The sequence below is a fragment of the Pseudobacteroides sp. genome (genome assembly GCF_036567765.1).
Taxonomy (GTDB): domain Bacteria; phylum Bacillota; class Clostridia; order Acetivibrionales; family DSM-2933; genus Pseudobacteroides.
The window spans coordinates 1-57,671 of sequence record NZ_DATCTU010000016.1; the positions used below are offsets into that span (position 1 = coordinate 1).

Here is a 57,671-nt window from a genome sequence, read left to right on the forward strand (position 1 = left end):
CTTTTTATGTCACCGAAGAATCCCTGCTAATTTTCGTAAATATCTTTTGCGGAATCTAGCAATTTTATTGCGGTATCATACAATATACTGTACCTCATATACTCAACTTTTCTAGATTTGCTTTTTCAGAACATCTTTATCTTATTCCTTGATATTATAGCCACATGCATATCAATTAGCTTTTTACGCTCATCTATAAACTTTGCATTTCCTTTTGTACATTTAACCATGTAATTATCAATATTTTGGTATACGTCGAAAGATTTGTGGTATACTAGACCAATCCTTTCCAGAAATGTAGAGATATCATTTGAGATAGGATGATTGGTATCTGTAAGCTGTTTTTGTGCAATCAGTACTGAAGTGTACTCCTGGCTCGTTATATTCAAGGATAAGATGTAATCGTCATTTTCCAAATAGTACACTCCATATTTGCCTGCTCCAGATCTAACAAGCACTCCAGCTTGCAATAAGTCATCCTTATACCTTCTAACTGATCTTCCATCAACCCCAAGGATTTCAGCAAGATCTTTTATTTTTGTCGTACATAATAAACACATTTATCTGCATATGTTGTTTAGCCCATAATTGACAAAATCCCAGCAGGACTTCCAGCTAGGATTTTTTTAAGCACTCTATTCATTCTTCAAATATGTTATATAGATATATTATGTATTAGCCATACTAAATTTTGCGGCCATAATAATAACCTCAGACATGTTTATTGAACCATCTTTATTTAAATCATTGGCTTCAACATATTTGTTATCTCCCCTTACTGCATTAAAGGTAGATGCCAAAAGTATAACATCAGCCATATTTATAACTCTATCACCATTTAGATCGGCACTTACCAAACCTATTGGAGTAGGAGTATTTTTTATTTCTATTACTTCAATATAGTCAATATTCGGACCACCCTCAGCCGCCAATGAAGCAGCTATAATTGTATTAACCCCTTTATTTAGGAGAATACTTGTGCTGTTTATGTTCCACGTCGTCCATGACCCGGTTGGATTAAAGTCCATACTGTCAATTATTTGTGCCCCATTAACTTTAATTTCCAAGGGCCTATTACTGGCAGTACCATTTGCATATTTAAAATTAAGTCTGACATTACCGTAGGCTGGAATATTTACAGTCCATTCGATATAGCTTCCTACGACACCATCATAGTTTACATAGCCCGTACCTGAGTAACCTGCATTCTTAGTCTCAAATACCGCTTGATTGTAAGAGGCATTTTCAGCCTGATAAATTGTATATCCTGACTCATCTGCAGGTTTATGTGTTGCTGTAGGAGTTGGTGTAGGAGTTGGTGTCGAAGTTGGTGTTGCAGTAGAAACCGTAAACGGGTTCCAATTATCAGTACCCTTTAATATATTTTCCGCAGTGAATTCCAGAGCCTTGGCATCGGTTAATTGCCTTCTTGTGGAATTGACTACTGCTCCAGGGCCTGTATTTTTGTATTCGAAAAATCTGGCATTTTCAGGCAAATTACCGCTCATGGTAGTCCAGCCATTCTTATTAATATGAGCTCCCAAATAGCATGCTTTATAAACCACATAAGCATCCGGACGCCAAGGTCTTCCCAAATACGTTGAGTTTGTTGGTGCATCACTTGTTAATCTGCAGTTTACAAACAGGTATCCATAATTAGATATGTCGGTACTTGCAGCTGTTACATAACCGCCTCTTACTGTTGAAATAATTTCACAATTATCAAATACCGCTGTTGCCCCTCCAAATATGAAATCAGTATCGCCCACTATTTTACATTTAATATAGTATTGCCTGCCTCCATTTGCATATAATGTGTCCTGATTGCCTGTAAAAATACAATTTCTTATTATATTTCTGTCGCCTTGGATGTAGGCCGCTACAGCCTGTTTTCCTGTAGTATTTGTGTTTTCATCAAATGAATTTTCAAGCATAATATTTTCAAGAATAGAATTCTTGCCATAAAGATAGAATGATGCTGAACCTGATGTACCATAGATAGTTCCGTCTGGTTTTGATTTTCCAGCATAATTCCCATAGGTGATTATAGTGCCGGTATTGCTTTCTCCAATCAGATAAATATTATCTTTTCTTATAGTAACAACTTCCTCATAAGTTCCGTTTTTTACATATATAACCACCTGTTTTGTATTGGCTGATGGTACCGAATCTATGGCAGCTTGTACAGTTCTAAAATTCCCTGATTTATTTACAATGTGATAAGGGGGAGTTAACTTGAAAAAGAAATCCATATTATTTCTCTTACTAGCCTTTATGGCTTTCACTCAATGGCAATTTATAAGCTTTGCCGATGGTGCACCGAGTAACAAAAGTCAGGCTTTGTATAAGGCAATAACCGGCGGTTATGGGCATACTGCAGCATTAAAAGAAGATGGCACTGTTGTTGCATGGGGCTGGAATGGAAGCGGCCAGTGCAATATTCCGCAAGGTTTGACAAATGTTAAAGAAATCAAAGCCGGTCATTCGTTTACAGTAGTATTAAAAGAAGACGGTACTGTCACCGCATGGGGCGATAACTATTATAAACAACTTGATATCCCGAAGGGACTAATAAAAGTCAAAGCTATAGCTGCCGGTTACTACCATACCGTTGCATTAAAAGAAGACGGTACTGTTGTGACTTGGGGTTACAATTATTCTAATCAATGTACAGTTCCCGAAGGGCTTAAAGATGTTAAAGCTATTGCGGCAGGCTCCTATCATACCGTTGCATTAAAAGAAGATGGTACTGTCACCGCATGGGGTGATAATAACACTAAACAATGTGCAATTCCAGAGGGGTTAAAAAACGTAAAAGCTATTGCGGCAGGAGACTGCCATACCGTTGCACTTAAAGAAGACGGCACTGTTGCTACTTGGGGTGCAAATTTTGAAGGACAATGTAATGTGCCGGCCGGCTTAGCAAATGTTAAAGCTATTTCTGCTGGACGAGGACATATGGCAGCATTAAAAGAGGATGGTACAGTTGTCGTCTGGGGTGATAACAGTGCTGGTCAATGTAATATTCCTGATGGATTGACAAATGTTAAATCCATTGCAACCGGAGAAAGTCATACTGTAGCACTAAAGGAAGACGGCACTGTTGTTGCCTGGGGGGAAAATGGAAGAGGTCAATGTAATATTCCTAAAGGATTGACTAACGTTAAAGCTATTTCTGCCAACAGTAGCCTCTCTGCAGCACTAAAAGATGATGGCACACTCATTACTTGGGGTGATAACTTTCATGGTCAGAGTTCTGTTCCTGCATGGCTCACTAATGTTAAATCAGTTAGTTCCGGTTATTACCATACAGTCGCTACAAAGGAAGATGGCACAATAGTAGGATTTGGCAATACGAGCTTTATCATACCCTATACCGGTTCGTCTAGCAAAATATCAGGCTTTGTATCCCCTGATCTTAAGGATTTTCCTGAAAAATCAATACTTAAGGAAGGTTTTAAAGCTGAAGTTATGGGAACGGAAATCAGTTCTATTACCAATGATTATGGAAAATTTGAAACTTCCGGTGTTCCAGAAAGTACAAAGGGATATACAATCAGACTTAGTAAGCCTGGATATCTAGCCAGGGAAATTTTTGTTGAAAACTTTAGTGCAAGTATAGGATCAATAGAAAACCCGGTATTATTATGGGCTGGAGATATAAATAATGATAATACAATTAATATGTACGACATTATGCAATTAGCTAAAGCATTTAATACAACCTCAACTGATGAAAACTTCAATTCTGTATGTGATTTTAATAAGGATAATTCTATAAACATGGCTGATATATTAATTGTGACAAAGCATTTCAACCAAAATTCCAAAGATTATTCGGATAGATAGGCTGTAAAAAGGCAAAAGACACAGAGGTCAGCCCAATAAAAGAACTGACCTCTTTTCTATATGAAAAGTGTTTTAATCTTACATCCGTTACAAAAGAATGTAAAGATTATCCACTTTTAAGCTGTATAAAAGCTATACTGGAACTTCACGCCATTTATTATTTATATGGTATAAATGTTGAGAACTTATTATTTTCTTCATTTGTCTCTTTAAGATTGTCTCCCCAGTCAATCATGCCTGTTACATAATTCATTCCATCCGGTACTGTTCCAAAGGCCGAGAATGTTCCGCTATAGCTTTCTCCTGGAGCAAGGGAACGGTTGATACCTAAAATCCCCCCTCCTGCAGAAACATCACCTGCATCATTAAAAACATTATTTGCTGAGTAAAAGTGCTGTATCGACACGTTAAAAATGCTTGGAATTATTTTTATACCATTATTTTTTATTTTATACGTATAGGTTACCTGTGTCGGCGTTTTGGAAATTACTTCAACATCTGTGATTTGAAGATCATCCAACAGCTCTATGGTATATGTATTATTCGTTTCATCTGCTTCTTCCTCAATATTGCATGAATCTATCTTTAGCAGCATTTTGTTCATTCCGGCCGGTACTGCAGTAAAAGAATAGAATGTAGCTGTAAAACTTTCACCGGGAGCAAGGGAACGTTTACATCCGAGTATACTTCCCCCTGCTGGCATGTCCCCCTTGTCATTATAAGTGCTATTGGCAGAATAAAGGTTTTGAATAGATATGTTGTAAAGGTCGGCTACCGGTAAGCAACCGTTATTTTTTATAGTGTAGGTGTAACTTATTTTTTTGTCTGATGTTGATGTTATATGAGCATCAACAAATACCAAGTCAGGTCTTAATGATAATACTTGTGTATTGTTGTTTTCATCCGATTCGTCGAGTACATCTGCTGCATCCACTTTAAAAATCAGGTATTTCATCCCTTTAGGTATTTTTCCCGACGCAAAGCAGGTTCCAGTATAGCTCTGACCGGGAGCGAGCGAACTTTTTATATCAAGATTGCTTATACCTGCATCCGCATCTCTTGCTTCATCAATATCAGTATCTTCTGAATAAAAGTTATGTATAGATACATTTTCAAGGCTTGCAATTGTATCTATGCTGTTATTTTTTATTGTAAAGGAATATCTTATGGAGGTATCTGTGCTGGATATGATCACTGCATTTGAGACAACCAGATCCAGTTTACCCGCTGTATTAATTCCTGAGTTACTCATTACTGTCATAGAGTCAGTTCCACTAGATGCTGCAGGCTTTAAAGAAGCTGTTTCAGTAACAAAAACATAGAGCAGCGTAAACAACAACAACGTAACGAACAAAGTAAAAACGAAAGAAATCAAATTTTTTGTACGCATTTTACCACTCCTTAAATTTTATTAATTTATTAACTTAACTGACACAAATTAAAAAGAATCTTTAAAAATAAAGCATACTAAACCTGCTTCAATCTTATATTTGCAGCACAAATAACCCATCCCCTTTATAAGTTATATTGAGGCACACAAATAAATAGGTTTATCCACTTTTTACAGAGGTTGAAAGATTCTTAAATTTGTATTAGTACCGTTTGAAAATAACACACGATGTAATACGTTCGACAACTAAGGCTTTAAGGCATTCTGCCATAGACAATTAAAATGAATAATCTCTTTATATGATAAACAAATGTAAATTTGTTTTTTAATTTTGACACCTATTACAAACATTTAATTATTATTTCATTTGTAAATCCTCCTAAATTATATCATATTAATACATATTTTGTAAATAGCCATTTGGATATTTAATATTTTTTTGTAAATTTTTGTGAGCTAATGTTCTAATATTATTACCATCATATAATTTAATTCACAAAATTTTAACACAAGACTTATTGTTACATTTATAGTATGGTGATACAATATTACAAAATATTACACAATATCCCGGAGGACATAATTATGAAAAATACTATTAATAAAAACAGCATTTTTAAAAAAATAACATCAGTATTTATTGTATCTGCATTAATTGGAAGCATGCTTCCGGTAAGTGGAAATGCTCATTGGGGTCCCAAATTCAATATGACTTGTAAAGATGCTATTAACACAAAAATTGCAGTATTTTCCGACCCCCATTATTTTGCACCTGAGCTTGGCACAACAGGTTCGGCTTTTCAAGCTTACCTCGCACAGGATAGAAAGCTCATAGCTGAAAGCAGTGCTATTTCAGCAAGCATGGTTAAGGAATTAAAGAAAAGCGATGCTAAAATCGTTCTTATAAGCGGAGACTTGACAAAGGACGGCGAAAAACTTTCTCATCACCAATTTTCAAAACTATTAAAGGGCCTTGAGAAATCAGGAAAGAAGGTTTTTGTTATTCCGGGAAACCATGACATCAACAACCCGGAATCCAATTCATATTCAGGCGACAAGGCTACTCCGGTTGAAAATGTCTCTCCTGAGCAGTTCAAGAAGATATACAACAGCTTTGGTTATGCAGAAGCCATTTCAAGGGATAAAAACTCATTGTCCTATGTTGTTGAGCCTGTATCTGGATTAAGGATAATAGCAATGGATTCGGCACTTTATAATGAAAACGAGGGTAAACCCTCACCTGTTACAGCCGGCAGACTTAATGAAGATACATATAAATGGATAAAACAGCAAATAAAAGCTGCAAAAGCTAAGGGAAAAACCGTTATAGGATTTATGCATCACGGCCTTCTTGAGCACTTTAACGGGCAAACCCAATATTTTGGTGAATTTGTAATAAACAATTGGGAAAAAACTTCGGAAGAGCTGGCGGATTTAGGCATGGAGGCTGTATTTACAGGACATTATCATGCACAGGATATTTCCAGCAAAACAACAGCTGCTGGTAACAAAATATATGACATTGAAACAGGATCTCTTGTTTCTTATCCATCTCCGTACCGTATTGTTGATATTACAAAAGACAAAATGACAATCCAGTCCAAGAGCATAACAGATATAAACTATGACACTAAAGGTGCCCCATATCAGGATTATGCATACAATTATCTTAAGACCGGCTTAAAGGATGTTTTACCTTTGATGTTTACAACCCTAATCATGAAGATGAATTCGGCAATACCCAAGGAACAAGCCTATATACTGGCAAAACAGGCAGCAGATACTCAGCCTGCACCACAGCTTACCCCTATGACTATAAAGGATTTGTTAAGTGATGCAATGATATCACACTACAAGGGAGATGAAGAACCCAGTCCTCTTGCAAGTGCAATTGCCCAGGGGATGCTTGCCTCCCAGGACCCAATGACAAAGTCTTTAGGCTTCTTACTAAGTTCGGCATATTCAGATCCATCTGAAAAGGACAACAACTTAGAGATCAAATTTTAATAGAATTGTGGCGTGGTATACACCATAATTTCCTAGACATTCAAAAAATAACTTCCGCTACAAATTTGGCTCATGTGTTGACTTAACTCGTCAATAGCCTCTTAAAAGCGGAAGTTATTTTTCATTTATACCTTAGCTTATATCCCTTTTACTAAACCTCACAACAGCAAATACCAGCAATCCTACAAGATAAACACCTATGTAAACGATCATCCATATGCTTGGGGATGTGGCACTTGAACCAAGCCCTCCTGTCATAGGATTTGAAATAACAGAATCGGAAAAAATCACAGATATCATCTTTCTGTATATCAAATCAAATGGAGATATAAGACTTGAAAGTATTCCGAATTTGTAAAGGCTGCCATTCTGTATCATAGAACCTATTTGTTCCATCATGCTTCCTATAAGTCCAAGAATATATATTGCAATGACGATAACGCCATTTGTCAGTGTCTTAAAAACAGAGCTTCCGAATATGGATAACGATAATATGGCAAGGGGCTCCAATATAAAAAATCCCAATCCCTTTACAAGCCCTGAAAACTCCATTATATCGGCTACTGGCAGTCCTTGTGCTTTTGGAATAAACACTATAAGGATAAATAATAGTGCTGCGTATGTTATTGATAGAATTCCAAGGCCAATATATTTGCCTAGCACGTATTCATAACGCTTTATGGGTTTTGTTATTATTGAATGGATTGTTCCGTTCTCAACTTCCGAGGATATGGAACTTATTGAGGTCATTATCGTGAGGAGTGCAACCAGCATGCTGGAAAAATAGAATCCCAGTACCGAAATTAACTGTGATGCTACTCCATAAATCTGAGTAACGTCATGCATTGCACCGTTTTTCATATCTTTTGCAAAAATGTAGATGATTATTGTGAAGAGGAGAATATATATAACCGAAAGTGCTCCTATCAATAATAACAGTTTCTTTCGCAAAGCCTCCTTAAGCGTAGTGAAAGCTATTGTCATCATTTACCATCACCACCTTCTATAAGGCTTATAAATTTACTTTCAAGATTTGTTCCCTGAGTTTTCAATCCGTAGAGTTTTCCTCTACCGTTTATTATTATGGAAGCAGCATTATGAACATCTTCCCTGCTGTTTATTTTCAAGCTTATCCTTCCGTTTTCAGATACCATTTTGCTGTCAATTTTCTTAAGCATTTCAATAACCTCATTGCTTAAATCTTCTGCATGTATGTGCAAAACCTCTTCTCCCTTTAAGAGCTCCTGCATATCTCCTTGTACAACTACTGTGCCCTTGTTGATTATCACTACACTGTCACAAACCATTTCAACCTCACTTAAGAGGTGACTGTTCAACAAAATGGTCTTACCTCTGCTTTTAAGGTCTGTCATAATATCCCTGACCTCTTTTCTGCCTATAGGATCAAGGGCTGAAGTGGGTTCATCCAGAAATAGCAGATCGGGATCCGGAAGTAATGCACTGGCAAGGCCAAGACGCTGCTGCATACCTTTACTATAAGTCCCCAGCTTGTATTTTTCATGTCCTGTAAGCTTCACCAGAGACAAAACTTCTTTCATTCTATCTTTTACATTTTTCTTGTCAAGTTTATACAGGGAAGCATGAAAAGACAGGAGATCTTCCCCTGTCATCCATTCACCATATTTAAAATTTTCCGGTAGAAAACCGATTCTCTTTCTTACTGAAATATCATTTAAGGGTTTTCCAAGGATGGTGGCTGTACCTGATGTAGCAAACAGAAGCCCTGTCATAATTTTTATAAATGTGCTCTTGCCCGCTCCATTAGGGCCAAGGAAACCGAATATTTCCCCCTTCCTCACCGATATTGAAATGTCTTTGCATCCCAGCTTCTGACCATAGTATTTTGTGATATTTTCCGTCTCAATAACCATCATTACCTCACCGATTCAGCAATTTTAATTAATTCGTCCTTGCTCATAGAACCGCCAATCGAATACAACACTCCCTTATTATACCATACAATATTGGTGTATTGTGAATCGGAACTCATCACATATCCCTTTGCACCATTAATACTTATTTCCTGTGATTTTGAATCAATAACAGGAATGTACAGTGTATTCTTCCAGTCCCTCGCATCACTTAACTGCTTCTTGATATTTTCCGGTATAATGGGCATGGATAAAAGCGAATTATAAATATCATCCGGATTTACCCCTTCCGGTGCTTTTATTTCAGGAACTTTAGACAACCCAAAATCAAATCTGTCTTTTGTTTCATTGTTGTAACTTGCATATATTGCTCTTGGAAAATCAACCTGAAATGTTTTTCCATCCAGGCTATCGGGCAGAAGCGTTTTTGTTCCGAATGTTTTAAGAACCTTGTTTATACTTGGAACATTTAATGTAAATTCCATGCTATAGGGATTTACAGTTGATATCTGAGGATTTATTCCGTAGGATTCATTGGGAAAAGCTGCATCTATATCCGTCAGGGCTTTTGCTTCTTCAAGGTTTATATTCTTGTGCTCTCCGCCTGTTGTCTTGATTTTACCCATATTCTTTAGGTCTATCTCAGCATCTCTTTGCATCATTTGTTCCTTGATATTCCGAATATCATCAAGGGTTATATTGATGCTTTTTACATCATTCGCCCTGAATATCAAAAGCGTGTTTGAGATGGCAGCTCTAACAGGCTGAAAAGCCAGTGATGATGTAAGAAGTACTGCAGCACATGCAACAGCAGCAATTTTTTTATTTTTTAACATAATCTTAGACACTCCTTTTTTATTTTGTTTTTTAACATTGTTCTCATTATAATCATTGCTTTTTACTTGAATAGGTCTCTCACTTTCATTAACAGTATTAACCCTTTCATACATATTATCCCTGTATGCCTTAATTTTCATAAATGCAAAGTCATCATTTGCCTTTAACACGCTCAATGTCTCTGTGCATTTTTCACACTGTCCAAGGTGCTGTTCTAGCTGCTTCCTTATGTCAATTTCCAGTTCTCCATCTATATATGCCTGTAAAAATCCATTATCCTGACACTTCATATAACTGTACCTCCCTTTACATACTTTTCCTTAAACTTTGCCTGAGCCCGGGCAAGAATCGTCCCTACTGAGGATTTTTCCACTTTTATTACTTCAGCTATTTCATCATATTTATAGCCTGAAAACTTCATCAGCAAGCATACACGGTCTCTCTCGGGAAGTGAATCCAGTATCTTTTTTGTCTGCCTGATATCATAATTCATTATGGCAGCATCCTCAATGGATATCACCTTATCCGATTCACCTTCATAAATAACCGGCTCCTTGCTTTTTCTAGAGTTTTCATTTCTTATATGGTTATAAGCCAGGTTGTTTGCAACCATTGAAAGCCAGGCTACTATATTTGAGTGCTGGGGAGGTGCATTATAAAGCTTTATAAAAGCTTCCTGCGTCAAATCCTCTGCGGTTTGTATGCTTCCGGTTATATAAGCAGTGTGCCGAAGTATCACATTATAATACTTTTCATAAATGAGTCTGAAGTTATCAGATACATTTTTAAATCCGTTAATCTGACTTTCCATCGACATGCTTATGGCAATTCACCCCAATCAAATTAGTGTACGTACAATTTAGATAAATTTATCTCAATAAGAAGTATTAATCACTCTATCTATAATGTTAACACTTAACTAACTGATTTTGTGACAAAATATTTTTTGTAAAATTTCCAAGTTGCGGTGCAGTATACACCACAATTCCCTAGACGTGCAAAAAAGAGGCAAATTTAAATCTGCCTCTTTTTAATTTGTAGGAAATTATACAATTTTATTCTTTAAATAAATTTACTAAAGTGACCTACAGCACTTCTCTCAAGCTGAAGGAACTTTGATTTGCCAACCTGACTTAAGGCTCTACCCCCTGGATCAGGTTTCCAGATTGATAAACTGTAATTTTATCAAAGTCTGAATAGGTTCTGCTTACTCCATCAAAGGAATAGTCATTTGTCTGTGTGTATGGGGGGTAATAGTCTTTTGGGTGAAATCTTGCCAATACTTCTACATATTCTCCAGGTTTTAAAATTGGAGTGGTCGTCTGAAAACCTACTTCCAGGTAATGGTCAGCCTTTTCGAGAGGTACAGGCATCGTTACAAAAGCACTAGTAACATTTGGACTGATAGGAGTCCAGTCACATACAAATTCCTGAGGTTTATTGTTATCAATTGTATAATAGTAGCGAAGCTTTAGAGTATTTAGGTCAACATTTTCCGTGCCCATATTCATAATCTTGAATGTTGGTGCTATGTTATTGTTAACTTGATCTGTAATCTGGTTATAGAACTGGACCTTTATGGATGATTTTGCATAGCCGTATACATTGAAGTCCCATAAAGAATATCCTGATGTCAATGCCCTGGAAGTGCCATATACCCTAACATATCTGCCGCTTACAGAGGACAATTTGATATCGTCTATTCCTCCATCGCCTGAAGTTGTTGAATATACCTCACTCCATGTTGTTCCATTATCGGACACCTGAATCCTATAAGCTTTTGCATGGCAGTCTGCTGCCCAGTTAAGCCTTACCTTTACAATCTGGGAAACTCTTCCCAAATCCACATAGATCCATTGTGGATCGCTGGAATTGGATGTCCATCTAGTAGAAGAATTGCCGTCATTCGCTTTGCTTGCATTTTGTGTGCTATTAGGTGATGAACTTGCTGTTATTGCTTTGTTAAGTGCCAAATCATTGGGCATTGCTTCTGTCTTGAATGTTAAGGCAGTACTGGAAGCCAGGACGGTTCCGCTGGAACCCTTTGCCTTTATTGTAACCGAATACTGGGTATTAGCTGACAGGCTGTTTAATGTAAAGGACCTTGAATTAGTATTATTTATTAATGTAGTACCCAAATATAAATCATACGATGATATTCCAGTTATTCCACTTGGGGCATTCCAAGCAATAGATGCAGACTCAAAATCCACTCTGGTCACGTAAGGTATGAATTCAGTACTTACCGGCTTACTTGACGGGGAAGCAATAAGTCTTGCCCTAGGCACAACTTCCCTTGCCTGGGATGTGCTCTGCCATTCAAGCTTTATACCGCCATTTCCGTCAGTTGCGTATTCAACAATGATGTCTGTGACTTTTCCAGCTGTAAGCTTGATCACTCCGCTGAAATTGCCGGTACCATCCATAAGGAATTTTCCGTCAACCCAAACTGATGCTTTTCCGTTTGGTATTGTCACATAGAATGTGTGATCCTCAGAATATCTTGGAAGGACTTTACCTGACCATCTTACTGAATATGTTGAATCCTGAACCAATCCTCCTGCAGGCGGTGTTTTCATGAAGTCAAAGTTGATTCCTGGATCAATTGTTTTAAACCTGGATTCTGAGAAATACTTGTTTTCAAAGTATTCTGCCATCAAACCGTTTGATGTCTTGTCATAACCCTGTTCATAGTAAGGAGTATCCAAGTATGTAGTGTACTTTAATCCTTCAACTATATACTGAAGTGCATATTTTAAATTAGTACCCGGATCAATATCACCCAATGCACCGGTAAAGCTTGTTCCGCTTTTTGCCAATGGAATTTCCTGCCTAGGATCAGTTAAAAGTATTGCTTTTGCTGCTGTCGGGGCTACGGATACTCCCTCCACATTAAAGCTTGTAACTGTAATATCTAACTTGCCTGTGGCTGGATTTCTGGTTAATATAACAGGTATGGTTGATGTCTTGGGAATAGTTGACTGATAACGAGTACCTGTTTGTGGTGTGCTTATACTTTCACCCCCCGTACCAAATGTAAAGTAGTAGGATACATTGGTTCCGTCAGAAAGCTTTCCTAAAGGCACTTCCCAGTAATTGGTATTCTTGGTCATATCTACAGATGTACCTGTTCCACCGGCTACACTATATGTTACTTTAAAAGTAGCAGGATTGAATCCGTTTGTTGGGGTAGCTCTAAGATATACCATATCATCATCTTTTACAAATAGACTTGTAGTAAAAATGTCCGATGTTGATGTTGGATTTTTATATTGAACTATATACTCATAAACAGGTGTTGTAAATGTTGTACCAGATATTACATAATTAAACTGGTATTTGATTTTAGAGTTATGGTTTACCATACCTACATCAATGGACCATCCGTCGGTTGTTACAGAAGGAACCCTTGATAATGCTGTGCCATTTATCTCAAGCTTCGCAATCTGTAATGAAGTTACATTTTTACCTTTTACATTGATAGTTACGTTTCTTCCATTCAATGTTACTTGTCTCGACAAATCTTCTGTAGTTATACCATTATTCACTACATAAACAATGATCCTTTGGGAAACCACTACATTGGATGATATATTAGCCGATACCAGATATTCTCCGGGAACTGTAGCTGCAGGAACAGAAATATTGACACTTGAGTTGGGAATATCTGCAGTAGCTATTATATCTTTACCTGAAGTTGCAGTAAAGTTTTTACCATTGTTTACAATCCTGATTGCCACTGACTCTCCAGGATTTAAGAAAACCTTAATAGGATCTGTATCAAAATTGGTCATTGATCCGGCACCGAAAATTTTGATGGGAATCAAAGGAGTTGATGACTGTCCTCCTGTAGTTGCACGGACACTTCCTGATGTAGTACTTGGAGGCACTACAAATGTGAGCTTGTTGCTTCCATCCCTTGATACGACAGCAGCTGATTTTGGACCTAAAGGAGTTACAATTTCAACGGTCGTTGTTGAATTAAAGCCTTCACCGTATAATGTAACCTGATCTCCACTGTTTGCTTTGTCGGTTGAAACAGAAGATGTACCAACTCCTACAGCATTATCGGTAACAGTAACATTAAGGTTTCCAAGGTCGCTGTAAACACTGCCTGTCATACTGCTGGACATGCCAGCACCTTCAATAGCTACAGTTATAGGCCCTGCAACCTCTGTATCCGGTACAGTCACTGTAACCTCAGTTACTTCGCCCATGTTTACGATAGTTTTATTGAAGTTTACTGTCCATCCAGCAGGCTTAGTCTTGACTCTTAAGGATACTTTTCCAGCATATGCAGTTTTTGAATCCAGCTTAATGTAAAATTTGCCGCTAGTTCCCTTCTGTACCTTGCCTGTATCTCTGACCTTGACCCATGAATAACTTGGATCGGTAATTTTTATCTTTCCATTTGCTTTTATGGTGTCATCATACCATGTCGTAGCTGTGGCAAGAGAAGTACCTACTTTCACTTCATACTCTCCAGGAGTAAAACCTTGGGGTATGGTTGCTGTGAGTCTTGCCTTACCGCTTTCATCTGCTACAAGTGCCAATTCAGTACTTCCTAAGTATACCTTGTTTCCCTCCAAAAGTTGTTCACCATATACATCTAGTTTTCCACCTGTCAGTTTGGAAAATGTCTGAGGATATACTTTAGAGATCTTTAATGGAAGAACAGAAAAACTATAAGGTATGGATATGGTTTTGTAATCATCAGGGTTGCTTGCATTTGAAACCCTAATAATTATATTGTTTGTCTGGCCTGCTGTATAATCCTTCAATTTGATGTTTGAGGTCAAATTGAATTTAATTTCGCTTGCACCTGCTGCAACATCGATAATATCCTTCTGGAAGGATACATACGCCTTTTGGTCATTGCTATCGACAGATACCAGCACCTTGCCAGCAGCCGCTGCATTGATTGTAATTTTTCCTTCAGCAGTACCCTCAATAGGAAGGCTGATATTTCCTGCTACTCCATTGGACAAACCGGATACTATAACATTGGAATTTCTTTGGAGCCATACTTCAACCTTGTCAGACTCAGGTCCCAAAGTTATATTGTTAGTTATTGTTTCAAAGCCAAGAGTCCCGCCAAAGTCGTATACAAAGCCCTTGCTTGGGTCATTGTACCTGTAGGGAACTATATAAACCAGCATTTTTACAGGCTTCATTGTTCCAACATTGCTTACAACCGACATATACTCTGTAAACTGACTGAGTCTTATGCTGGTCATATTGCCTATGTTGATTTTTCTTGTACCTTTTTTCACATTATCAACATAACAATCTGCAAATACCATATACCCGTCAGCAGTCTTGGTTGTGCTTGTAAATGCCACATCAAGGTTGTATTTGTAATCAGGTGATGATCCGTATGCTGATACTACAGCACTCAAATTTGTTACCTTTTTCATTGTTGTGTTATTGATATTAAATGTCTTAATTGTACCATTCTCTGTGTAATCATCTCTTGAAGCAACATCATACAAATCGGTTCCAGGAGCTCCAAGTGACAAGCTGCCGGTTTCACTGAATATGTTACCGTCAGTACTGCATGTCACCTTGCGGACAAACTCAGCAGCAAGGTTGTAAGAGCCACTTCTCATTATGCTGACGTCAATAGCTGCAGTAAACTTGCCGTCGCTTCCGATTGTGAATTTGGTTGCACCTTCTGTCTTGTCATTGGTGTTGTTTGTAGCAACAAGTCTATCGCTTGGAATAACTTTATCGTTAGCATCCTTTGGACCTGTTTTAAGAATAAGATTTACTATTTCTGTTCCTTCATAGAGATTAATCTGACCTGAAACATTTAATTTGCCTGTTCCTTGATCATATGAAGCACTGTTTATTTTTAACGATGATTCATTCATCTTTGTGATAAATGTAACTGCTACAGGTTCATCGCTTCTAGCCTCAATTATCCAATCTCCTTTTTCAGGGTTGGCAATTGCAAATAATGTTGATACCCCCATTTGTCCCGTTTCATTACCGGCATCATCCAATCTCTCTGTTTCATTTACTTCTTTACTGAATCTTTGATCTGTTAGAGGAATAAGAGTTTTGTTACCATTGGCATCCACATAATAAATTGTCAAAGAAGGCTCGTTATTGAAAGTTGCAGCTGTAAGAACCATTCTTTCAAGGGAATCGGCATTTGTAAACTTGACTCTTGTTCCCTTTATTCCATTTGCTTCGGTGAATTCTTCAATAATAGGTGCTGCTGATACAGATGCTGCTGCAAGTATTGTGCTTGTAACCGGAAGTCTTACAGCAGGTGCAATATCTGATGTTTGTGTCTTTATACCAAGGGAAATATTTGTGCTTATACCGGCAGAAGCTTGTACTGTACCGGTTGAGTTGGGCTGCGGAACATAGATATTGTAGTTTGTAAAGAATTTGAGTCCTCCATCTCCCACAAAAGCCGACATACCGCCTAGTATAGGGAAGCTCACTTTGACCTGGAACCCTACTTTGCCGTTTGTAAATCTTCCAAATTTACCGCTTAGGCCTTCAAACCATATATCATTCCTTGGAATCCTAAGTCTCCATCTCCAGATCTTCTTGTTTAAAATAGCTCCTCTGTCAAGTCTTACCTTGACGCTGCCTTCACCGCTTATTGAGGTACTTCCGTCATATTTGTAAACATACATTATTACTTTTCCTTCAAGGCATAATACCCTGACCTCTGCACGAGCTGCAAATATTTCATTTGCATAGGCCACACCTGCTTTTGCTTTTACAAAGCCTTCAAATATAGATGCACTTGCATCCATTGCAAATCCCCAGTTATTAAGCTCTACCCAAACGTCTGCTTCAGCCTGAAGTACCTTGCCTCCTGAGGTTCCATCCACAAGACCTAATCCCATGGAAACTATTTTAAGGTTTTTACTTCCTCCAAACATGAAGCTGAAATCGCCGGGGAAATTATCAGGCAAATCACCGCTTGTAAGGCTTCCTCTTATCTTTTTAAGGCTTAAGCCTGTTGTGCCAAGTGGTATTGCCTTGTTCAACGTTAATTCGAAGGAAGCTTCTTTAACTATTCCAAAGAAGTTGTCGCTGTATTTTTGAACAGTGAGGTTTCCTTCTACTGCTCCAAGTCCCGGAATTGTAATACATGCTCCGCCGCCGAAGTATGAGTAAACCCTGCCTGTTTCATCTCTTTTTTCTTCACCGAATCTTGCCTTCAGGTTTGTTATTCCAATTCCACCCAATGACAATTCGGGAATGGTCATTTCTGCTCCTGTTATGGATACTCTGTCGTTCGAGATATAGACATCCTTAAGTTCCACAGAATAGCCGCTTGAGACTGTAGCAGAAGCACTGGCTATTTTAATGCTGAACTTTTTATCGCTATATGCCATGGAAAGATTAACAAGGGTTACTTTTATGGCATTTAATTCAAATACATTGTATACGCATGCACCAGGCAATGAAACATTACCTATTGAAAAATCCCATGAACCATTGGTATAGCCTATAGTCAAGCTTGAAGCGGCTATCTCCATGTTTTTCTCTTCATCTTTCAAATCTGCAGCCTTATAGTACTTCAAGCCGCCAAAAGTCGGTATTTTTAATGATGGTTTGATTATTGTAACAGCATTATTGTCAAAATCCAGTGTAAGACCCTTTGCCTTAAACTCAATGCCTAAGTCAATGGATATATCGCCATTGTATGTGGCACCGTCGCAGCTTACCTTTACTTTAGGATTGGACATATCTGCAACATCAAATGCCAAATAGCTTATCTGGATGTTTGAACCCTTAAGGGAAGGTATAACCGAATCAATATTGCAGGTTACTGTTTTTGCAACAATATTCATTGAATATACGCCTGTAGCAGCATTCTTTGTGACACTTCCTGATAATCCTGTGATGCTTATGAGATTGCCAAGGAGATTCATTGTATTGCCTGTACTTACATTAAAGGAACTGAGTCCGTTTTTTGAACTCATGGTCAGGCCTACATCACATGTAAGTCCAGGTGCGTCACCAACCTTAGGGAAGTTTACACTCACATCCGTTGCTTTTACTGTCCAAAGGTCAGAAGCATCGTATGCCAAGTCAATTTTACCGCTTGTCCCTGTGGTTACAATCATGTTTCCGCTAAATAGACTTACACTGCCGGAGATTTTTCCTTTAATAGCTTCTATTCCGCCAATGGGGTCTGTTAAAAAATTTTCATTCAATGCAAACTCAGTAATAAAGAAATTGACATCTCCTGCACCAGGAATGTTTATTGTTGTACCAACATTTTGGAATGTGAATACAACTTTTTTGGGGGATTCTTTTGTGTAATTGCTCCATACTTCGTTTACAAACTTGAAACCAATTTTCATATTAGTATCAGTTGCACCTGGTTCCGGAAGTGGATTTAGCTGTATATTGCCTATCTTGATACCATTTCCATTTGGTATCGTAACCTGGGCCCCTGCACTGAATGTACCGTCCGTTGCAATGGAGAAATCAGCATCTACCAGTGTATGTGCATCATCCGGCAAAACAAATTTACCCTTGAAATTGACGCTGAAGATACCGTTTGCATCCACTCCACCCGATATTACCGCACCGGGCTTCAACTCCAAACCATTGTAGATTTGTATGTTATTAGTGCCCGTAACAGTTATTGTAAGCTCAATAGCTTTGATCATATCAGCAAGTTTTGTTGCATTTCTATTGATGATCAATTTATTAAATGATGTTGAAATTGGAGGAGTGTTGCTTGGCCTTAAGCCTTCAATAACACAGTCTTCTTCAAAACTTATTTGCAATGAAGTTGCTGCAATCTCATCCTTTGTGATCGAAAGGGATCCAAAGGATATTTCGGCAAACTCCGGAATCTTAAGCTTAATCCTAGCATCATCAAGAGCAGATACATCAAAACTATAATCTGAGTATTGATTTGTGAATATATCATAAGTCAAGCCTCCGCTTATTAAAAGTTTGCTTATTTGATCATATTCAGCATAACTCTTTGATACCTCAAGGAAATTATTTAAAGGAAATGTACCTGCTGCCTTTACAATAAGCTGTGTATCCTTCAAATTCAGCTTCAGGTTTACAGCATGGCTTTCACCTAAAATATTTAACATTGTTTTAGGTGATAACGTAATAGATTCATCACTTGCGAAAGATGCATCAATATTCAAAGTATAATTTGCCCAATCAAATAGTTCTAACTTTGCAAGTTCAAATTTTAATCCGTTTAAGGTAGCGTAGGACGAATCATCATATATATCGCTTTCATCAACATTAATTTCAAGTGTTGAGCTGGTATTTGCTGAAAGCAGCTTTTTAATCCGATGCCATCCGTTATATTTGTAAACATTTCCGGTAATCTTTGCAACGAAATTAGCCGATACCAATTTACCTTCACTTGAATATTTTGCTTTTGCAGAAGTGAGCTGTAAATTGTCAAATATAACATTTGACGGATATTTTATAATTTTGCTGTTTAATGGATTGGTCTCGTCGTATTGAATTTTGAAGCCATTATAAGATATCAGTTTTTGCTTGTAATAGGTTGGGTCCAATGTGGCCTTTACTTTTAATTTTGATAATGACATTGGTCCCCCTGTATTCTTAAGCACAAGCAGAATATCATTCTTGCTTCCAGGCATCAAATATTTTTTGTCAATTGTCATTGTTCCAACACCAGGATGAACTCCTGTTGCAGCTTTTCGTCCATTTATATATACATTTACTTCATCATCAATACTTATTGCACCTGTTCCTTCATTTACAAGAATCAAATTTAAAGCATTCTCAGGAACATCAATTGTTGTCTGGAAAATGAACTTATCTCCTGCTGATGCACTGGGCGTGCTGAATGCACCTTGCCATGGCTCCCAGTTGTAATCAGTAGGAGTAGCTCCGGCTGAAGGAGCTGGTGTCGGTGTAGAAGTCATCGGCTTTATAATCAGGTCGTTTTCATCAATTGTGACTTTAGTAGTAGATTTGTTCCACACTGCCGCAATATCCTGTGTAAGCCCTGTAATGCTTATTGCCTTGCTCAGTGTTTTTTCCTTCAAAGTTGCACCAAGATTACAGGATTCATATACACTGTATGAATAATCTCCTGTTGCCATAGCTGAAGAAATATTTACTATCCATGAGCACATCTTGATTTGTTTATTCCCTATGGTTCCTAAATTTACAGTTACAGGTGATGAAGTAGTAAATCCTGATGGCAGCTGGAGTTTTGCCACAGTATTTGTAACTTCAGTGCCCGATGAAACAATATTCTCCAGGTATGCAGTAATTTGTATACTGTCCCCGGCAATAGCATCATTGGGACCTGTAACTGAAAGAGCAACAGGCTCGGTCATTTCTTTTAAGAAATCCCCCAGGCCATAATATGTAACGAATTCCCGACTTTGACCAGGCTCAATGGTCTTCTGATTCCACTGTAATGTTACAGCAGTATCACCACCATCTCCATTAATGATACTTCCATTAGGAATATAATCCCACAGAACCCCTCCTGTATTTACTGATGACCAATGAACAAATTGGATTTTGTCAGGCTTAACCACTGAAGCATTCGGCGATATAGTCCCCTGAGCAAAAAGACCTGTATTATTTAAATCATTAAACACTTGCCAATAACTCGGCACATTACTTCCAGTAAGTTCAGAAGATGTGTTAACAAAACCGACACCTGGGACTCTAAAAGGTGCTTTATCGTTACCCTCAATCATAGTGTCTATCATAATCCTGGTTCCAATATTTTTTGAAGTTTGTCCCTGATTTGTAACAACATATTTAATTTCAATGGTGTCATTTTTCTTGGTATATGTATTGTAAACCAGTGTAAAAATTTGCCTGACATTTATATCCTCAGCAGAGATATACATATCTGTAGTACTGATGTTATTGGAAAACGTTGGGGAACCGGTAAAAATATAATTTGTTGTGCCGATTCTGATTGTTGTTATTGATGTGTAAGTATTGTATGATGGCTGAAATATTAGTGCTTTACCATCTGCTGTTTGAGCTTTAAACCTTCCGTCAAAATTCACATCAACCTTTAAGTAATTATTGTATATACTTCCGCTATCAGCTGATACTTGTACCGAAAACATTAATGCGACTATGAAAGCAATTAAAAATACTATTCTTTTCATCTAACATTACCTCCTTTCTTTTTATTCTATAGATCTGAATCAATACAAGCTTCTGACGGCTTGTACCCCTTTAATACTTCCGCAGTCCATTTAATACTTCCATCAGCGTTTTTTACATATTGATATCCTGTTGGCGTCTTAACAAGTTCAGCATAAAGGGTTTCAGGCAAACCATTAACGGTTTTGATTGAAACTGCTAAAGGCCTGTCAGCAGAAAATCCTGATAACCAATGAAGGATAAATTGCTTATAAACATTTGCTGTTTTGTCAGCTCTTAAGGCTTTGACCTCTTCCATAACAGTATCCATCTGTATTGTAGCTCTGGAAGATTGTGATTCTCTCATGAGTTCGTCAAAGTCATCCAGATTCATATTATTTAATTCATTTGCAAGATATTGATGATTCATGGTTTTGGGATCTACACCATTTTTGACAGGCAGATTAATGATCAAAAATTTATCTGGAGGTTCTGATGAATTAAGATGGTATTTATAAAACTCATACTTGACTATGCCCGGTGTTGAATACCAGTCAAATCCTACAGTCCCCATTTTACCGGGAGTAATTTTAAAATCGTCACTATACTGGGGCTGCAATTTATACATTCTATATGTAGGATCATTCGATGGTTTACTTATGTCAAACATGGTATCCTTCAAATTATCAACACTAACAATAGCGGTTGAATATGCAAATTCGTCAAAACCCTTAAACCCCTTCTCTTTAAGATCTTTAAACATATACATATTACCTGTAGAATTTAGGTAGGAATCTAACATAGGTCGTTTTTGAGAATATTTAAAAAATTCTTCAGGAATTTTTATAGCTGAATAAGATATCTGTGAGAATCCGAAAATTCCTTTAATCTTATGTGCTGTATTGGCGGTAAAATAATTGCACCAATCGGGTGCACTCTCCTGGTTTATAACAAAACAGCTTCCCTGGTATATCCAATTTGTAGTGGAATTATTGGTTAAATCAGTTTTAATAAATACACGCTCACCGGCATCATTTGCAACAAAAAAGCTTTTGTTGCTGTGAGTGCAGAAAAACAAAGTATTTGATTTAGCATTGTGATAGAAATTCTTATCTGTTGGAATATGTATTGCAGTGTCAACAGGTGGAGGTGAAGATGTTGGTGTACTGTTGGACAATGTAGCATATTTCTCAAGCATGGCTTTAAATTTCACGGTCTCAGCACTTGTACTAAATTCAGTCAATGACCAGAATTCTGCTGTTTTCTCCGATGGTTCCCTGGTGCTTTTGGTATATTTGATTTTTGCTATTTTAATCATCGGGTTTTTTTTGGCAACCTTTTTGTCAGGAGAAATCTTAAAGGCCAGAGTATCACAATTTGCCGGAAGACTGTCTATATCTGCCTTCACGCCTTTAAACACCTGCTGGTCAATCTCGTCTTCCCTGTCATAAAAGGTTAGCTTAGTATATCTCATTTCAGCCAGATTCACCTGCATCCCTCTTACAATATCATTTGAGGCACCCTGGACATATACCTTTACGGTAGTGGTTGTTCCGCTGGTGGTAACTGTATGTGCCGGTAAGGTTCTTGGTGACGGTACTGCTGATGGAAGTGGTGAAGCAGCATCCCATGGTATAACCTGGATCTCACATCTGGTAACTGATGACGGGCAGGTTATGGGTGTTGCAAAAGTGTAAGTAATTGGTGTTTGTGTAGGTTTAGGTGTAGATACTATTAGAGAAGTTGGTGTTGAGGTTGCAGTTGATATAGAAGTTGCAGTTGGTGTTGGTGTAGCGGCAAACGTCCTAGAACACATTATTAAAAGCATTACTGTAACAAGAAACATAAAACTAAGATAATGTTTCCACTTAATTCTTAACATTTTCTTTCCCCCTTTTTATGAAATTAACAAACAAAAATAAAGCCTCATAAATGCTCTTTCAGCCCTCCTTTCGAATTGGAAATTCTCTAATTCAATTCCCTTGTCAAATTATATAATACTTTGTACTAGCACTTTGTCAGTACTTCTTAGCACTTTGTCATAACTTTAGAAAATAATTACCGACAAGTTCATTACTTCTTCCTAGCTGAACAGTAATGAAGGGTTTAGCGGAATTTGCGATAGACAAATGCAATAGATTTATTACTTAAAATCTAATCAAAGGAACAGGTTATGGTATTATATGTTTTCCAATTCATTGCAGTCGGTGAGAGATCCCAGAGGTAATTCCATATGAAGTGAAAAGCCTTGATTTTCATCTAATGAGCCATAATTTATTTTTCCACCCAGCTCGTGACACAGACCTTCGATCAACTGCAATCCTTTATGGCATGCAAAATCATCAAAGCCTTTTCCATCATCAGCTACAATCATATTCAAACTTGACAGACCCAACTGCAGAATTATATATACAGTCTTGGCTTGACGGTCAGCACATGAATTCTCAAGTAGTTCACGGCATGTAGCATAAATTGCGTATCGGATATGATAGGGGATATATTTTTCTTCTCCCTCAAGATATATTTGGACATTCATACTGCTCTTTTCTACTAATAGCTTTTCAAGGGTTTTAATAAAGATATCGTTTTCAATTGATTTATTCTTCTGATAATATATCGAGTCTCTTATCTCATTTAACCCATTCTTTGTAGTCTGAATCATTCCTTTTAAATTTGCTTCAATATTGCCATCATTGCTAATGATTGATTTTCTGCATATTTCCGTTATCTGCAAAATGTCTTTGAAAGTATCTTCAATAGAATTATACAGCTCTTTTAGTATCCTGTTTCGCTCATTGGTTACGGCAATCTCCTCCATCATAAGTGATTGTCTCAAAAGTTCCTCATTAGCTTCCAAAAGATTTTTGTTCAAGGATGATATTTCATTATTTTTGTATTCCAGTTCCGCATTCAGATTATTAATTTCTGTTATATCTGAAAATACTATAATCCTTGACAATAATTGTCCTTTTCTATCTGAAATATTTTGTATATCGACTTTTAAAAATTTCATTATTGGCTTATTAATATTTAAAATAGAAGTATCAAGCTTATATTTTAAGTGGAGTATAGAATCAAGTAAATGTCTGGTTTCTGGTGTTTGCAGGGATATTTCCTTAAGATGTTCTACAAGCCCGGAGACTTTTCTACCTTTCTTAAGCACATCTTTCTTTGATATAAGATGAGCAAGTGAATTGTTAAAGCTTACTATATTGGAATCTCTGTCCAGTATAAGCACACCATCATCCATTGAGTGTATCAATGAAGAAAAAGACACAGGAACAATGCTAAAAAAATTGTAGCGTAAGGAACCATAGAAAAAGAAAAAGGATGAAAAAAGAACAAATAACAAAGGCTTTGATTCAATCTTCCAGTTAAATATAAGCTGTAAAATAAGATTCATTAAAAATATTGCAGCTATTAAAACCAGGAAAAACATTTTTTGTCGTATCCTATGTTTCTCATTGTATTGCTTTTTGGCAAGAAGTATTAATCCCGCGACAATATAAACCACGATAGTAAAAGATAAGGCGTAATAACCTGGACCAAAGCTTCTTCGGTCATTATGAGGTACAATATACATAAACTGATGAAAATAGTTGGTTATAAGTAACAAATAAAAAATACCATGAGGAATAAAAAGCCGGAAAATATTTTTACGTTTCTCAGCCCACTTATTTTCAGTAAGAAACAAACAGAATATGAGCCATCCAGGCCCCATCGTACAGATTCCCAAATATGAAAACCATAAAGGACCAAAACGAGATAAATGAGTACCTGAATATGAGGTATTTTCAAAGGCAAGTCCAATTGTCCAAATAATCATCGACAAGTTCATGAAAATGTAGCTTTTAAGAATATTGTCCCTTTTAGCATTATGATAGACAAAGGATATCAAAAAAAAGCCTATAAAAATAGTTATAACTTGTGATAGTGCTGAAATTTGCTCAGGGTTCCAAAGATCTTCAGGAGTTTTGAAGCTCCACTTATAAGGACAAAAGAAATCTTTGATTTTAAAATACTCTATAAGCTTCATCGCTTTGACTCCCTTCTTATAGGTATTTCCGCTCGCACAATAAAACCTTTTTGTCTTGATTTATCAGATATAAACGATACTTCGCCGTCAATTTCCGATATTCTGTATTCTATTCCCTTTAATCCAATGCCCTTATAAACCAAATCACAGCCAGCTCCGTCATCAGCAATTTCAAGTATTATTTTTTCACTTTCTTCTTCAATTGAAATATATATGTTTTGAGCCATTCCGTGCTTTAAAGAGTTGTTGATGGATTCCTGGCATATCCTATAGATATTATGCCGTATTTTGTACTCCAACACCTCTACATCTGTATAGAGTTTAAGCTGAATATCTATGCCTGACTTTCTATAGGATTTAAACAGCTTATTCAGAATATCTTTAAGGGGCTGCTGCTGTATTAAGGTATCCTTATCATTTACTGATGAGGTTATATTAAAAAGCAGTTGCTTTGTGGTACAAGCCATTTCTTCCAGTACATCTAAAGCTTTTTCCCTGCGGTTTGACAATAAAAATGCATTCGTACATCTTGCAAGTGCAAGGTTACTGGTATAAGCCTGGCCAATAGTATCATGCAGCTCACTTAATATGCGGCTTCTTTCTCTTGTTATGGCAAGTTCTTCCGCCATAAGAGTATGTTTTAGAATTTTTTCATTTGCATTTTTCAACTCCATATTTATTTTTTCAAGTTCACAATTTTTTTGTTTCAGCTTTTGATTTAAATCATGAATTGTTGTAATATCATTAAAGGAAATCAATTTTCCAATTTTTCTGCCTTTACTGTTTAATACGTTTTGAATTAATACAAAATACCATTTATCATAAGGAGTATACACATGAATATTGCCGAGCACGTTTTTGTCTATATCCAAGAGCATTGAATCCAGTATATTCTGGTTTTCCCCATCCAAAACCGTTGATTGCCCCAACTTTTCAACAAATAATTCTAAAGGGTCGGTTTCTTTAATACTTGTCACACTTCCAAAATTGCTCATAAATGAACCGTTAAAGTTTACAACTATATTTCTTCTATTTGCTATAAGAATGGGTTGATCCATATTTTGCACAATTGATGCGATTGACCTTGGAACTATGTCAAAGAGTTTGTAATTGACTGAAACATTGTACAAAATTAAATGATAGCCTATAAGCAAAAAAAACGGCACCAGTTCAAAGTGTCTAAAATAAAAAATTCTAAAATAAAAGGAGATTGGCATAAAAACCAATACAGCTGGAAAAGCAATCCTCAGTTTAAAAGAAAAAGCTGTATTTATTAAAAATCTAATTATTAGTATAATATTGGCCAAGAGCACATAAACTCCACCGAGAGCCAGTATAAAAAGGTACTCGGCATTAAAACGCATTTCACCGGAGTCATAGGGCTTTATATATAGCAAATCATGGAGCGGGTTGGTCACTATGAGAAGAATAATCAAAACTGGGGGAATTAAGGCAATAGCATTAATTCCAGAAACCTTTTGTTTATTTTCAGATGAAATACAAACAGAAAAGACTAACCAGGAATACCCTATAAAACAAAGGCCGGTATATATAAATAAGCTTGATAACAAAGTATATATAAATATACCATCAGTCGACAGTTCAAGTAAGAATCCTGCTGATAATAATATTATTGATAAAGGTAAAAACAATAAACTAAATTTAGCCTTGCTGCTCTTTGTTTTGAAATATAAATCACAAAATAATGCAGAAGCGTAAACAAATGTAATAACCATAAGTATATAGTTTATTAAATGATCCGGCATATCAATCTATTCCTTGCTATATTGAAAGCGTTAATAAGGATGAGATGTTTTTACTATATTTATACGTTTTTTTTAAAATACTTTCAAGTGATAAATGTAACAATTTCTATAACATTTTGTAATATTTATATAATTTTATTCTTTACAGCAAAAAGGGAAAGCTGCATTCGATCAGAAAGATCCAACTTTCTTAATATTTTTGATATCTGATTTCTGATGTGACCCTCGGATATATACATTACTTTTGAAATTTCCCTATAGCTTTTACCGTTAACCAGATGTCTTATTATTTCAATATCCTGCGGCGATAAGATCGGTTTGCCGTTTTGATCGACCAGTCCCTGTTCTGATTTGATTTCCGGCTCACATTTTTTACTTTTTCTTGTCATGGATTCGTAAGCATCCTTATGTACTGTATAAAATCCCTTATATGTATTCTTTATTGCTGATGCAAGCTCATCAGGTTCGATATCCTTAAGTATGTATCCGTCAGCTCCGCTTCCGATAGCGGCTTGAATATCCTCTTCCTCCTTGAATGTAGTCAGTATAATTACTTTGATCTGGGGATACCTTTCCTTGATAAGCTCTGTCCCCTCAATGCCGTCAGCATCAGGCATCCTAAGATCCATAAGCACTATATCCGGCATTACTTCCGAGCACTTTTCAAATGCTTCCCTTCCATTTGAAGCCGTTCCCACAACTTCAATTTCTTCATTTACTTCTAACATAAATTTTATGCTGTTCCTAAGAATAGCAACATCATCTACAACCAGTACCTTGATCATACCCCTTTTATCGCACCTTTCATATAAGTCAAATAAAAAGCCTGTCGAATTTAGACACTAATAGTATATCAAAAAAGTCATGATATTGTTAATTTTGCAACTTAATTTCTATATATTTTTTTCGATATAATAGCAAAATTATGACAAAATGCTGAAAACATATGACAATGTGCTAAAAGAGTTTGATATATAATATTAGTAATTGAACAACAGGTGTCAATCATACATAACTAATCGTCATGCACGATTGACATTTAAACAAGCATTTTAGTATAGCACCGACACCGTGTAAGGTTTAATTATTTTTATTTTTATTAATGGAGGGGTTCAAATGAAAAAGAATAATAATTTTAAAAAATTTCTTGTTGCAATGGCAGCAGCCTTAGCATGTTCATTAGGTGTTACTGCAATAAACCATGCAATACAAGTTGTACCCATTGTTGACGGATATGTAGCAGCTGTTCCGGATGGTTCAAGAGAAGGCTTTAAGGTTGATGTACAGCCTTATGGATTTACTGCCTACACTAATACTAATGGATATTATCACCTGAATAATGATGATAGGATATCTTCTAAAACGATCATATTGAAGATATCCAAAAAAGGATACCTGTCAAGATATGTAAATGGTTTGAAAATAAATAGCAATACTACAATTGGAACTGCCAATGACCCTGTGAATTTATTTGCAGGAGATGTAAATAACGATGATACAATAAATATGAATGATATTGTTATAATGGCAACAGCATTTAACTCAACTTCAACAGACAGTGGATTTAATGATGCTGCAGATATAAATTCCGATAAAACGGTTAATATGTCCGATGTTGTAATTGCGGCAAAAAATTTCAACAAGTCTTCCATAGACTATGGGATGCCTATAATAGAGGGTGGATCATTCATTGACCCTTCACTGTCTCCAACACCCACAAATACTCCAACCAATACTCCGACAAACACTCCCACTCCATATGTGACAACAGTAGCATCAGTGCCAGCAACGGCTACATCTTTGCCATTAGTTGATTCAAGAAGCCTTAAATCCACTACTATAAGCTTCAATTCTGAAGAGGAGATAACATCAGGAAAGAATATTGTATTTTGTCCTACATTTCAGATGGCCTGGGACGGTTTAAGCGGACTGGTGGGAGATAAACTTGTTTTAAGCGGCAACCCGGCACCGGTTGAAGTACTCAATAGAGGGTTCTCCATGGTAAATTTACTATCCCAAGACAGCTATCTTACAAAAGCAGGGTATGGTCAGAATACTGTTGATGCAATAAATAAAGAGCTCAAAGAAAGGTTCCCTGAACCTCCAAGTTTGGATTTAAAACTTTCACCCAGCGATATGATTGCATATGCCTATCTGTATAAAACATTGAGTTTTGCTAAAACATTTGACGTTATGAAAAATCCTTTAAATTTTAATGGAGAGGGTTCGAATGGTGCTGTAAAGGCATTTGGAATCAATTCTTATTCCAAAAAATTTGAGGATCTGAAAAACCAAATAAAGCTTTTTAGTTACAAAAGTAACGACGATTTTATAATTAAGCTTTTAGGGCAATCGGAGAAGGATGAAATAATACTTGCGAAGGTGCCTAAAGATGAGACTTTGTATAAGACTTACACATCCGTAATGAGTCGTATAAATAGTTCAACTGCTTCTTATATGGACCCAAGGGATTCTTTGATGGTTCCAGTTTTAAACTTCAATATAGGACATAGCTATACTCAACTTGAAGGCAGGGCAATTTTAAATCCAAGTGCAAGCGGTTACTTTATTAGTACAGCCTACCAAAGTATAAAGTTCAAGCTTGATGAGACAGGTGCAGCATTGGCATCAGAAGCGTATATAGCAGCTCCAATATCGGTATACGATCCTAAGAATCTTGTTTTTGACAGTCCATTTATGCTAATTATGAAGGAGAAGGATGCACAAAACCCATACCTGATGCTATGGATTGATAATACAGAGCTGTTATCGGCTTATTAATGAGTGATTAAAATAGAAATAAATAATATATTTGGGGGCTGAGCAATCAGCTCCTTTGTCAGCTTCATTGATTGATAGCAGCAGTTTTTTTTGATATAATACTAATCATAATGGAAGTTTGTATAATATGGGAGGGAGTAACTTGCAAAGAAAATATTCTGCTTTCAAAACCCCTTTAGTCTTATCTATATTCATAGTTTCTCTTATTTTCATCAACTTGTTATTCTGTATTAAAGTCGAGGCCGCATCCTTTTCAACAGGAGCCGATGTCAGCTGGTTACCCCAGATGGAGGCTAAGGGCTACAAGTTTTATGACGATAATGGTGTTCAAAAGGACTGCCTTCAAATTTTAAAGGAGCATGGAATTAACTCAATCAGGCTGAGGGTATGGGTAAATCCTTCAGATGATCCTTACAGCGGACACTGCAGTAAAGCCGAAACGATTGCTCTTGCCAAACGCTGTGCCAATATGGGATTTAGAATTATGATTGATTTTCACTACAGCGATTCCTGGGCAGATCCGGGAAAGCAATATAAACCTGCAGCATGGAACAGCCATGGCATAAGCCAACTGCTCACCGATGTCTATGACCACACCTATGACGTACTAAATACATTAAAATCAAATGGCGTAACACCTGAATGGGTTCAGATCGGAAACGAAACCAACAACGGTATGCTTTGGGATGACGGAAAGGCTTCTGTAAACATGAAGAACTTTGCACAACTGGTAAGTCGCGGGTATGATGCCGTAAAGGCTGTATTCCCTCAAACCAAGGTAATTGTACATATATCAAACGGGTATGACAACAGCTTGTTCAGATGGATTTTTGACGGGCTTAAAAACAATGGCGGTAAATATGATGTAATAGGGATGTCACTTTACCCTGAATCAAATAATTGGTCAACCATTAGCAGCCAATGCCTCACCAATATGAATGATATGGTTTCAAGGTATGGAAAAGAGGTTATGATTTGTGAAGTGGGTATGGATAATAATGCTGCCAGTGCTTGTAAATCTCTCATTTCCGATCTTATAAAAAAAGTTGGTTCACTTTCAGGCGGCAAAGGCCTCGGTGTCTTTTACTGGGAGCCTCAATGCTACAACTGGGCCGGTTATGGCAAAGGTGCATGGAGTACAAACGGAAGGCCTACAATCGCAATGGATGCATTTTTGGAAGCTAACGTGGGAGTACCTACCTCAGCATCTACTGCCACTCCAACTTCAACTCAAACTCCAACTTCAATTTCAACACCTACCCCTACTCCGACAGCTAATCCTACTGCAACACCTTCGGTATCTGCAAGATCGGTAAGCGGCTATATAAAAGGTGCAGGTTTTATGGTTGAGCTGGAAGGAACTCAATATTTGGCATTATCCGACTCAAAGGGCTTCTTTTCGGTTAATGATATACCATCTGCCTTAACAGAATTTACTTTGAATATCTTTAAGCCTGGATTTTTATCAAGAGAAATATATATCAAAATGCCAAAAGACCGCTACAGCATTTCCATATCGGAATCAGCGGCTCCTTTAGTTTTAATTGAAGGTGATATGAATAATAATAAAGTGATAAACATGGAAGACGTTATAATAATAGCAAAAGTATTCAGTTTAACAGCTTCACATCCTCAATATAATGCTGCTGCAGACTTTAATAACGATGGGATTATAAACATGTCCGATATAATAATGCTTGCAAAAAACTTCGGTAGAACATCTGCAGATTACCCAATTGTAAATATAGATTTATAACTTGTAAGATAATTTTACATTAAACCAAACATCCATAAATACCCACACATATATAATAATACATAATGTTATAACAACTAGAAATTTAGCCGATATATATAATGAGTACAATTTAGATAAATCAAGTTTAAAATATTTTGTGAAAGATTCAGGGTGGAATTATGGATGTATTAGGTTTAACAAAAATTGCTAGGAATAGTTCCTATGAGTTGTCGGTAAATACCGTAAATAACACTTTAGTTATTACTTACTTCGGTGTTTGGGATAAAACATCCCAACTTGAATATTACCTGGAGGATATAAAGAGTGCCTTGCACAAGCTTTCTCCCGGATTTAACGTGATTATCGATCTAACCCTTTATAAAGGCAGCACCTCTGAGTATATTCACCTGCATGTTGAAGCTCAAGACCTTGCCTTAGCAGCCGGTTTAAATAGGACGGTTGTTATATTGTGGGACAACCCCATGATTAAAGTCACTATTGACTATATTTTAAAACAATCAGGTATACAGGCTACATATCTGAAAAATATTTCAGCGGCAGAACATTGGTTATCTCTGTTATGCAGCCCGCAAACCATGAATAGTTACAAGATATAACTTCAAATCATTTTTCTACAGGCAGCCTCACTGTGGCTTTAAACAAGTCTCCGTCTATTTCAACTGTAAGCTTTCCTCCCATAAGCTCCATAAGACTTCTGGCTATAGCCAACCCTAAACCTGAGCCCTCGCTGTTCCTTGACTCATCTCCTCTCTTAAACCGCTCCATAAGCTCATCAGCCGGCATATTAAGCGGGAACGCCGATATGTTTTTAATAACAATTCCTGCAAAATTGTTCTCTCTAAAGATATTTACATAAACCCTGGAAGATGGCATAGCATATTTGAATACATTGGACAAGAGGTTGTCCACGACCCTCCATAAAAGCTTTCCATCTGCATTTACCTGCATCTTTTCCCCGGGAAAGCTTGCTATAAAATCAAGACCTGATGCCTCCACCTTGTCGGTTAATTCACCAAACCCCTGCTTTATCAGGGATACAAGGTCTAATTGCTCCATATTGACCGATATATTACCACTTGAAGCCTTGGCAGCCTCAAAGAGGTCTTCTGTCAATGTCTTAAGTCTTAAAGATTTCACATCAAGAATTTCCAGATATTTAGGTGCGTTCTCCGAATCCAGGCCTTCCTTTTTCAGTAAATCTACATATGTTATTATTGAAGTAAGTGGAGTTTTCAAATCATGGGAAACATTTGTGATAAGCTCTGCCTTCATTCGTTCTGCCTTTAACTCATTTTGAACCGAAGCACCAAGACCCTGAGCGATATTGTTTATATCCTCTGAAAGTTCTGTCATTACAAGATTGGGGCCTTCAGGAATTCTCCATCCAAGCTGTCCTGCCTTTATTTTTCTCACACCTTCTGAAATAACCTTGAAGTATGCTATCCTCTTTATCACATATAAGAGCATCAAAAGGTTTATGGCACCATAGATTAAAAATGCGAAAAGTCCTACAGCCCCATAGCCTCTTCTCATACTATAATAAAAAAGAAAAAGTGATACTGCCGTTACAAAACTATATGCAATGAAAAACGCCGTTATATAGATAGCAGTTTGTCCTGAAAGAGCGGCCTTGCCGTATTGATCGGCAGACCCTTTAATTAAGCGTTTTGCGGTGCGTAATACAGCATAAACCAATGTATTTCTAAGTACTGTTCCTCTCTTTAAGTGCTTTATAAATATTGAGGAGTATATAAGACCTAAAACAACCCCGATAACAGCCAAAGGTGAAGCTAAAGACATGAATGCCGTTGTATCGGTGAACGTAACTTTACTTGGTACAAAGCCAACCAGGCATATTAATACAAACACCGGAAAAACAAAAATACCGGCACCTACATCCAGATAGATTTTATCAATTGGTGTTAAATGTATCTCTTTAGAATCCTTCCTGCGACCTGCTGAAATCAAAAATAAAATATATCCCAAAAGGAAAACCATGAGACCTGCAATAATGGTATAAAGGTATATAAACCCTTTATTTCTGTTGGAATCATATATTTTCTTGCCCACAGCATACTCTGCTTCGGGCACTCCCACATAAATAGTAGTTCCGGCAAGAGCTTGGAGTGTTGAACCGCTGAACGAACCATAATATCCTGAATATGTCCCATTATAAGACTTTATATGATATGGAAGACTTGTATAGAAGCCATCAAAATCAGCTTTATTTCCGGTATTATACGCTATCTTTCCGTCGGTATCGGAAACTATGGTATATAAAAGCTTAGTATCCGATAAATCGGCCATTACTGCCTTATATCTCAATAAATCCTCATTGACTATATCGCTATTTATCCGAGCAATTTTTTTATCATATGCCTCATTTTCCTTTGTTATAAGGTCATCCATTTCTTTTACCAAACGGGCTTCTTCATTGTCATTGTTAGCTTTTGCCTGTTCTATAAGCGGATAATACTGACTTTTAATTCCTTCTATAGAATTAAATCTTTCTTGCAAAATCGAACTGCTGTGTTCTCTAACTCTTTCATCAGTAGCAGTCTTTCCTGATTTTATATATTCCTCGCTTCGCAGAGTCGCCAGCTGAATTAGATCGGAATATAAATTGTCAACTTCACTTCTGCTTTCATAGCTTTTATTATAATCAAAAGGTTCCCTTATATATCTTAAGTACTCATACCCTGTAACACTATATAACATCGACAGCATTCCCGAAATGCACATTAAACATGTTATGATTTTAAACCAAATGCTACTACTGATATTTCTCAATTTTATAGCCAATTCCCCACACCACCTTTAAATATTTTGGTTCTTTAGGATTTAGTTCTATTTTTTCCCTGATCCTTCTAATATGGACAGCCACCGTGTTTTCCGGGTTGAAAGAAGGCTCATTCCATACCTGCTCATATATTTGCTCCATTGAATAGACCCTTCCTGCATTTTCACAAAGAAGCTTTAATATTTTGTACTCAACAGGTGTCAGCTTAACAGATTCACCATCTACTGTTACCTCCTTGCGACTGTCATCCACCACAAGACCTCCGCTTCTCCAAACATCGCTTTTTACTTCCATGCTTCCAAGCATTGTATACCTTCTAAGCTGTGACTTAACCCTGGCAATAAGCTCAAGGGGGTTGAAGGGTTTGGTTACATAGTCATCAGCACCGATATTAAGTCCAAGTATTTTGTCTGTATCCTCAGATTTTGCTGACAGCATGATAACAGGGATATTTTTCTTCTCTCTTATTTTCATGGTAGCCCTTATTCCGTCCATCATAGGCATCATTATGTCCATTATTATGAGATGAATTTCAGTATTTTCAATTATCGACAGTGCCTCAAGGCCGTTTGCAGCTTTATACACATCATAGCCCTCATGCCTTAAGTAAATCTCAATTGCTTCAACTATTTCCACTTCATCATCGCAGACTAAAATGTTCATGGTTTCCCCTCTTTATTTCAGTTTTCATTAAGCAAAATCACCCTTTCATATTTTGTATTATACCTAAAGTATAAAGCTCAAATCTTACGAAAGGGTAAACGAATTTATTAAGATTTTCTTAAGAAATCCCTTATTTATTAATATAATTTTATACTGCCTTTCCGGGTACTTGTCAATAAATTCCTCTATTATAGTTCCACTGACTAATATAATCTCCTAAGTTTTGAAGATAGAATAGACATTTCTTCCCTATACTTAGCCACTGTCCTCCTAGCAACTTTGATACCATCATCCTCTATTTTTCTCTTTATTTGCTCATCGCTTAAAGGTTTTCTCTTATCCTCATTTTGAACTATATCCCTTATAGCCTTTTTTACTGCATTAGCAGCAATACCAGTATCACTTATAGTATCTACCTCTGCTGAAAAAAAGTATTTTAGTTCAAAAACTCCTCTTGTAGTCTCAATATACTTATTATTAACTGTTCTGCTTATTGTTGACTCATGTAGTCCTACTTTATCAGCCACCATTTTTAAAGACAAAGGCCTCAGAAACTTATACCCCTTTCTAAGGAAATCATCCTGGTAGTCAATAATACAGTTTGCTACATTTAGTATTGTCCGTTTACGCTGCTCTATAGCATTTATAACATCTATAGCTTTAGAAATCCTAGACTTTATATAATTCTTAGTTTGGATAGAGCTTTGTTCATTTTTTATTAGTAACCTATAATGTTGATTTATTTTCAAATTTATATCTATGTCATTGTTGAGCAAAACGATGAATTTATCATTTACCAGCTTAGTAACCAGCTCCGGCTCAATATACATTACAGTACAGTTATCAGAAAACTTTAATCCAGGCTTTGGGTTTGTACTCTTGATTTTTTTATAAATTTCTACTACCTGTTCATAAGCTAAACCCAGCTTTTCTGATATACTTTTATATTTCTTTTCAGCAAGCAGCTCAAGATAGTTGTTTACAACTGTTTTGACATTGCCATCCAACTCCCTTCTGCGGCCAAGCTGCAGTAAAATGCATTCTTTCAGGTTCCGTGCCCCAATACCTGCTGGTTCTAATTTTTGTATAACATTAAGAGCTTTCTTTACTTTATTTAAAGGTACGCCTAGAATACAGGACGCATCATTTATACTTACACTAAGGTACCCATAATCATTAATTGTTTCGACTAAATAAAAAGCAATCTTTTTAATTTGGGAATCAATGAAGAGTTCTCTTATTTGATTCTGCAAATGATTCCTTAAAGAGAGATTGTCACTTACATATTCAGAGAAATCCTTTCTTTTTAACTCTTCATACCCATTTTCGCACACATAATTTCCTTCATTTTCATATCCAAGTAATTTCATACACTCCATATCGTAATCTTCTATATCCAGCACCGGGTTTTCATTTAATTGTATGGTAATATACTGCATAAGTTCAATATTTGACATTTGCAGCACCTTAAGTTCTTCAATTATTTTCGGAGTAATAGTCAATTGCTGGTTTTGATATATCTGATTTCCCAATCCTGTATTCATTAGCTATCACCTTTCATACGCTTCTATCATCAGAATAACATTAAAAATTGAAGATTTTATGTAGAATGATAATTTCCTAGACATCAAAAAAGACCGGTATAATCAAACACCAGCCTTTGATAATTAAATTTGTTTACTTTTCTTCAGTAAATGTCAGCTTCAAATCTACTTTGGACCCATCCCTTACTACTACAGCGTTTACAGTATCACCTGCTTTATACGATTTCTTAATATCATCCAAGTCTTTCATTGTTTTCACTTCCTTATCTGCAAGGCTTACAAGAATATCACCTTCACTAATACCTGCTTTATCAGCACCACTTCCAGAAGCAACTTCGATAATATAGATACCTACAGGTATACCATACTGCTGTGCTATAGGCTCTGTAACTTGCTCACCTGTTATACCAATTTGCGGTCTACCCTTTATATAACCAAACATTCTAAGCTGATCCACAATTGGCTTTGCATCGTTAATTGGTATAGCAAACCCTAAACCTTCAACCCCTGCTGTTGAAATTTTTATTGTATTGATACCAATAACCTGACCTTGTGAATTTACAAGAGCACCTCCACTATTGCCGGGATTACTTGCTGCATCAGTCTGTATAAGATTTAAAGTCTTACCCTCTGCTTCAACTTTTCTATCAAGGGCACTAACCACTCCAACAGTAACAGACCCTGCAAACTCCATTCCTAATGGGTTACCGATTGCTACAGCAAGTTCACCAACTTCAAGCTGTGATGAGTCCCCAAGTTCAGCTGCTGGAAGATTATCCAATTCCACTTTTATGACTGCCAGGTCATTTTTACTATCTCCACCTATATATTTAGCTTTTACCTGCTTATCATCAGAAAGAAATACTTCTAATGTTGTACTTCTGCTTAACCTGTTTTTTGGGTCTGCATATTGGACTACATGGTAGTTAGTCATGATATATCCATCTTGGCTTATTATAACACCTGACCCTTCAGCATTTGACTGACTTATATTATTAAAATAACTTCTTTTAGAATTGCCTGTTACCATCCTAATTCCCACGATCGACGGATTGACTTTCTTTGCTATCTCAGTAACCGGCGATCCTTTGGTAAGTGCTACCTTTTCATATTTGATATTACCGGCATTATCAGTCATAACATTTGTCGTTTGATATTTTTGATATAAAGCTGCTTGTTTACTCAATTCATCTGAAAACTTAGAATAAAGTCCCCAACCCACTAATGCACTGCTTATTGTAGAACTCACTAAAACAAGTGATATATATTTTTTAAGATTGAATTTGTTTTTGATTTTTTTCCCAGTACTATCATATAAACCATCTGTATTCGACTGTTCAGTTTCATCTAAGTTGTTTTTCTCCTCAATGTTCCATCCATAATTCTTATCCACATTAACACCTTCCTTTTCATTTCTTTTATGTTACAATTTAATTATAGGAATTCTATGTGAAGATATTGTGGAGGAGTTTTGAATAATTTGTTAAAGAACTATTAACAAATTTCGAAAGTATTGGAGCTATAATACAATACTACTATGTTATAATAAGGTTTAGGCTATTCAAATTCCAAATAAAAACATGCACTAGATATTTTTCCAAAAGGAGGTACAGCTATGAAAAATGATATTTTTATCTTGGTTAAATTTATTGATACTTTTTGTAAGCATCACCATTCAAACAAGGCAAAGTCCCTGTTTTCATCGCATCAATTTGAACCGAAAGAAGAGTTTTTAATGTGTAAGGAATGCATTGAATTAGCATTATATTCAATACAGAGACGCTCTAACTGCATCCACAATGGGAAAATCAGTTGTAAGAATTGTACAATAAAATGTTTTAAAGATGAATATCGCAATCAAATAAGAAAAGTTATGAAGTTCTCTGGAATCTATTTTATAAAAAAAGGGAGATTAGATTATTTAATTAAATACTTCTTCTAACCATTATTTGTTATATTGAACACTTAAGATGCTTCACAATATCCAGCATAAGGTCCTTCTCAATTTTAACATTGATATTGCTTTGCTTTAAATTCTCAATCGTATTACGGTTTATATTTGCACCTACTATTCGGACAACAATAGGATTTAATAAATCCATAATAATTCCAACTAGGGGTTTTTTGCTCCTTACATGTTCCAGCATGATTATTTGCCCATCTTTTTTGCAAACCCTCTTAAGCTCCTTCAAACCTTTTATTGGATCTGGTACTGAACAAAAAACACAAGTAGTGATAATTGTATCAAATGTTTCATCTGCAAAATCAAGAGCCTGGACATCCATGAGACGTAAATCAACCTTTTTACCATATATGCTTGCCTTCTCTCGTGCAAATTCAAGCATTTTCTCACTGAAGTCTATTGCGGAAACTTCAACACTTTCAGGGTAGTATTGTATATTCTTTCCAGTACCTACTCCTACCTCAAGTACTTTACCATTTGCTTCGTTCCAGACAGCCTTCCTCCAAAGGCTCATTTTACCCTTTTCCATCAAAGATTCGGTTATTTTGAAAAACCTAGCTATTCTATTATACCTTTTTCTTGTTGAATCCGAAGTATTGCTCATAGTCTTCCCCCTCATCAATTTTCATCTTATTACTAATGTTTTCCTACAAGTTACCCAAAATCTAACACGAATTAACTACCAAATTTGAATCAATTAAAAAGCGAATCCTAAGATTCGCTTTAGTAATCAACTCAAACTATATAACAAGAACTACATCATACCCATTCCGCTCATACTGCCGCTTCCGTTATTCATTGGCATACTTCCTGAGCCGCTCATTCCTCCCATATTCATCATGCCACCCATCATGCCCATGTTACCCATACCTCCCATATTTCCCATGCCTTGCTGCATCTGAGAGCCACCCATGCTGCCCATATTATTCATTCCGCCCATACCGCCATTCATCATGCCCATTTGCTGCTGCATTTGATTTAACTGCATCTGCATCTGGTTCAACTGCTGCTGAATTGCCATATTATTATCCTGCATCATGCCGCTGCCCATTCCACCCATGTTCATATTACCCATGTTCATATTACCCATTCCCAGGCCTTGCTGCATACCCTGCTGCTGATGCTGTTGATGGATATTGGCTCCTTGAATACCAGTAGTTGATACAAATCCTAAAACAACTACACTTACAAGGATACCTACAAAAGAAAATACCGCTAATTTTAACCATCCGTTATTATTCATTACAAATCCTCCAATCGCTTTTTCAATAACATTGTTTTTATTTGACCTACTTTCTTGGTTTATCTTCCTATCCATAGCTTTAGTTTTTTGTTTTTTCCGGTTCAAAATAGAATTTATAAAACTCCAAAGAGCAAATCCTGAACCTAAAAATAAAAGAATAAGAAGGACGTACATATAAATCTGACCTGCAGAACCTAGAATACTCATTTCCACCACCTCTACTTAATCCACACAATTGAGAGTATTATCGCCCCTCCTATAATGAAGGGAAGTAAAATAAATATTATTGCCGTTGAAAGATAATTAAGCTTATATATTACAGGCGATTGGCCCTGATGATGAGAGTGCATCTCCCTCATGTTTTCCTTCGTTTGACTCTGACCATTTTCAGAACTAAACAAATCATAAATTGTCGTATCTTTTAAATGCATCTGTTTCATCATATTTCTCATACTTCCATCCATCATTTGTGCTTTTGGAAGCTTAGGTGAACTCCAAAGAAGAACCAGTGTGATTATTGTCAGACCTGAAAATACAAAGCAAAGCCTCCAAAAGTTAATCCTCTTCTTATCAAACATTTTTGTCACCCCTCTTAAGATTCCTAACCAAGATGCCTATGATGATACTAAGTACAATAACCGGGAGTATAAGTGAAGAAGACATAATAAGAATATTTTTTAGTGGGCCATGGTTTTCAAGATTCATTGCGACTCCCATCATTGAGTTATCCATAGCACTCATCATACCCATCATAAACCTCATCACTTCAGCTTCTGTAGGACCAGGTCTAAAAATCGAAATAACCACTCCTGAAGCAAGGAAGAAGAAGAAACTGGTTATAAACCATATAAAAATCTTAAGCCACTTTTTTTGCATCATCTTTTTCTTCTCCTTCCTATAATCTTACTTTTTCCTCAGCAGCTTTTTTCTTTGACCATATCAGTGCATGGCATTTTTTATATATGTGCCAAATTACACTTGCAAGGGCTATATATGAAATATATTCATGGACTAAAAGTGCAAATCCCACTGCTCCCATGTCAAACTCATTACATATCCATATCAACACACCGCTTATAATTAAAATTAGAGTTGTTATAAAGGTAAATAGCTGATATCCGCCTCGTCCGAAAATAAACCATGCCAGCTTTGATGTATCATTCCTGATATTTCTGAACACTTCATAAAAAATTGATATAAGAGTTAAAAGCACAAATATTGCTGCTGATATCCTGTGTATATAGTCAGCTGTAGCATAATCAAAATTTAATAGCCATCCGTATTTTGCCCCAACCATACTGAATCCGCTTATTGCAAGCAGTGCCCATACAATTGCCCATAGCCAATGCATAACAAAATCAAATTTCATATTCATGACTTATCAGTTCCGCAATTTGGACAGCATTTCCACTCTGCCTTAAGTTCTTCATCGCAAGATGCACATTGAACTTTTAATTTTTCACCGCATTGGGGGCAGAATTGGGATCCTTCTGATACTTTAGTAGTACATTTTGGGCAGATAACAGATGTCTTATCACTTGAAGTTAAGATTCCCAACTTTTCAGTTATTTGCTTTGAGTAACCATGCCTTAAAAACATGAATACTCCGAGTATAACTCCTATTACAGAAATAAATAGAAGAAGTTTTAGAAGTAATGACAATATACCTGTTAAACCTAAGCCATATCCGGTGCCAACCACCATACTGCTCCTAAAAATCCCATTATTCATACTGTAGGTCATCATCCACCCTATTACTGTTATCAGCAGCCAAGCACCCACTATCGATAAAGCCACTATAACAATTGTCTTTAAAATAGAATCATTTTTTATATAATTATACATTTTAGCCGCACCTCCCTGATTTGAAGTTTTGGTCAATATTCTGAACATTAATACAAATGCAAATATAACTAAAGATATCAGAAAGAGCTTAACACCAATTGCCAAAATATAAGAAAGTGTATTCTCCAGAGAATATCCTCCCATTCCATTGCTCCTTGGACCGAACATTATGTTGAATGCAAAGCCAAACCCCAAAACACTTAGTATAATAATTGTTATATTCCTCAAAATAGGATCATTTTTTATAGTTTCCCACATATATTAGCACTCCTTTAGTGTAATTCATTCTTCCTCGTAGGTTTTAACTGACTGAAAATAAATCCAAGGATGCTTAGAATTAACCCTACGATAAATATAATTAGTATTGTATTAACAATGGTCTGTATGTTAATATTACTAAACAAGCCTCCAAATACACCCTGTGACATAGCAGAATGATTCACTTGGCCGGTAGTTGTTATATTTAACATATAGGTCTGTGCTGTATTTGACAATACTATTGACTGCCTTGTTAAGTCATCACTAAGCAGGTTCAAAGAAGCTACCCCTTCAGCTAATTTATAAACACTTTGATGAATCTGATTCATTCTCTCCTTATCATAAACGAGTCCTGAAGATGATATATAGGGGTTTATATTAACAAGACCTGCAGCCTCATTTATATAATTTTGAGCCTGTGTCAATTTATTTTTATTTTGCACCGTCAAGTTATATTGATTTGTATAGTATTGAATCAAGTCCTGGGTACTAGTACTTGCATTCTCAGCTTGGTTTACCAATTGACTTTGAAGCTGATTTAAAAGCACCATACCTAATGACATTTTGTATACACCATTATGAAGCTGCTCCATCTTGTTTGCATCGTAGACTGTCCCCATATTCTGCATAACCATATTATTTTGCTGAGAGGTGGTTAAAGGAGTAGGTTGATTTGCTTCGGCTTGAGGGTAAATATTAACAGTGATATTGTTTCCTCCTTGAGTAGGAGCTGTATTCGTATAATTATTAGCTTGGACATTTGCCTTTGTATCACCCTGTGACGATGGAGTTGCATGGGGTTGAGAACTATTTTTCATCTGCATATTACCCATTGCCTCAGAATTTGAGTCAGATGCATATGGGTCAACTGTCATAAGTCTTATTGCTTCGTTAAGTGACATTAATGATTTATTTAAACTATCTTTATTTTGTAAAATAATATTAGCTTGATTTAACCCTACCGGGTTACCAGATTGCTGACTTTTAACAGCATCTTGAGTCATTCCTGTATGGTTGGCCGCTGTATCTTTTTTTGTATCTTTTGACTGGCTTGTATTATTATTTGTTGTTGCTGTAGCAGTATTATGACCTGAATGATTAGTAAACAGAGTCATATACCCTATAAACCCTAACCCTCCTACTATAATAGTTACTAGAAAAACAACTAAAACACCCTTTAAAAATTTCATTTGTGACTCACCCCTTTACTGAATTTCGTATAACAACTTTTATTTATTATAAATACTTTGTAACAATGTTTGACTACATTTGCCCAGTCATCATATGGTGAACACCAAATGCTGCTGCAGCAATAATCACAATAATAGCCAACACAACCAATATTGTTATTGTTTTTTTATTCATCAAGCTAAGCCCCCTTTCATTTATGGAACATATTAAGACATGAACGAAAAATTCCTTCCGCTTTTGAGCAGGTATTGACTAGTTAAGTCAACACATAAGCGAAATTTTATAGGGGAAGTTATTTTTTGCTCATGACTAAGCTTATAACTGGATTATACAAAGTAAATATGAAGATTTTATGGAGATTTATAAATAAATCATGACTATATAAAACAATTAATGAAGGATCTTATCAAAAATATTATTTCATTAAATTAAGTAATATCATTAACAATTTTAACTCCCTAAAAACAAAGCCCCTACCATAGAACCAAGCCGTAAGGGTATACAGCCGGTATCTAAAGTAGGGGCTTTGCTTTAAAAGATATTACTATATAACATCATATCCTTGATCTACTATAGCATCCTTTATAATGTCAACATTAACCTTAGACGGGTCGAATTCTATAGTAACCTTTTTTGATTTTAAATCAACAGTTACGTTTCCAACACCATTTAATGCTCCTACAGCCTTCTTAACACTGTTTTCACAATGATTGCAAGACATTCCTTCCACATTTAAGGTTTTCACTTCACTTGCCATAATTAAATCCTCCTATAGTTTATTTATAACCTTGTATAGTATTTACAAGATTTGTTGTTTGGCGTGTAAAATCATCATTTAATCGATTGAGCTCAGCTACACCTTCTGCTAGCACCTTCATGCCCTGATGAATTTGGTTCATTCTTTCCTTGTCATACACTAAACCGCCAGATGAAATGTATGGATTAATATTAACCATGTTTATAATCTCATTGATATTATTTATAGCATCCTGCAGTTTGTTTCTGTTATATACTGTCATATTATACTGGTTTAAATAATACTGTTGTACATTTTCCTGATTTGATATCAGGGCTGATTGCTTTTCAAGTTCTCCATTAACTCGTTCTAAAATAACCATACCTGAAGCTACCTTGGACAAGCTGTCATGGAGCCTTGTCATTTTATCCTGATCATAGGTAGCACCCATGTTTGACATACCTGTTATGCTTTCTTGCATTCCCGAAACAGGTGCATTAGGATCCATAGTGATTAGTTTTAATGCTTCATTGAGTTTGTTTGTAGCTTTTGCCAATGTATCCTTATTTTGTAATGCAAAATTTGACTGTGCTATATATTCTGCCCCATTATTGGTTTGATTACTATGACTTCCCTGATTTCCATCACTCGCAGTTGCCGCCGGACTGGCATTTTGGTTATGACTCTGTTGGTCTTTATCTTCCGGCTCATTGTCTGTCTGTTTTTCCTGATTTGTAGTTACACTCTTATTTGCTTCATGTATCGTATCCTTAGAACCATTGGTTTTTGTATGCTCAACCATAGTTCCGGTGGAACGCCCTTTATAAATATAATGATACCCAAGGTATAGGCCGCCTGCAACAATAATTAGTATCATAATAAAAGCCAATATGCCGCCACCTTTAGAACTCTTTGGCTCACTATTTGGACTTTCTGTGCTGCCCTTATAGGCTTTGAATCTTTTAAGGCTTAATGAATTGGTTACTACCGATACTGAACTAAACGCCATAGCCCCTCCTGCAAGAACAGGACTTAAAAGACCTAGAGCAGCAAATGGTATTCCAATTATATTATATATGAATGCCCAAAATAGGTTTTGCTTTATTTTACCCATTGTTTTCTTCGAAAGCCTTATGGCAGTAGGTATTGATCTTAAATCCCCTCTCATAAGTGTTATATCTGCAGCTTCGATAGCAACATCTGTTCCTGTACCTATAGCCATTCCAATGTCTGCTGTAGCCAACGCAGGTGCATCATTGATACCGTCACCGACCATCCCAACAACCTTGCCCTGACTTTTTAGCTTTTCTACCTCTTCTGCTTTGTTTTCCGGAAGAACCTCAGCCAGTACATTTTTGATACCTACCTGTTTTGCAATGGCATTAGCGGTTCTCTTATTGTCACCGGTTATCATATAAACTACTATTCCCATTTTTTGAAGTTCTTCAATAGCTTCCTTTGAATGCTCCTTTACTGTATCTGCTACAGCAATTATTGCTTCGATACTGCTATTGACTGACATAAGCATTGCTGTCTTTCCTTCATCCTCAAGCTTTGCAATGGCAGCTTCCATATCGGCAGTACTAAGCCCTATTTCAGCCATAAGCTTCCTTGTTCCGATATAGATTTCCTTATTACCGATAACAGACTTTATACCTCTTCCCGGTATTGCTTCAAATTTGTCAGGGTCAGGTAAATTACCATATTCACTTTTTCCTTTTTCATATATTGCAACACCTAAAGGATGTTCTGAAGATTTTTCTGATATTGCAGACAGCTTAAGTATTTCATCTTTACTCATACTACCTAAATTTACTATATCAGTTACTTCAGGCTCACCTTTTGTAATGGTGCCGGTCTTATCAAGAACAACACTGTTTAGCTTATAGGCTGTTTCAAGGTGTTCTCCGCCTTTAATGAGTATACCGTTTTCCGCTCCCTTACCCGTACCTACCATGATAGCTGTGGGAGTAGCAAGACCTAAAGCACAAGGGCAAGCTATAACCAACACCGATACTGCACTTACCATGGCAGAGGTAAAATCTCCTATTACGAGATACCATATTAAGAATGTTAAAACAGCAATACCTACAACTGCAGGAACAAATATACCCGATACCTGATCAGCAATTTTCTGAATAGGGGCCTTAGAGCCTTGGGCATCCTCAACCATTTTGATGATCTGGGAAAGAGCAGTATCCTTACCCACCTTTGAAGCTTCAAATTTAAATGTACCGAACTTATTTATGGTAGCACCGATTACAGTGTCCCCAACCTTCTTTTCTACCGGCAGGCTCTCCCCGGTTAGCATAGATTCATCAATGGATGAATTCCCTTCCAACACCTTTCCGTCACAGGGCACCTTTTCTCCCGGTCTTACTACAACAATATCCCCAACAACAACCTCTTCAATTGCTACGTCTTCTTCAACACCATTTCTTATAACCCTTGCAGTCTTAGCCTGAAGGCCCATAAGCTTCTTTATTGCATCAGATGTTTTACCCTTAGCAACTGCCTCAAGGTATTTTCCAAGAAGTATGAGGGTTATAATTACTGCTGCCGCTTCAAAATATAATTCTTTCATCATCATACCTTCCTTAGCCGGCTGAAAGAAGGCATTATATATACTGAAAAAGTAAGCTGCCGATGTACCCAAACTAATCAAAACATCCATGTTTGCACTTCTAGCTTTGAGTGCATGAAAAGCATTCCTGTAAAACCTGAAACCTATGATAAACTGAACTGGTGTAGCTATGATCAACTGGAAATACTCGTTATGCAAAAATCCAATATCTATATGAAAAAGCATGACTACCATAGCTAATATAAGGGGTGAACTCAATATGGCAGATGCAATAAGTTCGAACCTTAGCCGCTTAATTTCTTTTTCTCGCTGCTCCTTTTCCTTGTCAGCAGCCACTTCCTGGGCCTTTTCAGCCTTATATCCAAGAAATTCTATTGTCTTTATGAGATCCGATGCTTTTATTTTTGATGGATCATATTGGACATTTGCCTTTTCAGTAGCAAGGTTCACAGAAGCATTTATTACACCATCTAGTTTATTAAGCTTCTTTTCTATTTTTGCCGAGCATGCCGCACAGGACATACCGCTTATTTTAAGCTCAACACTGCTATTTGCCTGCTCTATTTCCTTTTCAATCCCATAGCCTAATTTCTTCACTGCCTCAGTTATTTTATCGCTATCAACTGATATATCATCAAATTCAACTGTTGCTTTTTCAACAGCAAAATTAACATTTGCTTTTGTAATACCAGGTAATTTATTTATTATTTTCTCAATCCTTGCTGCACAAGCTGCACAAGTCATCCCCGATACTCTAAACGATTCCTTTCTTATCACATAATCACATCCTTAATATTGTTGTAAAATTAATATAATTGTAGAATTAATCAATATTAGCCATAATATATCAAACCTTATCCGCAGCAACCTCCTCCGCCGCTTGACCCACTCGCTGGCTTATAGCCCTTTATTTCATTTTTTATTTCATCTAGATTTATTTTATTAACATCATCCACTACTTTTACATACCCATTTAGCATCCCCATCCAACACTTAAATGTAAAATCTGCTTCAGGAACAAACTCAATCTTATTTTCTCCATTCTTCAAAGTCATCTGTGAGTTGTATTCCGGAAATACAAGCCTATTGTTGCAGTAATTAAGCTGCTCCCCGTTAATTACAAAGTTAGTTTTTACTCCTTTTTGCATAACGATAACTGCTGGTGAAAAGCCATAATCGTTGACACTAAAGCTAACATCTTGTATTCCGTCCTTTATTCTACCAACTGACACTTCATCTACAGGAACTTTTCCACCAATAAATTTAGTCGCTTTAGAGCTTGCACCGCAACAACCTCCACCTATGCTGCCTGATTGACCAGAAGGATCAGCGGCATCATTAATATCTTTATCTTGAACTTTTGTAATATCCGGTACAACCTTAATACTACTGCTTATCATCCCCATCCAGCATGTATAGACAAAAGTTCCTTCTCTTTTAGGTGTAAACTCTATTATATTATCACCTACTATAAGTTTCTCGTTCTCTATTCCAAATTCCTGCGAGGTTATGGCATTGTTACAACCGTTTAAGCTCTCTTTATCGGCTTTAATTATCCACTTAACAGGTATATCTTTTTGCACAACTATAGGTGTATATCCTCCCGGCTCAAGGTTTATCGTTACAACCTGTTCTCCATTATCTATTTTCGCAATGTTTCTACTCCCACCAGAACTTCCCAACGCAAGCCCGATATTATAACCTGAAAGGTTAAAACCCCTATTGAGCATAATCACTCCGAGTATCATAACCAGTACAGCACTTACCTTAAGCATTTTATGAGTAAACTTGCCGCTTAATAGTGAACTTATTGCACCAAAGCCAAACATAAGAGGAACAGTACCTATACTAAACAGAAACATTGATAATGCACCTGCCAGCATGCTTCCGGTTCCCAATGCGTATAACTGCATAGCCTGCAGAGGTCCGCAAGGCATTAATCCATTTAACAGTCCTATCACTATAGGCCCTTTTTTGCCAGTATTGCCGTGAATCTTTTTTCCAAATATTTTAGGCATCCTGGGATTTATCTTTCTAAGCCATGGAAAAATGTTTAACATATTAAGGCCCATAATCACCATAAATATACCTGAAACAATGGCAATTATACCCTTTACCGTTCCCGAAAAACTTACCACTGAGCCCAAAGCTCCCACTATACCACCAATAATAGTATAAGATATAACCCTTCCTAAGTTGTATAATGCACTGGGTGTTAGCCTGGTAAGTTCCCCCAATCTCCTGCCTCGGCCGTTCCCTTCTCTATCCATATCTTTTTCATTGCTACCCAACTTATACTGTACACATACCGATAAATTGATCCCTCCGCACATCGCTATACAATGAAGTGAAGTCAAAAGACCTACAACAAATAGTATGCCATATCCCATAGACTGGTTGACTTCAGGTATAAAATTAAAACCTATTGTGTTATTAATAATCAAATATAAAGCCAATATTATAACACCAATACCTATAACCTGCCCTGGTCTCATTCTATTTTCTTCAACTTTAGTTTTATATTCTTTATTTCGCTCATCTGTTTCAGATATTGATGAAGCTTCACTCTTTACCTTATAATCAAGCTTCTCTATAGTCTCAATTATTCTACCAATACCAAGTCTACTGCTGTCATAAGTAACATAAACACTTGAACTGCTGTAAATTGCTTTTGCTTCTATCATTCCCTCAAGTTTCATTAATACATTCTCAATTCTCATTTCACAGCTGGTACAAGTCATACCTTCTATATGAAGAGTTTTTTGTTTATTATTTAGACTCATAGTATACCTCCCCGCACTTAAAGTTTACTTTTATAATACTAACAGAAAAATATGAAGATTTTATGTAGGAAACAAAATCTCAGAGTGATTTTATTTCCTTAGTTGTTGTAGTGTGAAATTGAATAAGGTGGGGTATCCCACCTTTTCATTAAGTTATACTAGTTATACTTATTGAGTTTTCCAATTTGAAGTAAACAGCTCTTTATTCTTTTCAATTAATTCCTTTGGTATAGTTATATTTACTCCATCTTCTGTTTTTTCATCTTTCATAATAGGAACAGGGTTACATCCACCCCTTTGCTGCTCAACCATGTCCATCTTGAATCTGTTTCCGCAATTTTGACAAACTAGAACATCGCCTTGCTGCTTATAGTAAGCCTTTGGCGACCCATTACATACCTGGCATGTATTAAATGCAGTTCTAACTGATCCGTCCGATGCCTTAACAGCTAAAATTTCCATATTGGTACTTCCTGCTTTGAGAGGATAAAACTTAGCTGTTTCAGTTACTTCAGACTTTGGAATTACCAGGTCTGTAACACTGCTGGAAACGGTTTCGGTTTGGTTTCCATTTTGGCTTACATTTTCTCCTTTATCTTTTCCAATAAAGACAATAACTACTGCTACTACTAAAAGCACTGCAGCAATACCCGCAAAAATTGCAATCCCCTTTTTAGATTTATCTGCTTTTTTATTATTTTTCATTTTTTCTACCACCTTTTTAAAATATTAAGTTCATTTTATCAGGAGTTTGTGAAGATTTTATGGAGATATAAGAAATGTACCCAACTAATTTTTATTTACCTTTTTTCAGGATCTTCATAAACTATTCCTTCTGCATCAATAGAATAACCATTACCACCTGGGCACTTGGGTATTTCCTTAACATATTTATCGACTAACATTTCAATTTGCAAAGGATACTTCCCATTAACTTCTTTATATTTATCTGCTGCAGCTTGAAGCATTTTTACATTTTCCTCACAAGAGCTCTTTTTACCTGTTATTTTTTCCACAAGCTTGTGCACTATGTCATTATCAGAATGTCTACCTGTTAAATGTCCATAAATAAAATAAGAACCTGAAGCAATTATAAGAATCAGTATAGATAAAATTATAATATTTATTGTTTTTCTCATCAATTCACCTCCCGCTTAAATTTTTCATTTACTTTTTATTAGTTATTAAAACATAAATTTATGAAGATTTTATGTAGAAAAGGGGCTGTTGCAATAGTGATTGAAAATCTTTGCAACAGCCCCTTTATTAATTAGTCTTTAATACATTCACATGCCGCCCATCATGCTCATGCCGCCTTGCATGTTTGTGCCCATGTTCATACCACCCATCATTCCATGCATTCCATGCATTCCCATACCGCCTTGCATTCCGCTGTTCATATTCATTCCACCCTGCATGTTCATGCCGCCCATATTCATTCCACCTTGCATTTGCATTCCATTATGATATCCGTTTCCTATATTCATGCTTCCATATCCGTAGTAGTTATTAAATGTATTTATTCCCCATAATACTGCAAAAATCAATATGATACCCACAAGTGAAACTACCGCCAACTTGAACCAAGCATTGCTTAAAACTCCATTATTAGTCATATCAACGACCTCCTTTTACGCATTTAATGTTTCATTTGCATTTCCGCAGAATGGACAAACCTTCCACTCATCATTTAATTCCTTGCTGCAAACTACACATGTCTTATTAACAATAACTGCCTTTTTCCCTGAAAATGCTCCCTTTATTTTCCGTATATCATCTTCAGTAAATACATATCTCTTTACAGCCACAACAATTCCTATGACTAAACCAACAATAAATAGCACAAACAAAACCTTAATTAAAAGTAATAATAAGGAAGAAACTATTCCCATTGACCCAAAACCTACTCCAGATCCCATATACATTATATCACCTCCTCATGCCAGCTTATTTTTCCTTCTTGTCAATTTTAAAAAGCAAGAACTATGCCAACACTATAAGTAATAGAATTCATGGGTATTTGGTATAGACAAATTTATGAAACTGCCCCATCTACAATAGAACGTGTTCAATATTGAACACCTCTATGTAATAAATTACACACCTTGTTAAAGACATCAGCATGGACAATTGTTTTTCCCCATGATGCAGATCATGAATGATGTCCATAACCTCCTTCTCCGAAATTGAATCCAAGTTACCTGTGGATTCGTCCATTAAAAGGATATCAGTCATACAATAAATTAATTTAGTTATCTTTGTAAATTCGGTTTGACATTTTTCAGATAGTATTGTATGATTTACATATATAATGTTAAATACGATTAACAAAGAATAAAATTATATTGAGGAGGCTTATTTATGAGAAATACAAAAAAACTCATTCTCACATTGTTGGCGGCCACCGCACTCACGTGGCTATTTACAGCATTTTCAGTCAGCAATGCCGCGTCTGATTTAGCAGCAAACAATGACATTGTTCCTGTTACATCAATACCTTCACTTACAGACACAATACCTACACCAACGCCAACAAGCGCACTGCTTAGCGGGTGTGCCTTTGTGTCAGACAATACTTACCAATCCGCCATATTAAACTGTAAAATTCCAGATGCCTTTAAGGGAAAGAAGTTTGCTGTTTTCTATGAATACTGGACAAGTGATGCTCCAGATAAAATAACTAAAACCAATATATACAGAACTTATAACACAGATAATTTTTCTTCAGTTGACAGTTATGAATTGTTTAATGTGGAGTATAATGCCAAATATTCTTTTAGAGCTGCAATAATAGATCTCAACAGCCAAAATTCCCAAACCATTTATAGCGATGTTGTGACCTTTTCAAGCGTTCCACCACCAACTGCCGGGTTATTCAAACGTAGGATATATGGATATGTTGCACCTGAATTTAAAGCAAGCAGTGAAATAGACCGCAGCGGTTTCAAAGTATCCATTAATGGCGGTGCAGCTACTGCAACAACAGATTCTGAAGGATATTTCTCCTTCAGTACTTCCTCCAGTAACAAAGTTTTCTATAATATCAAAATAAGCAGGCCCGGCTATATCGAAAGAAGCATAGATCTCGGCTATATAACCGGCACAGTAAATGCAAGCCAGAATGGTGCATATACAATAATGCTATGTGGAGATATCAATAATGATAAGGCAGTTAATATGTCAGATGTAGTTCAAATAGCAAAAACCTTTAATCTCAGCATGGGAAGCGAAGGCTTCATTGGTGCAGCAGATTTCAATAGAGATAATGTTGTAAACATGAATGACATAGTATTGGCTGCTAAAAACTTCAATAAATCGGAAAATGACTATGCAGTTTACCCCAAGATACCCTATATCGAACTTAAAAGCCCTAGCGAGACAATCTATCTTTCATATAATAGAACTCCTATCTTTGATATTAACGGATACTACCTTAAAAATATTGCTAGCTACAGCTTCAAGTTAAATTATAGATATACGGCACAAATAATTGGAAAAGAATTAACAGGATCTCCTAGCGACAATTTATTGGCTAATCTCCAATATGATCCTGTCATCGAAACAAATAATGATACAGGTCAGAAAATTCTATCAGTTAATAAATCATATACAAAACTTGCAGATTATAAAAATTCCGGAGCAGGTGAGGAATCAGGAAGATTGATATCAATACAGTCTGTTATTCCATTTGTAAATAGTGCTACTGGAAGTGACATTTTCCAGTTCACAGAATTTACTTGCAAAGACTGGGATAATAATACTATAAAAGTCGAGATTTTAAAGCCAAGGTTTGTGGTAACATCCATAACACCCTAATTAGTAATATTTTAGTCCTTCCTTAATTTCGCTATATCTTTTCCCTATAAATAACAACAAATAGTGTACCTTTTCATAATTAAGTGCCATCAACCGAAAGTTGATGGCTATTTTTTTAATACTACAGTCTCATCCGCCACAATTACATCCATCACAACAACTATCACAACAGCATTCGCAACAATCTTCCCTGTGATTTCTAAATCTTTTATAAATAAAAGAAGGCCTATTATAAACAAAACTAGAATAACAATTATAACTGCTTTCATTATCATCCACTTCCTTCGATAATCTTAGCTATAATAGCATCTGATTTATTCCTGAGTCCTTGATTGACAATATTGCATATTATTTCTTTTGAATGTTTTATGTTCAATTGCATTGTTAGATTTTGAATTTTATTGAGCAAGCCATCAATTCTATTTTCTATATTATATTCATAAGAATTAATTAATTTTGTATACATTGATACTTGAACAATAATCAGTATATTCATTTAAAATAATCTTCTTTTTTTAAATAGACTTAGCATGCATTTTTCAACCTTCCATTACTCAATATTCTTATAAATAAGAGGAGATATTACTATATTATAAAATTATTACTAAAAGTATACAAGTTTAATGAAACTCTTAAAGTTTAAATATTTGATTATAATTGTGATATATTTCCCCATTTCATATTTTAAATTTTTCCATCCTATATATAAGTGCATGTCTTGATATTCCAAGGAGCCTTGCTGCCTGTGTTTGATTTCCTTTTGCCAGTTCCAGTGCTTGCCTTACAAAGCTTTCCTCTACTTCTTCAAGAGAGATACCCTCAGATGGAAGTCTAAAGTTATCTCTCTTGGAAAAGGCTCCCTTCACTATTTCCTTTGGTAAAATCGATACAGTAATTTTCCTATCTATAGTAAGAATGACCAAACGTTCAATAATATTTTCCAGTTCCCTTATGTTACCCGGAAAATCATAGTGTGTTAGTATATCCAAGGCATCCTCATCCATTATTATAGTTTCCTTGCTCATTTCCCTTGCAAACTTGTTAATGAAATAATCAACAAGCTGGGGAATATCCTCTTTTCGGTCCCTCAATGCCGGGATTTGAATAGGTATTATTTTCAATCTATATAAAAGGTCTTCCCTAAAAGCACCTTCCTGTACCATCTTTTCCAGATCCCTGTTTGTTGCCGAAATAATTCGAACATTAGCCTTTATTACCTCTGTCCCTCCTACCCTTTCAAACTCCCGTTCCTGAAGGACTCTTAATATTTTAACCTGAAGGTGTAAAGGCAGGTCACCAATCTCATCCAAAAATAACGTTCCCCCCTGTGCCCTGTCAAACCTTCCTACCTTCCGGTTTTGTGCTCCTGTAAAAGCTCCTTTCTCATAACCGAAAAGTTCACTTTCAAGGAGTGCTTCAGGTATTGCACCGCAGTTTACTTTTATATATGGTTTATCCTTTCTTGTGCTTTTATTGTGAATTGCATTAGCTACTAACTCTTTACCTGTACCGCTCTCACCAGTGATAAGAATTGTTGCCGGAGTGTCTGCTACCTTATCAATTAATTGGAATACTTCCTGCATTTTTTTACTGCTTCCAATAATTCTACTATCATATGCCTCTATAACTCGTGTTTTTAAGTAGTCTATGGTATTGTTAAGCTCCTCAATGTTTAGTACCTTTTTTATAGTAATTTTAAGTTCTTCCATATCAAAGGGCTTTGAAATATAATCGATTGCTCCAAGCTTCATAGCTTCTACTGCAGCATCGGTACTCCCATGAGCAGTAATCATGATAACAGGGACATTTTGGTTTATGGTCTTAATCCTCTTTAGAACTTCCATTCCATCCATATCCGGCATACGATAATCAAGTACTAACATATCAGGCTCTGTATCAATAAAAAGTTCTACAGCTTCCTGCCCATCCGCTGCTTCAACAATACTGAACCCCTCATCCTTTAAGGCTTTACCTAATATCCATCTCATGTTTTTTTCATCATCTGCTATAAGAATTTTCTTCATTAATTAGAGTCCTCCTTTTTTGGAAGCATAACCTCAAACACCGTACCCTTCCCTTCAGTGCTGGAAGTCTTTATTGTCCCTCCATGCTCTTCCAAAATCCTATGAACTATAGAAAGGCCAAGTCCGGTTCCATCTTGCTTTGTTGTATAAAAAGGATTAAAAATTTTATCAATACTTTCCTTACCAATACCGATGCCTGTATCCTCAAAAACTACTTTAATAAAATTCCCATTAAAATTATCTACATAAATACCAAGGGTACCACCCTTTGGCATTGCTTGTACTGCATTAAAAATTATATTTACAAAAGCTTGTTTTAAAAGCTCTTTGTCTATCACAGAGTGTGTATCACCTGATTTTTTAAACACAACCTTAACTCCATGCTGTATAATATATTTATTTGTAATTATTAGAACGTCTTCAACCACGGAATCTACAGGATACAAATTCCTTTCTCCCCTTGTCGGTCTGCCAAAATCCATAAGAGTCTTTACAACCCTATTAGCCCTCTCCACTTCCTCATCTATGATATCAAGCTCCTTTAGAGCTTCCGGATTATCCTTCAACTCATTTTTCATGGTTTGTTCAATTGCCTTAATTATTCCAAGTGGATTTCTTATTTCATGAGCAACTCCAGTAGAAAGTTCTCCTAGAGATGCAAGTTTTTCGTTACGCATTAGCTCCTTTTGCATATTATTAAGCTCGGTTATATCATCAATAATAATTACAAAGCCTTTCTTTACACTTTCAAAGTTCAGTTGATAAATACTGACTTTTATTATAATCTCCTTTTCATTCTTATTAATTGTTAGTTCCATTTCTTCATTTGATAAATCTTCCTTAAATGCTTTATAAATACTATCCTTAGCATTCTCATAAATGGCAAATACATCTGTCAAACTTTGCCCTATACACTCATATCCTACACCAAGTATATTTTTTGCCTCTTGGTTCGCCATGGTTATGAGATTATCATTATTCACTGCAATAACACCGCTCTTGATGCTCTCAATAATGCTATTTGTATAGTTTTCGAGCATTTTGTATCTTTTGAGCTCCTCATGGAGCTTATCAAGGTTCAAATTCTTCTTTTCCACCAATATCCCTGTTATAACGCCAACTGTAAAAAATAAAATGATATCCAAAAACTCATTAATAGCTTGGACATCAAAAGTACTTAGTGATAGGAGTATATAGGGAGAATAGATTAGGCTTACAGCCAGTGAAACAGTAATACCACCCCTGAAGCCAAAATTGAAGGCTGCAAGAATAATAGGTATATAATAAAAAAGCCTATAAAAGTTATGAATAGGCAAATCCCTATCTCCTCCAAAATAATGCAGGAGACTGACAGCTATTACCAGGACAACAAGTAACACTTTAATTCTTAATTTGTTTTTCATTTTACCTCAATCTTTATTTATTATTTAAATTTTCACAGTACGGGCAATACTTCCACGCTGGACTTACTCTTTCTCCGCAATTTTCACATTTCTTTTTTAATGTTTCCTTACAAATAGGGCACACATTAAAGCTTTCTTCAACTATGTTTTTACAATTCGAACATCTCTTCTCATTGTTTGTAAAGAATTTCTTTCCATTAATATCTTTATATAAAAAGAGGTAATAGATAGCTATCGCCACAATAATTAATAAAAACAATGTCATAAATATCATCCCTTCTCACCTTTTAGAGGATTACCACAAATAGGGCAAACTTTCCAGCTGTCACTTTCAATTATATTTCCGCATTTATTGCACTTATTAGTCCTTACCTGGGACCTTAAGAAAATATAAAGTAAAGTCCCTATTATACCTATAGTAATAACCAGGAGAAACCGCTCATCAACAATATAGCTTGTACTTTTATAGATTCTAGAGTGCATTCCCATCCCCATTCTAATATTACTCTGAATAAATAAAGGGGCAATAATATAGTTATACACAAATATGAGCCCTAAACCGGTTAGTGAAATATAAATAATTTTTTTCATATTGTTCATCCCTATTCACCTCGACAATTCCTTTTACCTATATTAATAAGCAAGATTCGTGCCAACAAAAATAGAATTATTTCAGCTTAATTCTATTTTAGTTTTAAAATATGAAGATTTTATGGAGATTAAGAATATATTATTACATAAAAAAAGATGATCCTGTCTTTTCAGGAATCATCTTAAATAATGGGTAAAGTCTACTCCCCTATATCACCGTTATTAAAATCTTACTCCAAAGCAAATGTAGATGGCGTTGTTGCAGGTACCAATTCTGTGATTGAAATATCATCCAGTATAAAATCATTTGGCATCGATCCGGCATTGCTTCCGCCAAAATGGAAAGCTATAAGCTCATCAGGACATGTGGCTGTCGGAACAAACAATTCCGATACAACTATTACTTTGTTCGCAGGTAAAGTTATAGCATTCCAACCACTGGGATGCCATACTTCTCTATATGGCTGTCCAACATCCCCAATCTTTGGATATACCTTTGCATCATTTATTGCTTTTATAGCAAATTGAACCTTGTATGTTGCACCTGCTTTCAGTGACGGAATTTTATGATAAAGTGCAACATCCCATGGCTGTATGCCGCTTGCATCAACATGAACTTTCATTTCACCATTCTCTACTCCATAGCTTGCTGATGCACCGTTAAATGAGTCTAAAACCCAGCTTCCCTTTGAGCCGTCATCGAAGTTATATTGTATTATATTTGAAGGATCTGTTGGTTTGTCGGCTGGCGTGGGTGTGCTAGTTGGTGTGCTAGTCGGTGTGCTAGTTGGTGTAGGTGTGTTGGTA

43 protein-coding genes and 1 pseudogene (1 of these 44 running past the window's edge) are annotated in these 57,671 nt (G+C 36.2%); 7 read left to right on the forward strand and 37 right to left on the reverse strand.

Annotated features, from left to right (window positions below; genetic code table 11):
- Positions 1-125: 125 nt before the first annotated feature.
- Together VIO64_RS03370 and VIO64_RS03375 are read right to left on the reverse strand one after the other, a co-directional pair.
- On the reverse strand, positions 126-560 hold the full coding sequence (locus tag VIO64_RS03370; protein ID WP_331915149.1) for a hypothetical protein: 435 nt from the start codon (positions 558-560) through the stop codon (positions 126-128).
- Between the two features lie 108 nt (positions 561-668).
- Complete coding sequence (locus tag VIO64_RS03375) at positions 669-2,252, reverse strand: pectinesterase family protein (RefSeq protein ID WP_331915151.1); 1,584 nt, start codon at positions 2,250-2,252, stop codon at positions 669-671.
- Between VIO64_RS03375 and VIO64_RS03380 the strand changes: the two genes are divergently transcribed.
- Positions 2,236-3,849 carry a dockerin type I domain-containing protein gene (locus VIO64_RS03380; protein WP_331915153.1) on the forward strand — a complete coding sequence of 538 codons (1,614 nt, stop codon included), beginning with the start codon at positions 2,236-2,238 and terminating at the stop codon, positions 3,847-3,849. The two genes, VIO64_RS03375 and VIO64_RS03380, sit on opposite strands and share 17 nt — an antisense overlap.
- Before the next feature lie 157 nt (positions 3,850-4,006).
- Here the strand turns inward: VIO64_RS03380 and VIO64_RS03385 are convergent, their stop codons facing one another.
- Entirely contained in the window at positions 4,007-5,239 is a 1,233-nt protein-coding gene (locus VIO64_RS03385) for a CARDB domain-containing protein (RefSeq protein WP_331915155.1), read from the reverse strand.
- A 585-nt stretch (positions 5,240-5,824) separates the two neighbouring features.
- Between VIO64_RS03385 and VIO64_RS03390 the strand changes: the two genes are divergently transcribed.
- A complete protein-coding gene (locus VIO64_RS03390; RefSeq protein ID WP_331915157.1) occupies positions 5,825-7,246 on the forward strand; it encodes a metallophosphoesterase in 1,422 nt (473 codons plus the stop codon).
- Between the two features lie 132 nt (positions 7,247-7,378).
- Here VIO64_RS03390 and VIO64_RS03395 read toward each other — a convergent pair whose 3' ends face one another.
- The 9 genes from VIO64_RS03395 to VIO64_RS03435 all read right to left on the reverse strand — a co-directional run bounded on the left by VIO64_RS03395 (position 7,379) and on the right by VIO64_RS03435 (position 27,665).
- Positions 7,379-8,233: an ABC transporter permease gene (locus VIO64_RS03395; protein ID WP_331915159.1), complete on the reverse strand. Its 855-nt coding sequence runs from the start codon at positions 8,231-8,233 to the stop codon at positions 7,379-7,381.
- On the reverse strand, positions 8,230-9,138 hold the full coding sequence (locus VIO64_RS03400; RefSeq protein ID WP_331915231.1) for an ABC transporter ATP-binding protein: 909 nt from the start codon (positions 9,136-9,138) through the stop codon (positions 8,230-8,232). Before VIO64_RS03400 ends, VIO64_RS03395 begins: the two co-directional genes overlap by 4 nt.
- A gap of 2 nt (positions 9,139-9,140) precedes the next feature.
- Entirely contained in the window at positions 9,141-10,265 is a 1,125-nt protein-coding gene (locus VIO64_RS03405; protein WP_331915161.1) for a DUF4367 domain-containing protein, read from the reverse strand.
- On the reverse strand, positions 10,262-10,792 hold the full coding sequence (locus VIO64_RS03410) for a sigma-70 family RNA polymerase sigma factor (RefSeq protein WP_331915163.1): 531 nt from the start codon (positions 10,790-10,792) through the stop codon (positions 10,262-10,264). The genes VIO64_RS03405 and VIO64_RS03410 overlap by 4 nt, the downstream gene beginning before the upstream one ends.
- Positions 10,793-11,108: 316 nt before the next feature.
- Entirely contained in the window at positions 11,109-21,101 is a 9,993-nt protein-coding gene (locus tag VIO64_RS03415; protein WP_331915165.1) for a discoidin domain-containing protein, read from the reverse strand.
- A gap of 26 nt (positions 21,102-21,127) precedes the next feature.
- Entirely contained in the window at positions 21,128-22,960 is a 1,833-nt protein-coding gene (locus VIO64_RS03420; RefSeq protein ID WP_331915167.1) for a hypothetical protein, read from the reverse strand.
- A gap of 297 nt (positions 22,961-23,257) precedes the next feature.
- Positions 23,258-25,114: a histidine kinase N-terminal 7TM domain-containing protein gene (locus tag VIO64_RS03425; RefSeq protein ID WP_331915169.1), complete on the reverse strand. Its 1,857-nt coding sequence runs from the start codon at positions 25,112-25,114 to the stop codon at positions 23,258-23,260.
- Positions 25,111-26,880 carry a histidine kinase N-terminal 7TM domain-containing protein gene (locus VIO64_RS03430; protein WP_331915171.1) on the reverse strand — a complete coding sequence of 590 codons (1,770 nt, stop codon included), beginning with the start codon at positions 26,878-26,880 and terminating at the stop codon, positions 25,111-25,113. The genes VIO64_RS03425 and VIO64_RS03430 overlap by 4 nt, the downstream gene beginning before the upstream one ends.
- A gap of 125 nt (positions 26,881-27,005) precedes the next feature.
- Complete coding sequence (locus VIO64_RS03435) at positions 27,006-27,665, reverse strand: response regulator transcription factor (RefSeq protein WP_331915173.1); 660 nt, start codon at positions 27,663-27,665, stop codon at positions 27,006-27,008.
- Between the two features lie 331 nt (positions 27,666-27,996).
- Between VIO64_RS03435 and VIO64_RS03440 the strand changes: the two genes are divergently transcribed.
- The 3 genes from VIO64_RS03440 to VIO64_RS03450 all read left to right on the forward strand — a co-directional run bounded on the left by VIO64_RS03440 (position 27,997) and on the right by VIO64_RS03450 (position 32,016).
- Complete coding sequence (locus tag VIO64_RS03440) at positions 27,997-29,661, forward strand: dockerin type I domain-containing protein (RefSeq protein ID WP_331915175.1); 1,665 nt, start codon at positions 27,997-27,999, stop codon at positions 29,659-29,661.
- Between the two features lie 142 nt (positions 29,662-29,803).
- Complete coding sequence (locus VIO64_RS03445) at positions 29,804-31,417, forward strand: glycosyl hydrolase 53 family protein (RefSeq protein ID WP_331915177.1); 1,614 nt, start codon at positions 29,804-29,806, stop codon at positions 31,415-31,417.
- 161 nt (positions 31,418-31,578) lie between these two features.
- Positions 31,579-32,016, forward strand: a complete 438-nt coding sequence (locus VIO64_RS03450) for a hypothetical protein (protein ID WP_331915179.1) — start codon at positions 31,579-31,581, stop codon at positions 32,014-32,016.
- A 7-nt stretch (positions 32,017-32,023) separates the two neighbouring features.
- On the opposite strand, the gene VIO64_RS03455 is transcribed toward VIO64_RS03450, so the two are convergent.
- The 4 genes from VIO64_RS03455 to VIO64_RS03470 all read right to left on the reverse strand — a co-directional run bounded on the left by VIO64_RS03455 (position 32,024) and on the right by VIO64_RS03470 (position 37,820).
- Positions 32,024-34,138 (reverse strand): HAMP domain-containing sensor histidine kinase, encoded by a 2,115-nt coding sequence (locus tag VIO64_RS03455; RefSeq protein ID WP_331915181.1) that lies wholly within the window; start codon positions 34,136-34,138, stop codon positions 32,024-32,026.
- Positions 34,139-34,193: 55 nt separating this feature from the next.
- Positions 34,194-34,883 (reverse strand): response regulator transcription factor, encoded by a 690-nt coding sequence (locus tag VIO64_RS03460; protein ID WP_331915183.1) that lies wholly within the window; start codon positions 34,881-34,883, stop codon positions 34,194-34,196.
- A 203-nt stretch (positions 34,884-35,086) separates the two neighbouring features.
- The gene (rpoN, locus tag VIO64_RS03465; RefSeq protein ID WP_331915185.1) at positions 35,087-36,427 is read right to left on the reverse strand and encodes an RNA polymerase factor sigma-54; all 1,341 of its coding nucleotides are present in this window, start codon (positions 36,425-36,427) and stop codon (positions 35,087-35,089) included.
- A 133-nt stretch (positions 36,428-36,560) separates the two neighbouring features.
- Positions 36,561-37,820 carry a S1C family serine protease gene (locus tag VIO64_RS03470; protein ID WP_331915187.1) on the reverse strand — a complete coding sequence of 420 codons (1,260 nt, stop codon included), beginning with the start codon at positions 37,818-37,820 and terminating at the stop codon, positions 36,561-36,563.
- Positions 37,821-38,042: 222 nt separating this feature from the next.
- Here VIO64_RS03470 and VIO64_RS23015 point away from each other — a divergent pair, with 222 nt between their 5' ends.
- On the forward strand, positions 38,043-38,369 hold the full coding sequence (locus tag VIO64_RS23015) for a nitrous oxide-stimulated promoter family protein (RefSeq protein WP_414705229.1): 327 nt from the start codon (positions 38,043-38,045) through the stop codon (positions 38,367-38,369).
- Positions 38,370-38,379: 10 nt separating this feature from the next.
- Here VIO64_RS23015 and VIO64_RS03475 read toward each other — a convergent pair whose 3' ends face one another.
- The 14 genes and pseudogenes from VIO64_RS03475 to VIO64_RS03540 form a co-directional block, all read right to left on the reverse strand.
- Entirely contained in the window at positions 38,380-38,994 is a 615-nt protein-coding gene (locus tag VIO64_RS03475; protein WP_331915189.1) for a class I SAM-dependent methyltransferase, read from the reverse strand.
- Positions 38,995-39,144: 150 nt separating this feature from the next.
- Positions 39,145-39,840 (reverse strand): hypothetical protein, encoded by a 696-nt coding sequence (locus VIO64_RS03480; protein WP_331915191.1) that lies wholly within the window; start codon positions 39,838-39,840, stop codon positions 39,145-39,147.
- Between the two features lie 11 nt (positions 39,841-39,851).
- A complete protein-coding gene (locus VIO64_RS03485) occupies positions 39,852-40,211 on the reverse strand; it encodes a hypothetical protein (RefSeq protein ID WP_331915193.1) in 360 nt (119 codons plus the stop codon).
- The gene (locus VIO64_RS03490) at positions 40,204-40,512 is read right to left on the reverse strand and encodes a hypothetical protein (protein ID WP_331915195.1); all 309 of its coding nucleotides are present in this window, start codon (positions 40,510-40,512) and stop codon (positions 40,204-40,206) included. The genes VIO64_RS03485 and VIO64_RS03490 overlap by 8 nt, the downstream gene beginning before the upstream one ends.
- A gap of 16 nt (positions 40,513-40,528) precedes the next feature.
- Positions 40,529-41,008: a cytochrome b/b6 domain-containing protein gene (locus VIO64_RS03495; RefSeq protein ID WP_331915197.1), complete on the reverse strand. Its 480-nt coding sequence runs from the start codon at positions 41,006-41,008 to the stop codon at positions 40,529-40,531.
- Positions 41,005-41,736: a zinc ribbon domain-containing protein gene (locus VIO64_RS03500; protein WP_331915199.1), complete on the reverse strand. Its 732-nt coding sequence runs from the start codon at positions 41,734-41,736 to the stop codon at positions 41,005-41,007. The genes VIO64_RS03495 and VIO64_RS03500 overlap by 4 nt, the downstream gene beginning before the upstream one ends.
- Before the next feature lie 14 nt (positions 41,737-41,750).
- Positions 41,751-42,926, reverse strand: coding sequence for a hypothetical protein (locus VIO64_RS03505; protein WP_331915201.1), 1,176 nt, complete (start codon positions 42,924-42,926; stop codon positions 41,751-41,753).
- A 545-nt stretch (positions 42,927-43,471) separates the two neighbouring features.
- Positions 43,472-43,684, reverse strand: a complete 213-nt coding sequence (gene copZ / locus VIO64_RS03510; protein WP_331915203.1) for a copper chaperone CopZ — start codon at positions 43,682-43,684, stop codon at positions 43,472-43,474.
- A 931-nt stretch (positions 43,685-44,615) separates the two neighbouring features.
- Positions 44,616-47,024, reverse strand: a pseudogene (locus VIO64_RS03515) (heavy metal translocating P-type ATPase); the annotation flags it as partial.
- A 77-nt stretch (positions 47,025-47,101) separates the two neighbouring features.
- On the reverse strand, positions 47,102-49,030 hold the full coding sequence (locus VIO64_RS03520; protein ID WP_331915205.1) for a sulfite exporter TauE/SafE family protein: 1,929 nt from the start codon (positions 49,028-49,030) through the stop codon (positions 47,102-47,104).
- A gap of 168 nt (positions 49,031-49,198) precedes the next feature.
- The gene (locus tag VIO64_RS03525) at positions 49,199-49,735 is read right to left on the reverse strand and encodes a DUF2318 domain-containing protein (protein WP_331915207.1); all 537 of its coding nucleotides are present in this window, start codon (positions 49,733-49,735) and stop codon (positions 49,199-49,201) included.
- A gap of 95 nt (positions 49,736-49,830) precedes the next feature.
- Complete coding sequence (locus VIO64_RS03530) at positions 49,831-50,169, reverse strand: hypothetical protein (RefSeq protein ID WP_331915209.1); 339 nt, start codon at positions 50,167-50,169, stop codon at positions 49,831-49,833.
- A 147-nt stretch (positions 50,170-50,316) separates the two neighbouring features.
- A complete protein-coding gene (locus tag VIO64_RS03535) occupies positions 50,317-50,646 on the reverse strand; it encodes a hypothetical protein (protein ID WP_331915211.1) in 330 nt (109 codons plus the stop codon).
- 15 nt (positions 50,647-50,661) lie between these two features.
- A complete protein-coding gene (locus tag VIO64_RS03540) occupies positions 50,662-50,955 on the reverse strand; it encodes a hypothetical protein (protein ID WP_331915213.1) in 294 nt (97 codons plus the stop codon).
- A gap of 436 nt (positions 50,956-51,391) precedes the next feature.
- On the opposite strand from VIO64_RS03540, the gene VIO64_RS03545 reads away from it, so the two are divergent.
- Positions 51,392-52,846, forward strand: a complete 1,455-nt coding sequence (locus tag VIO64_RS03545) for a dockerin type I domain-containing protein (protein ID WP_331915215.1) — start codon at positions 51,392-51,394, stop codon at positions 52,844-52,846.
- 107 nt (positions 52,847-52,953) lie between these two features.
- Here the strand turns inward: VIO64_RS03545 and VIO64_RS03550 are convergent, their stop codons facing one another.
- The 7 genes from VIO64_RS03550 to VIO64_RS03580 form a co-directional block, all read right to left on the reverse strand.
- Positions 52,954-53,115, reverse strand: a complete 162-nt coding sequence (locus VIO64_RS03550; protein ID WP_331915217.1) for a hypothetical protein — start codon at positions 53,113-53,115, stop codon at positions 52,954-52,956.
- Positions 53,116-53,117: 2 nt separating this feature from the next.
- Positions 53,118-53,342 carry a hypothetical protein gene (locus tag VIO64_RS03555; protein ID WP_331915219.1) on the reverse strand — a complete coding sequence of 75 codons (225 nt, stop codon included), beginning with the start codon at positions 53,340-53,342 and terminating at the stop codon, positions 53,118-53,120.
- 181 nt (positions 53,343-53,523) lie between these two features.
- Positions 53,524-54,870, reverse strand: coding sequence for a sigma-54 dependent transcriptional regulator (locus tag VIO64_RS03560; RefSeq protein ID WP_331915221.1), 1,347 nt, complete (start codon positions 54,868-54,870; stop codon positions 53,524-53,526).
- Positions 54,870-56,273 carry a two-component system sensor histidine kinase NtrB gene (locus tag VIO64_RS03565; RefSeq protein ID WP_331915223.1) on the reverse strand — a complete coding sequence of 468 codons (1,404 nt, stop codon included), beginning with the start codon at positions 56,271-56,273 and terminating at the stop codon, positions 54,870-54,872. The genes VIO64_RS03560 and VIO64_RS03565 overlap by 1 nt, the downstream gene beginning before the upstream one ends.
- Before the next feature lie 13 nt (positions 56,274-56,286).
- Entirely contained in the window at positions 56,287-56,538 is a 252-nt protein-coding gene (locus VIO64_RS03570) for a zinc ribbon domain-containing protein (protein ID WP_331915225.1), read from the reverse strand.
- Between the two features lie 5 nt (positions 56,539-56,543).
- On the reverse strand, positions 56,544-56,864 hold the full coding sequence (locus tag VIO64_RS03575) for a hypothetical protein (RefSeq protein ID WP_331915227.1): 321 nt from the start codon (positions 56,862-56,864) through the stop codon (positions 56,544-56,546).
- A gap of 230 nt (positions 56,865-57,094) precedes the next feature.
- A protein-coding gene (locus VIO64_RS03580; RefSeq protein ID WP_331915229.1) for a carbohydrate binding domain-containing protein crosses the window boundary here: on the reverse strand, positions 57,095-57,671 show its 3' end. The gene runs 1,016 nt beyond the window's last position; 577 of the gene's 1,593 nt are visible here — the last part of the coding sequence; the start codon falls outside the window, past its right edge; its stop codon occupies positions 57,095-57,097.

What these genes read in the sequence shown, in the direction of transcription:
- VIO64_RS03370 (WP_331915149.1), bottom strand. Translation starts at nt 560, where the DNA reads ATGTGTTTATTATGTACGACAAAAATAAAAGATCTTGCTGAAATCCTT.
- VIO64_RS03375 (WP_331915151.1), bottom strand. Translation starts at nt 2,252, where the DNA reads ATGGATTTCTTTTTCAAGTTAACTCCCCCTTATCACATTGTAAATAAA.
- VIO64_RS03385 (WP_331915155.1), bottom strand. Translation starts at nt 5,239, where the DNA reads ATGCGTACAAAAAATTTGATTTCTTTCGTTTTTACTTTGTTCGTTACG.
- VIO64_RS03390 (WP_331915157.1), top strand. Translation starts at nt 5,825, where the DNA reads ATGAAAAATACTATTAATAAAAACAGCATTTTTAAAAAAATAACATCA.
- VIO64_RS03395 (WP_331915159.1), bottom strand. Translation starts at nt 8,233, where the DNA reads ATGATGACAATAGCTTTCACTACGCTTAAGGAGGCTTTGCGAAAGAAA.
- VIO64_RS03400 (WP_331915231.1), bottom strand. Translation starts at nt 9,138, where the DNA reads ATGGTTATTGAGACGGAAAATATCACAAAATACTATGGTCAGAAGCTG.
- VIO64_RS03405 (WP_331915161.1), bottom strand. Translation starts at nt 10,265, where the DNA reads ATGAAGTGTCAGGATAATGGATTTTTACAGGCATATATAGATGGAGAA.
- VIO64_RS03410 (WP_331915163.1), bottom strand. Translation starts at nt 10,792, where the DNA reads ATGTCGATGGAAAGTCAGATTAACGGATTTAAAAATGTATCTGATAAC.
- VIO64_RS03415 (WP_331915165.1), bottom strand. Translation starts at nt 21,101, where the DNA reads ATGAAAAGAATAGTATTTTTAATTGCTTTCATAGTCGCATTAATGTTT.
- VIO64_RS03420 (WP_331915167.1), bottom strand. Translation starts at nt 22,960, where the DNA reads ATGTTAAGAATTAAGTGGAAACATTATCTTAGTTTTATGTTTCTTGTT.
- VIO64_RS03425 (WP_331915169.1), bottom strand. Translation starts at nt 25,114, where the DNA reads ATGAAGCTTATAGAGTATTTTAAAATCAAAGATTTCTTTTGTCCTTAT.
- VIO64_RS03430 (WP_331915171.1), bottom strand. Translation starts at nt 26,880, where the DNA reads ATGCCGGATCATTTAATAAACTATATACTTATGGTTATTACATTTGTT.
- VIO64_RS03435 (WP_331915173.1), bottom strand. Translation starts at nt 27,665, where the DNA reads ATGATCAAGGTACTGGTTGTAGATGATGTTGCTATTCTTAGGAACAGC.
- VIO64_RS03440 (WP_331915175.1), top strand. Translation starts at nt 27,997, where the DNA reads ATGAAAAAGAATAATAATTTTAAAAAATTTCTTGTTGCAATGGCAGCA.
- VIO64_RS03450 (WP_331915179.1), top strand. Translation starts at nt 31,579, where the DNA reads ATGGATGTATTAGGTTTAACAAAAATTGCTAGGAATAGTTCCTATGAG.
- VIO64_RS03455 (WP_331915181.1), bottom strand. Translation starts at nt 34,138, where the DNA reads ATGTTATATAGTGTTACAGGGTATGAGTACTTAAGATATATAAGGGAA.
- VIO64_RS03460 (WP_331915183.1), bottom strand. Translation starts at nt 34,883, where the DNA reads ATGAACATTTTAGTCTGCGATGATGAAGTGGAAATAGTTGAAGCAATT.
- rpoN (WP_331915185.1), bottom strand. Translation starts at nt 36,427, where the DNA reads ATGAATACAGGATTGGGAAATCAGATATATCAAAACCAGCAATTGACT.
- VIO64_RS23015 (WP_414705229.1), top strand. Translation starts at nt 38,043, where the DNA reads ATGAAAAATGATATTTTTATCTTGGTTAAATTTATTGATACTTTTTGT.
- VIO64_RS03475 (WP_331915189.1), bottom strand. Translation starts at nt 38,994, where the DNA reads ATGAGCAATACTTCGGATTCAACAAGAAAAAGGTATAATAGAATAGCT.
- VIO64_RS03480 (WP_331915191.1), bottom strand. Translation starts at nt 39,840, where the DNA reads ATGAGTATTCTAGGTTCTGCAGGTCAGATTTATATGTACGTCCTTCTT.
- VIO64_RS03485 (WP_331915193.1), bottom strand. Translation starts at nt 40,211, where the DNA reads ATGTTTGATAAGAAGAGGATTAACTTTTGGAGGCTTTGCTTTGTATTT.
- VIO64_RS03490 (WP_331915195.1), bottom strand. Translation starts at nt 40,512, where the DNA reads ATGATGCAAAAAAAGTGGCTTAAGATTTTTATATGGTTTATAACCAGT.
- VIO64_RS03495 (WP_331915197.1), bottom strand. Translation starts at nt 41,008, where the DNA reads ATGAATATGAAATTTGATTTTGTTATGCATTGGCTATGGGCAATTGTA.
- VIO64_RS03500 (WP_331915199.1), bottom strand. Translation starts at nt 41,736, where the DNA reads ATGTGGGAAACTATAAAAAATGATCCTATTTTGAGGAATATAACAATT.
- VIO64_RS03505 (WP_331915201.1), bottom strand. Translation starts at nt 42,926, where the DNA reads ATGAAATTTTTAAAGGGTGTTTTAGTTGTTTTTCTAGTAACTATTATA.
- copZ (WP_331915203.1), bottom strand. Translation starts at nt 43,684, where the DNA reads ATGGCAAGTGAAGTGAAAACCTTAAATGTGGAAGGAATGTCTTGCAAT.
- VIO64_RS03520 (WP_331915205.1), bottom strand. Translation starts at nt 49,030, where the DNA reads ATGAGTCTAAATAATAAACAAAAAACTCTTCATATAGAAGGTATGACT.
- VIO64_RS03525 (WP_331915207.1), bottom strand. Translation starts at nt 49,735, where the DNA reads ATGAAAAATAATAAAAAAGCAGATAAATCTAAAAAGGGGATTGCAATT.
- VIO64_RS03530 (WP_331915209.1), bottom strand. Translation starts at nt 50,169, where the DNA reads ATGAGAAAAACAATAAATATTATAATTTTATCTATACTGATTCTTATA.
- VIO64_RS03535 (WP_331915211.1), bottom strand. Translation starts at nt 50,646, where the DNA reads ATGACTAATAATGGAGTTTTAAGCAATGCTTGGTTCAAGTTGGCGGTA.
- VIO64_RS03540 (WP_331915213.1), bottom strand. Translation starts at nt 50,955, where the DNA reads ATGTATATGGGATCTGGAGTAGGTTTTGGGTCAATGGGAATAGTTTCT.
- VIO64_RS03545 (WP_331915215.1), top strand. Translation starts at nt 51,392, where the DNA reads ATGAGAAATACAAAAAAACTCATTCTCACATTGTTGGCGGCCACCGCA.
- VIO64_RS03550 (WP_331915217.1), bottom strand. Translation starts at nt 53,115, where the DNA reads ATGAAAGCAGTTATAATTGTTATTCTAGTTTTGTTTATAATAGGCCTT.
- VIO64_RS03555 (WP_331915219.1), bottom strand. Translation starts at nt 53,342, where the DNA reads ATGAATATACTGATTATTGTTCAAGTATCAATGTATACAAAATTAATT.
- VIO64_RS03560 (WP_331915221.1), bottom strand. Translation starts at nt 54,870, where the DNA reads ATGAAGAAAATTCTTATAGCAGATGATGAAAAAAACATGAGATGGATA.
- VIO64_RS03565 (WP_331915223.1), bottom strand. Translation starts at nt 56,273, where the DNA reads ATGAAAAACAAATTAAGAATTAAAGTGTTACTTGTTGTCCTGGTAATA.
- VIO64_RS03570 (WP_331915225.1), bottom strand. Translation starts at nt 56,538, where the DNA reads ATGACATTGTTTTTATTAATTATTGTGGCGATAGCTATCTATTACCTC.
- VIO64_RS03575 (WP_331915227.1), bottom strand. Translation starts at nt 56,864, where the DNA reads ATGAAAAAAATTATTTATATTTCACTAACCGGTTTAGGGCTCATATTT.